Below are 56,970 nucleotides of genomic sequence, written 5' to 3' on the forward strand. Positions count from 1 at the left end.
AGGATGCAGTCCCGACAGGGAAGACGTTACAGCGTTATGTGCTCAGCGGATTGCCGATATGCCCCTCCGCCTGCCGTCCGGCACCCACTCGGCACATAATCGCATCCAGCGCATTAGAGGGCTTCTTCGGAAGATTGAAGATAGAGTTCTTCCACGGCTGCGACTGGGCCGGGGTCACGATCGAGGAGTTCATGGACATGCTCGACGCCTACCTCAGATGGCATAGGGATGTCAGGACAAAGGGCGATCTGGATTACAGGAGCCCCATGCAGTACCGCAGGGACTTGGGCCTGCTGGCAGCGTAGGATGGATTCGGTCCAGGATCACCACCGCAGTCCCGTTCGGACAAGGCAAACGCTCATGTAATGTCTCGCTTGCTGCGCTTCAGCTGCGACTCTCTTTGGAGGCTGCGATAGCGTTGACCTACATCTGGGGATGCTTTATTATTTAGCCATTGAGACGCTCACACGTTCGATTCGAGCTGTGGGCAGGAGAGCCGTCAGGTGCCGGAGGCACTTGGCGGTTTCTCTGTATATAGGGAGGTGGTGTAGTATGTCGCGCGAAAATCCCAAGCCTTTCAAGACTATCGACGAGCAGGTCGAAATCTTGCGGTCACGTGGGCTTGGCATCAGCGATCAGAATCGCGCAGCTGCCTTCCTCCTGCGCGAAAACTACTATGCTGTCGTGAATGGCTACAAGGATGCCTTTCTTGACCTTGAAGCCTCCAACCTTGCTGGTGAGGACCGTTATCGTGATGGATCTACCTTCGACGCCTTGAGCCGTGTGTTCATCTTCGACAAGGAGCTGCGCGACGTCACCATGGCAATACTTCTCGAGGCCGAAGCTGCCATGCGCACAGCAACCGTTTACGCCTTCTGCTCGGTACATGGCGGGCCAGATGACTACCTGGATCCTGCATGCTACTGCTCCAAGTCCGATTACAGACCAGAATGGCGGTACACCAAAGGGCTCATTCGACTTCTTTCGACTCTGCAGGGGGTACGTGACAACCGACCTCACAAAGCCTACATTGCCCACTACGATAAAAACTATCACGTCGTTCCTTTGTGGGTGGCTTCTAAGTGTCTCACGTTCGGGATAATGTCGGCTTTCTTCGACTTCCAAGAGCAGTCTGTGAAGACTCGCACCTGCGTGGCGCTGGCACGTGCCCTGGGACGTCCGGTGGTCAAGCAGCGGGCACTCGAATATGCCTACCACACCCTACCTGAGTTCAGAAACGTCTGTGCTCACGGGGAGAGGTTGTATTGTGCCCGAGCTGGTAAGAACATCGATAAGGGCTTTGGAGAACTGCTGCGCGCTATGAGTACCGTGGTTCCTGCCGAGCGCCTTTCATCTTATGCTTGTGAGGTGCTGGCGCTTCTGCGTGAAGTGGGTGCAGCTGATGCCGGCCTCGAAGAATCGCTTCTGCGAGGCATGCGCCTGACCGAGCATGATTTTGAGACAATGATTCTTTAAATCAGCGTGAAGAAAACTTGATTTATCAAGGAAGCGAAACCGATGGTATCCAGACCCGCTCAGTGCTCTTCCGGCGGATGAGTGGCGCATATGGATATGGGGATGTTTCGTGTAGCATCTGCTGAGGGGAAGGGAGGAGACAACCCCTCGGGTGAGCTATCCGGCTATGCGCAGGAGCGAACACGCGAACAGGAGTTGAGCTGGAAGCTGGACGCGCTTGCGGCGATTGGGATAGCAGACAAGAGTATCCTCCAACGTGCTAGCGGCATACCGAAGCTATTTATCAGAGCAGTTAGATGCTCCGTGCAGAGTCATCTAAGACCGCCTGGTGCTTAACAATGGCAATGCACCTCCATAGACTGTGACCTCAAACATTTCGGCTGCAACGTATTGCCACTTGGGGCAGCTCATAGGCTTGCCCCCAATTGTTGCAGGAGAAGATGCTGCATCCTAATGACAGCGGACTTGATTGAAGAGGATGATTGGCCAGGCAGGGCCTGCATATGCCCACCGTTCTCAGACAGCTTCAAGCCAGCTTGTCAGATCATCTGCCCAGGCCTTGTCATGCGTCTCCAATGCATTGGCGAGCTGCATTGTTTGCTGCCGTATGGCCTCCGATATCTTCTGGGGAAGGGCGGGATGCTTTTTCAGGATCTCCTCCGGCATGGCAATCTCTTCTAGAGAGAGCCAACACGATATAGAAGAGCTGCGCGAGATCGAGCATGCTGTGGCTAAATGCATTGAGGAGAATGGAAAGGCAGATGACGGCCCAGAGCGCGATGCACACGAGCCTGGCTATCCGCATCTTGCGAATAGAGAAGCTGCCGATCTTCGTAAGCATCCCTCGGAATTCTTCGTAGCTGAACTCGACCTTGTATTCGATATCCATGGCGCTCCTGCATTTTGAGGATGGGTCCATGTTCAGCTTATGGGGACCAGGTCAGCGCAGCGTACGGTAAGAGCAGACTCCTGCTTTGGATGATGCTCCTGCAATCAGCGCTCTCTGCAGTCCCGCTGCTCCTTCTTGGCAAGCATGATTTCGAGGATCTCACGGTCGACATCTTTCATGCCGTTGTGGGCGATGCGGGCCATGTTCTCGATGCTCTGCTCTGGTGTGATGTCGCATATGCCATCGCTTGCACGAAGTGCCGAGCCTGCGCATGCCATCTTCGCAGATAGATAGGCCGCATTCGTTGCCATTGCCAGTTTCATTGCGCAGCCGCATTTTCCGCCGTCGCAGATCATGCCGGCGATGGTGCCCGTCATGTTGCGGATGGCAAAGCCCATCTCATCGGTACTGCCGCCCCAGAGCTTCACGAGCGCAGCGGAAGCTGCAGTGGAGGCAGCGGCTGCACAGGTGCAGACAGCCGAAAGCTTGCCTATTCTCGCATTGATATAGCTGTTGAGCAGATGTCCGAAGGCAAGGGAGCGTGCCAGGCTGGTGCGGTCGGATCCTGCATGCTCTGCGGCAATGGTGAGCGGAAGCGTGAGGGCAAGGCCCTTGCTGCCGGCACCGGCACTGCTCGAGACCGTGCAGGGTGCGCCATCGAGCCTCGACTCGATGGCAGAGCCGACGGCACGCATCATCTCGTCTGCCTCTCCGACAAATGTGGTCTTGGAGAGGGCGGAGGCGATGCCGACAGGGCTTGGATGCTCCTCGGCGTAGGCGGCCACTTGACTGTTGATTTCTGCAGCATCGACGAGCCAGTCGATGTCTGCCGGGTCCATGCGGTCTGCGAGCCCGCTTATCTCGGCTATGGTCATGTCTTCAAGCGAAGCTGTGAGGTTTGGCTTTTCGCTCTTCGCTTCTGCATCCTTCTCGAAGCAGGTCTTCCCGTCGCGTGTGACCTCGACGATATTCGTGTGTGCTCCTTCGATCAGGGCTTCTGCTGTCTCTTCGCCGGATGCTATCGTGCAGCGAGCATAGATGCTGCTCTTATCTGTGTCGACCTTTACTTCTACCTTGCCTGATTCCACGAGCGCATGGGCTGCCTTCACGATTTCGGACGTGATGCCAGAGAAGATCTGAAGGCCATGCTCGGTTGTGCCGATGAGGGCGCCCAGGGCTGCGGCATAGGGCATGCCGACAGCATCGAAGCCAGGAATCGCGACAGACATGCCGTTCTTGTAGAGGCCGGGGTTGACGGTGAGGGAGATATGTTCTGGCGCGCCTTCGAGCGTGGCTGCTGCCGCTGCAGCAGCAAGTGCGGCACAGGCAGGCTCGGTGCAGCCAAGAGAAGGGGCGACCGTCTCGTGCAGGAATGAGAGAGCCTCATCTGTGTCCATCATGAGCAGATTCTTCCTCTCTGTGGCTGGCCTGCCAGTCTCTGCTGTCTCGTGGTTTCAGGCTCCATCATTCTACCGAGTCTCTTTTTCCATTTCCGCACAGAGCTTCCAGGCATGGCTGCCGTGAACATGTGATGTGCGGCCTGTGAGGTCGCAATTCTTGCATGACAGGGATGATGTTTTGGGGTATCACACAAGCCAATGAAGAGGTGCCTTATGGCACGCAGGCAGAGGAGAGTTCCATGGCAGATACCATCATCGATTTTGCGGATGCAAAGATCCGCGCCCATGACCATATCGTCCGCGGCACGGCAGCAGACGGGCAGCTCCGTGCCTTCGCTATCACCGGACGCGAGACCGTGCAGGCAGCAAGCGACCATCACCATACGAGCAACGTCGTGACGGCAGCGCTCGGACGCCTCATGATGGCAGCACAGATGATCGGCGCAATGTCGAAGGTGGACGACGAGCTCGTGACGCTGAGCGTGCGCGGCGATGGCCCGGTCGGCGGCCTTACGGTCACCGCGAACAACAGGGGGCAGGTCAAGGGATTCGCGAACCATCCGAATGTCTGGCTCCCGCTGAGGGAAGACGGCCATCTCGATGTCGGACGTTCGCTTGCGCCCGGCACGCTTTCCGTCGTGCATGACATACCGGGGATGGACCCCTACTCGAGCACAGTCGGCCTCGTGACGGGGGAGATCGGAGACGATCTCACATACTACTTCGCCGTGAGCGAACAGATTCCCACCACGCTCGGCGTCGGTGTCCTTGTGGATACGGACTTCTCCGTGCGCCAGGCGGGCGGCTTCCTTATCCAGGCAATGCCGGGCTGCTACGACTATGTGCTTGAGGACCTCGAGAGCAATATGCGTGGCGTGAAGTCGGTCACGGACATGCTCGAGAGCGGCATGAGCCCCACTGACATGCTTGACCATCTGCTGCGTGGCATGGACTTCCAGGAGCTTTCTGTCATGCCTGCCGAGTTCCACTGCGGCTGCGACCGCTCGAGCGCAGCCCGGTGCGTGATGGCTTTGGGGGAGCATGAGATGCGTGACATGATTGCGAAGGGCGAGCCTGCCGATGTCCACTGCCACTTCTGCGGCGCGAACTACATCTTCGCTCCTGAAGAGCTCGAAGAGATGCTCGGATAGAGCTGCCTGCCTTAGATAGAACAGATGCGACCCGGCGAAGTGCTCTCTTGCGAAACGCTAAGCTGTATTTCGTCGGGCGCTGGACCGCGGAGCGCTCTGTCATGCTTCTATAGCATGCGCCGGCGACGTTTATGCAAAGTTTCTCAGGTGATTGAAGTTGATACAGAGCGGATTGATGCGTGCTGCGACATCATGCAGCCTGCCATCCGCAGTGAACAATACAGTATCGCTATCTATGAGCGAGAGTAGCGAGCAGTCCGCAATCCCGAGCCAAAGATATTCATCTCGATCTGCAATGGTCCTGCTTGGAACATATTCTTCGATGCTCACTTCAGGACTTGCCTGGAGAAACAATCTGAGCCATGTCTTCTCGGCTTTATCGCCTTTGTCAGGCATAAGATCGGAACATTCGGTGACCACATTCGGCGTCACGACCATCTGGCTGAACCGTGCAATAACCGAATGCACTATATCGATGTCTTCCGGCATGTAGGCACGTACCCTGCGCTTTCTGCCAAGCGCATTGCGATCGATTGTGCCGTAGGCAAGCAGCACAAGCATATTCGCATCGAGCACGACTCTTCTTGGTCTATTTATCACCATATGAAACGACTTTTCCGGATACGTCGTCGATGCAAACTGTCTTGAACGTGCGGTTGTCTCGGGGAGGCTGCAGGGCTGCGGAAAGGCCTGCCAGAGGAGAAGCGCTTGCCTGGTCCCACTTGCGAGCAAATCCAACAGTGATATCCCAGAGCTTGTGCTCGTCGTCGTAGCGGGTGCCTTCGATAGCAAACCGAATGTCCCGGAGAACCTTGTCCTGGTCTGTTTCTCCCTGTTCGTCTGCTGCCATGCCTTCCAAATTGGCTACATAGGCGGCAGCGATCTTGACGGCTTCTTTCACGTCCATGCTGTCTTCCCTCCTTGCTGGCGAATGAAGCGAGTTGTTTTGAATTATAAGATGCCGGACCGACAGGATTGAAGGGCTGCGTGCCTGTCCTAGGTTTCTGGTTTTAGGAGCATGTACCGTACCGTGCGACTTGATCGCGAAGGCCGGGTCTGCCGATGTCCACTGCCACTTCTGCGGCGCAAACTATGTCTTCGCACCTGAAGAGCTCGAAGAGATGCTTGGATAGATCTGCTGCACCCAGAAAAGCCGAGTGCCGCCCTGCAGTCCGCGGATCGGCACTCTTTCATTGCATGGAAACGATTGTCTCTACAGCTTGTGGTGCAGCTTCAGCTCCTCGATGAGCATCTTGTCGCGCCATTCTGCCAGGGTCTCAGGGGTGTTGCCGACCTCTGCAGGACGATGTGCCAGCTCCTCGTCGACACCCTTCTGCGCGATGTCTGCCCACTCGGCAGGGAACTCCTTCCAGTCTGCCATGTCCTGGAGCCAGAGCGTCGTCGAGTCATGCAGGTGGTTCATGAGGCCAGAGACGCCGCCTGCTCCTCCTCCGAGCTCGAAGACTAGCGACGGTCCCATGATGCCCCAACGGATGCCTGGGCCGAATGTGACGGCCTTGTCTGCATCCTCGACGGTGCAGACACCGGACATGACAAGGTTCGCGACCTCGCGGTAGAGGGCCATCTGGAGACGGTTGCAGATGAAGCCGAGCGCTTCCTTCTTGAGCACGACGGGCTCCATGCCGAGCTTCTGGTAGAAGGCCTTGGCGCATTCTACGGTCTCTTCCGTTGTCTTCTCACCGCGGGTGATCTCGACGAGCGGGATGAGATGGGGCGGATTGTAGGGGTGTCCGCCGCAGAAGCGCTCGGGGTGCTTTGCATTCTTGGCAATCTCTGTCACAAGCAGGCCTGAGGTGGAGCTTGCGATGATGGCATCAGGGGCAGCCGCGGCCTCGATCTCGTCCACGATCTGCCACTTGACGTCGTAGTGCTCAGCCGAGCTCTCCTGGATGAACTGGGCCTCCTTCACGGCTTCTGCGATGGATGTCGTGTAGTGGATGCGCCCCGCAACCTCCTTTGCCTCATCCTCGGTGTAGACGCCGTTCTTCACGAGCGAGGAGAGGCTCTCCTCGACGCGGCCCTTCGCACGGGCACTCGACTCTTCGGCCCTGTTCTGCGCCCAGACCTCGAGCCCTCCCATTGCGAACTTGAGCGCATAGCTGTAGCCGATGACGCCTGCACAGACCGATGCGGCACATTTGATGTCTTCTGCCTTCATGAAGCCCCTTTCTTCTGCCGTTTGCTGCTGCCTGAAGTATAGGTCCGGGCCAGTCAGCAGAAGCAGGGATTGCTGTATGGCTTCAGGAGCGGAAAGATTCGGGAATGCGCGGCAGTGCGGCAAAGCATGCAACAGGCGGCATCTCTGCTTTCGGCCTAGAATCAGCTCAGAGACAGGAGGCTCCGAGATGAAGACTGGCACAAGGAACGCAGGATGGACGATTTCGAGGAGAGGCTTTGTCGAGGCTTCAGGCCTCTTGGCAGGCACGGCCCTCATCTCTGCCTGCTCAGCCTCGGGTGGTACATCTTCCGATTCCGGAGTCTCAGTCGAGGAAGATGCAGCAGCGGATGCAGGCGTGGGCACAGAGAGCGGCGATGATTCTGCTTTCGATGCGCATGGCTTTGCCGAGCGCAGCATCGAAGATGCCGGTCTGATGACGAAGGCGGTGCATGCCGATATCCAGCCGGTGCCGGAGAGCTATTTCGAGGACTGCGACCATCCAGGAACCATCGAGGCCTTCGAGTATGAGACTCAGACCTACGGGGATGACGGGGCGGGGGATGGCAAGACGTTCACGAAGACCTGCAATGTCTATCTGCCCTATGGCTACAGTGCAAGCGGCAATAAGCCCTTCGATATCCTCTATCTCCAGCATGGAGCAGGCGGGGATGAGAGCTCGTGGCTTGGCGAGCCCCATACGTCTGGTTCGGATGCAAAGAGGATCCTGGACCATCTGATGGCAGACGGGCTCGTGCGGCCGACCATCGTCGTGACGCCTTCCATCCCTGAGGGGAATGACCATTGGGCATCAGAGTTCACGTCCTACATCTATGAGCTTGGCCGAGATCTCATGCCGGCAGTCGAGACGCACTACCGCACGTTTGCCGCAACGGCAGACGATGCAGGCTTTGCGGCATCGCGCGAGCGCCGCTACTTCGGCGGCTTCTCCATGGGAGCCTACGAGACGTGGTATGTGCTCATCCACTACCTGCCCTGGTTCAAGTACTACCTGCCGCTCTGCGGCAACATGAGGTACGAATCGGCCGACGATGAGTGCATCGCGCAGGCAGACTCCGTGGCTGATGCTGCTGTGGCATCGGGGATGCCGAAGGAGGACTATCTCGTCTTTGCAGCAGATGGCACAGCCGATATCACGTACGAGAACATGAGCGTGATGGTCGACCGCCTGAAGGAGCGCACCGATGCCTTCAGCACGAGCGATGATGGCTTTGCGGATGCAGATGGCACGCTTGCCGCGAACCTCGTCTATCTCGTGGTGGATGGCTACGAGCATTCGCAGACGAGCGCCCAGGAATACCTCTATGACGGGATGAGGCAGCTCGATGCGCCGCAGGATAGCCTGTTTCCTGCCTTTTAGGCCTTTGCTGGCTTCGGCTCTTCTGCAGGACGATTCACGATGATGATGCCGGCACTCACGAGGACAAGCGAGATGATGGCTGTCGCAGGGTCGAGTACGCTGCCTTCGTTCAGCAGGAGCGCCGAGAGGATGACGCCGAAGACCGGGTTCATGAAGCCGAAGACGGCGACACGCGAGAGCGGGTTGCAGGCAAGGGCGACAGACCAGAGCGAGTAGGCGGCAGCAGAGATGAAGGCCAGATAGAGGAGCAGAAGGTTCGAGGCGACAGGATCCGATGCAGGGGCAGGTGCGACGTGTCCGCCTGCCGCCGCGCCGACAATGAGCATCACGAGGCCGCCGAAGACGAACTGCCAGGCACTCAGGAGCACTGGATCGTGCTCCTCAGAGAAGCGCTTTGCAAGGTTGCTCGAGGTGGCGGCAGCGATCGTCGAGGCAAGGACGAGGCCTTCGCCTGCGAGCGTGAATGTGAAGCCGGCACCGGTCTGTCCGGCGAGGTCGACCAGGGCGACGCCGGCAAAGCCGACGATGCAGCCCAGAACCTTTCTCGTCGTGAGGCGCTCGTTTCTGAAGACAAGCGCTGCCAGAAGGACAGAGAAGAATGTGTTTGTGGCCTCGATGATGGAGCTCGTGACGCCTGTTGCATGCGCAAGGCCCACATAGAAGAAGAGGTACTGGAGGATCGTCTGGAAGAGCGACAGGATGCCAATGACCTTGAGGTCGCGCTTCTCGGGCAGGAACAGCTTGCGTCTTGCAATCGAGAGGGCGGCCACAACGAGGAGCCCTGCGAGCGTGAAGCGCACGCCTGCAAACATGATGATCGAGGCGGTATCGGAGGCGGCGATGCCGAAGAGGGCATAGCCTATCTTCACGCAGGGAAAGGCCGATCCCCAGAGGAAGCAGGCAATGAGGCAGGCTGCAAGCATGCCTGCCCAGGAACCGAATATCTTCTGCGTCTTGGGGCTCACGGCCGCCTTCTGGGATGTCTCTGCCATCGTGTATCTGCTGCTTTCTGGAAAATCGTGCCATCTGCCGAATGGAAAGTGTAGCTGATGGGTGGCAGATATCGGGGCTTGCCTGGCAAGACCCAGAGAGTGCGCAGATAGCAGGTGATGGCTGGCTCCTGTCTTCTGCGGGATGCCTTCCGGCATGCAGGAACCGCTTGTTGCAGGCTTTTCCCGGCGGGATTTCCTGCTTGTTTCCGAAGATTGCGCGCTCGCAAAACCACTGTTTCAAGATGCTGAGAGGTCCCTTTTTTACAATACCCGCCTTCTGACCTGCCGTATTACAGTCTCAAGCCTTGAGGAGGCCTCCAGGGAGGGCCTCAGAGAGGCGAAAAGAGCAAGTGCAATGCAGAAGGCAGGAAGCCTTCTGCATACAAGATCAGGGAGGGGACCATGGGAACGCGCATTGCTGAACATCCGATACTCGGCGTGCCCGAGAAGGGAAAGCTCGTGAGCTTCACCTATGACGGGAAGACGCTCCAGGGCTATGAAGGGGAGCCGGTTGCTATGGCTCTCAAGGCAGCGGGCGTGATGGTGCACCGCTATACGGCCAAGAAGCACCAGCCCCGCGGCATCTTCTGCGCTATCGGCCGCTGCACGGACTGCGTGATGGTCGTCGATGGCGTTCCCAACGTGAGGACCTGCATGACGCCTCTGGTGGAAGGCATGAAGGTCGAGACCCAGTACGGTGTCACGGATGTCCCCTTCGATGAGACAGACGGAAAGGAAGGCGGTGCGGCATGAAGCGCTACGATCTGATCGTTGTCGGTGCCGGCCCCGCCGGCATGTCCGCTGCCATCGAGGCGGCAAAGCACGGCGTCTCCGTCGTCGTCTTCGACGAGAATGCTCGTCCGGGCGGCCAGCTCTTCAAGCAGATCCACAAGTTCTTCGGCTCGAAGGAGCACCGCGCCAAGGTCCGTGGCTTCGTGATCGGCCAGGAGCTCCTCGATGAGGCGGCAAAGCTTGGCGTCGAAGTCGAGCTTGACTCTACCGTTATCGGCCTCTACCAGGACAAGGAGATCGTCGTCCGCCAGGGCTCCGAAGTGAACCACTACAAGGGCGATGCAATCGTCGTCGCCACGGGCGCAGCCGAGAACATGGTCACGTTCGAGGGCTGGACGCTTCCTGGTGTCATCGGCGCCGGCGCTGCCCAGACGATGATGAACCTGCACGGCGTGAAGCCAGGCGAGCGTGTTCTCATGCTTGGCACCGGCAATGTTGGCCTCGTCGTCAGCTACCAGCTCAAGCAGGCAGGCTGCGACGTCGTGGCGCTCGTCGATGCAGCTCCCCATGTCGGCGGCTATGGCGTGCATGCCGCAAAGGTCGCCCGCACGGGCGTCCCGTTCTATCTCTCCCACACGATCAAGCGTGCCGAGGGCACGGACCACGTGACCGGCGTCACGATTGCCGAGGTCGACTCGCACTTCCAGTTCATCCCTGGCACCGAGAAGCATTTCGACGTCGATACGATCTGCGTCGCTGTCGGCCTCTCCCCGATGTCGCAGCTCTTCAAGATGGATGGCTGCAATGTCGTGGATGACAGGAAGCGCGGCGGCCAGGTTCCGGTCGTGGACGACCTCGGCGAGACGTCCATCCCCGGCATCTTCGCCGCAGGCGATGTCTCGGGCATCGAGGAAGCATCCTCTGCCATGATCGAAGGCAGAATCGCTGGACTTGCTGCCGCCTCCTACCTTGGCTACATCTCCGAGGACGAGATGAAGGAGGGCGTCGGTGCAAACGAGAAGGCGCTCGATGGTCTCCGTCAGGGCATGTTCGCCCCGAAGAACCGCGGCAAGAAGATTGAGCAGACCGAAGAGGGCATCCCGGTCTCCCAGAACCTCCTGCTCCACGGCTATGTGGAAGACGACGAGATCGAGCGCTTCCCGGGCGTCACGCACCGTGTCGGCATCCATCCTGTCATCGAGTGCACGCAGAACATCCCGTGCAACCCCTGCCAGGACGTCTGCCCGAAGCACTGCATCAAGGTCGGCGATCACATCACGGCGCTTCCCCAGCTTGAGCCGGATGCTACCTGCATCGGATGCGGACTCTGCGTCGCTTCCTGCCCGGGCCAGGCCATCTTCCTCGTGAACGAGAAGACGGAGCCGGGATATGCCGAGGTCACGTTCCCCTACGAGTTCCTGCCGCTGCCCGAGAAGGGGCAGAAGGGCACGGCACTCGGCCGTTCCGGCGAGCCGGTCTGCGAAGCGGAGGTTGTCGGCGTCAAGCGCACGAAGGCCTTCGACCATACCGCGATCGTCACGATCAAGGTGCCTCGTGACATGGCAATGAAGGCACGGTTCTTCAAGGCAGCAGACGCTGTTGCAGAAGCCTAGAGGGGGAGTGTTCCAGATGAAGGATATCAACGACCGCACAAGGGACCTCGGCCCCTTCGAGCCGAAGCCAGGAGATGACATGATTGTCTGCCGCTGCGAGGAGGTCACGCAGGGCGAGATCAGGAAGGCCGTGCATGAGGGCCTCTTCACGATCGCAGAGATCAGAAGGTATCTGCGCTGCGGCATGGGCCTCTGCCAGGGACAGACCTGCGCACGTCTCGTGAAGGGCATCGTTGCCCGGGAGCTCGCTGTCTCGCCTGACGAGCTCGAGCCTGCAAGCTCGCGTGCTCCCATGCGTCCGATTGAGATGAGCGTATTCGCGAAGGAAGGTGGAAGGGATGGCGAGTGAGATGGCAAAGGGAACGACGGCCGACATCCCCGAGCGCACGGCTGACGTGATCGTCGTCGGCGCTGGCATCATCGGCTGCGCAACGGCCTACTATCTGGCAAAGAAGGGCACCTCCGTCATCGTGCTCGAGGCGTCTGACATCATCGGCAATGGCGGATCGACGAGGAATGGCGGCGGTGTCCGCCAGTCCGGCCGCGACCCGCGCGAGCTTCCGCTTGCGATGTATGCCGTGAAGCATCTCTGGCCGACCCTTTCCGAGGAGCTCGGTGCCGATGTCGAGTACTGCCAGGGCGGAAACCTCCGTCTCGGCAAGACCGACCGCCACATCAAGATTCTCGAGGGCCTGCGCGACAAGGCCGTGGCCCAGGGCCTCGACATGCGCATGATCTCGGGAGACGAGGTCCGGGCCATCAACCCATACCTCTCCGACGAGGTCATAGGCGCCTCCTGGTGCCCGACGGATGGCCATGCAAACCCCCTGAAGGCCACCTATGCCTACTACATGGCAGCGCGCCGCCTCGGTGTCCGCTTCTATTCCGGCATGCCGGTCACGGAGCTCAGGAAGGTGCACGGCGCTGTCCGCAAGGTCGTCTGCCCCGAAGCCACGTTCGAGGCCGACCGCGTGATCGTCTGCGCAGGCTATGCCTCCCGCAAGATCCTCGGCACCGTCGGCATCGATGTGCCGATGTCGAATGTCCTCATCGAGGCGCTTGTGACCGAGATGGAGCCGAAGATGTTCCCACAGATGCTCGGCACAGCTGACGCCGACTTCTACGGACACCAGACGAAGCACGGCTCGTTCGTCTTCGGTGGCGACTCCGGCTTCGAGGATGTGAACAAGGACAACGGCCACGATGCCACCTCGTCCATCACGGCTCCTGCCATCTGCCGCGGCATCCTGCGCTACATCCCGAAGCTCGCCGATGCAAAGATCGTGCGCACCTGGGGCGGCTACGAGGACGTCTGCATCGACGGCGTGCCCGTGCTCGGTGCCATTGACGAAGTGCCGGGTCTTGTTGTCGGCTGCGCCTTCACAGGACACGGCTTCGGCATCTCCCCGATTGTCGGCACGCTTCTCTCCGAGGTCGCACGCGATGAGAAGACGACGCTCGACATCTCGGCCTTCCGCTACGACCGCTTCCATGCCCGTGCCTAGACGGCAGGTATTTCCAGCTTTCACGTGCGGTGCTGCCGCCTGACAGAAAGGACCATTCCATGGATACCCGCATCGATTTCCTGTACCTCAGCGAGCCTGACATGATCAAGGCGGGCGTGAAGAACATGCCTGCCTGCGTCGACTGCATGGAGGAGCTCCTCGTCACGCTTGCCAAGGGCGACTACGTGATGGGCGGCGAGAACCATAACTCGCACGGCACGATGATCATGTTCCCGGACGACCCGAAGTTCCCGGGCATGCCGAGAAACGGCGAGGATAGAAGGTTCATGGCAATGCCTGCCTACCTCGGCGGCCGCTGGCAGATGGCGGGCATGAAGTGGTACGGCTCCAACATGGAGAACAAGGCCAAGGGCCTGCCGCGCTCCATCCTGATGATGATGCTGAACGACAAGGATACCGGCGCCCCTCTTGCCCTCATGTCCGCAAACCTCCTCTCCGCCTACCGTACGGGCGGCATCCCCGGTGTCGGCGCCCGCTATCTTGCACCGAAGGATGCCAGAATCGCCGCTGTCGTCGGCCCTGGCGTCATGGGCAAGACCTCTGCTGCTGCCTTCGTGGCAGCCTGCCCCACGCTCGACACGATCCGCATCAAGGGCCGCGGCAAGCGCTCGCTTGACTCCTTCGTCTCCTTCGTGAAGGAAGAGCTTCCGAGCATCAAGACGATCGAGGTCGCCGATACGATCGAGGAGGCCGTGAAGGACGCCGACATCGTCTCGTTCACGACGACCGTGGCAGACGACATCTCCACCTTCCCGAAGGTCGATGGCTCCTGGATCAAACCGGGCGCGCTCGTGTCCATGCCCTCGGCTGCCCTCTTCGACGAGGAGTTCCTTCTCAAGAGCCGCCTCGTCGTCGACAACATGGGCCTCTACGATGCCTGGGAAGAGGAGTATCCGTATCCCACGTATCCGAAGATGGGCATTATCGGCTGCGCCTTCACCGACCTTGCGCATGAGGGCAAGATCGAGCGCTCCTCGATCGTGAACATTGCCGACGTTATCACTGGCAAGGTGCCGGGCCGTGTGAGCGAGGACCAGACGATTGTCTACTCTGTCGGCGGCATGCCGGTCGAGGACATCGCCTGGGGCGGCGATGTCTACCGCAAGGCCAAGGAGCTCGGCATCGGCGTCAAGCTCAATCTCTGGGACAAGCCGGAGATGTTCTGATGGTTTGCGGGGGCGGCAATCGAAACGGTCGGGCAACAGGCCTGTAACCGCCCCCGCAAATCCCTGCAAAGCGCGGCTTGTACCTTTGAGGCAATGGGAAAGCCGCGCCAACAGGGAGACGCTGCTTTCCGACACGTTGTGGGAGGCAGCAATGGCCGGAAGTGCAAGGCGTGTATGCGGCGTGTCCAGTGGGACCGGTGCCGCAAAGCAGGAGACCGAAGGCACGCAGGAAGATGGTCCAGCACTCGAGAGGACGCATCAGCCCTATCTTCCGCTCGGTGTTCTCGACTACCACGAACAGAAGCTTGCCGGCAGCAGCGCCTCGCTCGTCTATGCCTTCTCTACCGGATCTGAGGCGGCGCATTCGTGGGCCGTTCCGGATGGCTGCGTCGACCTTTCCTTCGGCATCGGTTCTTCCGATATCGTTGCTGTGATTGGCGGCACGGTCTCTTCTGCCCGTACCTGGGCCTTCGCGGAAGGGCGTTCCTGGGTGGGCTGCCGCTTCCGTTCAGGTGAGGCACCGCTTCCGAAGGGGCTCTCTCCTGAAGACCTCGTCGACGCCGATATCGTGCTCGACAAGGATGCTTCGGAGGGCAGGCTCGCAGACCTTCTCTTCGAGGCCCCGGACCAGAAGGCGCGCATGCAGGTGCTTGCCTCTGCCATCGTGACCTGGGAACAGGACGAAAGCATTCCTGCAGCAAAGCCTGGCACCTCCAAGGTGCGCGAGCTCGAGCGCTTCGCCCGCCACGAGATCCTGCGCACGAGCGGATCTGCTCCGATCTCCTCTGTTGCAGCAGCTGCAGGCGTCTCTCCGCACTATCTCAGGAAGGCGTTCGCCGAGGTGCACGGCTTCTCTCCGAAGCTCTATGCGCGCTTCGTGCGCTTCCAGCGTGCAATGGAGCTCATCTCCGGCGAGAAGGATATCCAGAACGCTCCCGAGATCGCCCTTGCCTGCGGCTATGCGGACCAGTCGCATCTCGTGCATGAGTTCAACGAGTTCGCCGGCATGACGCCAGGGCAGTTCCGCCTGACCGTCTCTCCGGCAGCCTAGACTCTTCCAGCCTGGCAACCCCAGGAAATCCAATCAACCAACCTAAAAGCAGGGCACGGCGTGTCCCAGACGAGGGCGCTTCTGCGCCTGAAGGAGGCTTCAATGTCTGACGTATCGAAGATCGACATCATCACCGGCATGGAGAAGTTCGACGGGCTGCGCCGCACGCTCAGCAAGGCCCATGTGCGCGGCATGACCGTGATGCAGGTACTTGGCTGCGGCGTCGAGAAGGGCACGAAGGAATACGAGGTCGACGAGAACTACGAGATGGAGCTTCTGCCGAAGACCATGATCTCTGTCGTCGTCGAGACGAAGCGCGTGCCCGAGCTTGTCGACCTGATCGAGAAGGAGCTCTATACGGGCCACATCGGCGACGGCAAGATCTTCGTGAGCGACCTTGCACAGGTCGTGCGCGTCCGTACCGGCGATGAGGGTATTGACGCTATCTAGGAGGGAACATGGCTAACGACACGGACAAGCCGCTCGGGCTCAGGAATGTCGTCTCTGTCTCGATGGGCCTCATCGTCTCGATGAGCTGCCTCGTATCGCTTGGACAGGGCGCCGGTGAGGCGGGCCTCATGTTCATCCCCGCAATGGCAATCGCGCTCGTCCTGAACCTGTGCTCGGCTGCCTGCATGGCAGAGCTCAACAGCCTCATGCCGAATGCGACAGGAGGCCTCGTCCAGTACACGCTGGCAGGCCTGGGGCCGCTTCCGACGCTCGTCACGATGGTCGGCGGCTATCTTGTCTGCAACATCCTCTGTGGCGGCGTCGAGGCTGCCATCTTCGGTTCCGTCATGGCAGCGACCCTGCCGATTCCGATTCCGGCTGCGCTCTGGCCGACGCTCGTCTCTGCTGTCATCGCGATCTGTGCCCTCATGGGTGTCGATGTCTTCGCAAAGCTCCAGGACTTTGTGTCCTACCTGCTTCTGATCTCGATGATCGTGATCGGCCTCATCGGCGCCTTCAGGCTCGGCACAGGCCAGGTCGTCCAGCAGGAGGCTGCTGTCGCAACCGACCCCGCTTCGGTCATCGCTGCTGTCGGCACGGCATCCTGGCTCTTCGTCGGCGCCGAGTATGCAATTCCCATCTCGAAGGACGTGCGCAATGCAAAGCGCAACATCCCGCTTGGCATGGCGCTTTCGCTCTGCCTCATCTTCGTTATGGATTCCATCGTCGTTGTCGGCTTTTCGAACTACGTGCCCTGGGCAGGCCTTTCCGAGTCTGCCACGCCGCATCTGCTCTACGGCGAGGACCTTCTGGGCAGCTTCGGGAAGATCTGGATGTGCGTCGTCTCGGCGCTTGCCTTCACAGGGTCGCAGAACTCGACCGTGAACGGGCTTTCCCAGATCACGGACGGAATGACAAAGGTGAACATGATGCCGCACTTCTTCGCAAAGAAGAACAAGCATGGGGCACCGGCTGTGGCCATTCTCTTCGTCACGATTTCCATCTGCGTCATTGCCTTCTTCTCGGGCGACTCGTCCGATGCGATCTCGTTTTTGATTCTCGTCGTGACGGTGCTCTGGCTCGTGTCCTACATCTTTGCGGATATCGACGTGCTGGTCCTGAGAAAGCGCTTCCCGAAGGCGCCGCGTGCCTTCAAGGTCCCGGGCGGCCCTCTCATCCCCATCATTGGCATCCTGGGCACGATATTCATGATCGCAAACATCTCGTCCGACCCGGACGAGGCCCTTGCGATCTGGCTGCTCTCGGCTGCCTGCTTCCTTGTGCTCGGCATCTACTCCTGGATCTGGATCAAGAAGAAGATGCATATGGCACCATGCAGGCCTGTCCCCATCCCCGAGGTCCTTGCGATGGAAAACGACCTCTACTACACGATCCGCCACAGGCGCGGCATCTGGAGATAGGGGAAGAACCAAGAAAGTTTGAAGCCCCTTTCCGGTCATTGCCGGGGAGGGGCTTCGTTCATGGGGGATGCCTCGATCTTGCTTGCAAGGCCTGAGGCTTCGTTTTGAGATGCCTAGTCAGCCTTGGGGCGGATGATAAGGAGAAGGGCGGAAAGCCCGATCATGATGCCAGGTGTGGCTCCCTGCATGAAATCGCCGAAGGGGCCGCCTGCAAAAAGGCCGATGCAGCCCATGATGCCGCAGGCAACGCCGATGGTGCCGATGACTGCAAGTGCTTTCGAGATGCTCTCCATGGTCATGCCTCCCCGGAATCGCGTTTCCTGGCCAGGATGATGGCCTTGGCAGAGGCAGTGGCAGTAAAAGAGACCACGTCGTAGCCATCCTGCTCGAGATTGTTCGCCCTCTGCTCGATCGCTTCTGCCATCCTGCCAGCATGGGGACTGCAGGGAATGACGAACGTCTTGTGCATAAGCCCCCATCATCTGAGAACTGTCCTGCCTTCAAGATAGCTGACCTGCTTATGCAGGGCATCTGCAGCGCGTAAGGATGCAGTAAGGCAAGGTTGCAGGAGGGGAGAGGCGGGCTGTCAGAGATGGCCTATGCCTCGTTTGCGGGGCGGACAATCTTTTCCAGGATCTCTTTGATGACCCCGTCATCGTTTGTCGATGCAGCCCTATAGTCTGCAACCCTGTCGAGGCCGTCACGTGCATTTGCGACGCAGACGCCTACGCCTGCGGCATCCACCATGCTTGCATCGTTTGCGGCATCGCCCACGGCTATCGTCTCGGCAAGATCGATATGGAGGAGATTGGCGAGATTGCGAAGACCCTGGCCCTTGTCGACGCCTTCGGGATTGAACTCGAGATAGCGCCCCGAGCTGAAGGTCGTCGAGGTGCCCTGCTTGAGCTCTACGGGCATCTCGCGCTCGATTCTCTGCAGTTCCTCAGTCCCGTCAGGGATGCAGTAGAGCATCTTTGCAATGGGCACATCCTCGAGGAAGTCGAGCGAGGCGGCATCTGTCGGCTCGATATCCATGTGGCCTGCAAGATAGTCCACTTCCTCAGGCTGGAGATTCCAGCCCCAGACCTTGCCCGATACCTCATAGACGTGCATGCTCACGCAGCCGAGCTTGATGCCGTACACATAGAGCGCTTCTGCCTTCTGATGGGGAAGCGTGTGGTAGGAGAGAGGTTCTGCGTCTCCTATGCGGTTCAGGCATCCGCCGTTGTAGCTGATGAGATAGGAGCCTTCGAGGAGCTCGGGGGGAATCGCATGGAGGGATTCCATGACAGAGCCATAGGCTCTGCCCGATGCCGGGACGAAGAGGCAGCCAAGCTTCCTGAGCTCGCGTATTGCCTCGATATTCGTTTCCGGCACCTCATGGCCGGAATCGAGGAACGTCTCGTCCATATCGCTTGCCACAAGCCTGTACATGCGGGTATCCCTTCTGGCGCATTGCTGTCTTCCGTCCTCTATGCTACGCGGATTGGATGGCAGCAGATGGCAGGCCCGAGCAACTTTTTCTGCTCAATGGCCAAGACGTTGCTAGGGGGTGACGGTTTTCCAGGTCTGGGAGATGCCGGCTCTGCCTGCGCTAATCTGGCACATGTCCTGGCAGGCTCGGCAGGGAGGCTCTTCATGCGTATCAATACCGATCAGCGTGTGGTCATCGCTCTGGGCGGCAATGCCCTCGGAGATACGCCGGAAGAGCAGATGGCGCGCCTGCGCGCCATCACGCCGTCTCTTGTCGAGATGATCTCCCACGGCAACGAGATCATCATCACCCACGGCAATGGTCCCCAGATTGGCATGATCCAGGACACGTTCAGCTATGCCTCCGAGGCGGGCATGGCTCCTGCCATGGGGCTGCCTGAGTGCTGTGCCATGAGCCAGGGATATATCGGCTACCACCTCCAGCAGGCCCTTGGTGTCGCTATGCACAAGGCGTACAAGCGCTGGCATGTCGCGACCGTCGTGACACAGATGGAGGTGGATCCGGACGATCCTGCTTTCGCGCATCCGACCAAGCCGATCGGACCCTTCCTCACGAAGGAGCAGGCAGATGCGCTCAAAGCAAAGCATCCCGACATGTCCTTCATGGAGGACTCCGGGAGAGGCTGGAGAAGGGTCGTCGCCAGCCCCGAGCCGAAGAAGATCGTCGAGGCGCCAAGCATCCTGAACCTCCTCGACAATGAATTCATCCCTATCGCCTGCGGAGGCGGCGGCATCCCCGTCATACGCGACTACTCGGACAAGGGCGCCTACAAGGGCGTTGCTGCGGTGATCGACAAGGATATGGGCGCAGAGCTTCTGGCGGAGGACTGCTACGCCGAGCGGCTCATCCTGCTTACGGCGGTCGAGCATGCCTGCACCGGCTTCGGCACGCCGGAGCAGAAGGAGATAGAGGACATCGCGGCGGATGAGGCAGAGCGCCTCGCCGATGCAGGAGAGTTCGGGAAGGGTTCGATGGAGCCCAAAGTGCGTGCTGCCATCAAGTTCGTGCGGAGCCGCCCGGGCCGTACCTGCGTCATAGGCTCGCTTGCGAAGGCCCCGGATGTGATCGACGGGCTCTCCGGCACGACAGTCCATGCCTGATTGCGCTGCATGAATGCAGACAACAGCTTCTCCATATACCTGTATTTGCTAAATAGAAAGCGCATTTCATGCAGAAAGTAACGTTTTCCCAGTTCATCTGCATACCGATTGCCGACAAAACGATGCGTTCTGCCGAATAGTGTTTCAAGCATATTACGCAGGGCTCAATCTGGCCAAGTTTTCCTCTCCTGACCGTCATAGTCTCACTCAACGCGAGCGCACAGGGCGCACGCACACCCGAAAGGATCTTTCACCATGGCAAGCCTGATTACCAACATCGTGATTATCTAGGTGCAGGCTGCCATGCATTGGCTGCCTGCACCCTTGCAGGCAGCCACGGTTGAGGAGGCCCGGGGCTGCATATCTGCAGTTCCGGGCCTCCTGCTATATCTATCGAAAGGAAAAAAGATGGCATCAGACGCAATGGCCGTGAATCCGGCCGCAGATACAGAAGAGCCGCACCGCGACTCCGTCCTCGAAGTGATGGCAGCCTCCATGATCGGTACCGCCATCGAGTTCTATGACAACTACTGCTACTCGATCGCTGCTGCAAGCTATTTCGGCCTCGTCTTCTTCACGGATGTCGCGAAGTCCAATCCGTTCCTGGCGACGCTCCTGTCGTTCGTGACCTTCGCAGTCTCCTTCCTGGCACGCCCCTTCGGCTCGCTTCTCTTCGGCCACTTCGGCGACCGCCTCGGCCGCAAGAAGACCCTGGTCATGGCGCTCATGATGATGGGAACGGCGACGTTTGTCGTCGGCGTGCTGCCGGGATACGACGTTCTCGGTCCTTTGGCTGTCGTCCTGCTCTGCGTCTGCCGTGCCTGCCAGGGCCTGGGCCTTGCCGGCGAGTGGTCAGGAGCAGCGCTTGTGGCAACGGAGAACGCTCCTGCCAACAAGCGCGCCCTCTGGGGATCCTTCCCGAATCTCGGCGCTCCGCTTGGCTTCTTCTTCGCCTACGGCGTGAACCTCGTGCTCGAGTCGAACCTCACGAACGACCAGATGGTTGCCTGGGGCTGGCGCATCCCGTTCCTGCTCTCTGCCGTGCTTGTCGTCGTGGGCCTCGTTGTCAGGAACCGCATGAGCGAGACGCCGGTCTTCCAGAAGGCCGTGAAGGAGGACCGTGTCGTCAAGAGCCCGCTCAAGGAGCTCCGCAAGTACTGGAAGCAGGTCGTTCTTGGCACCTGTGCCATGGGCATCACCTACACGCTCTTCTATCTGCTCGGCACCTGGTCACTTTCCTACGGCGTCAAGACCCTTGGCTTTGCGCAGACCGACTTCCTCAAGCTCGAGCTTGCCGCTATCGTCTTCTTCGCTGTCTTCATCGTCGTCGGCTGCGTCGAGGCAGACAAGCGCGGACGCCGTCCGGTGCTTCTGCTCGCCACCTTCCTGACGGTCGTCTTCAGCTTCTTCGCGCCGCAGCTTCTGACGACGCAGAACTCCCTTGCCGTCTATGTCTTCCTCGCTGTCGGCTTTGCCCTCATGGGCGGCCTGTTCGGTCCCTGCGGCGCCTATCTGCCTGAGCTCTTCCCGGCAAACGTGCGCTATTCGGGATCTGGCCTTGCCTACAACCTCGCCTCGATCCTGGGCGGCGCCTTCGCCCCGACGATCGCTACGGCACTTGTCGCTGCCTTCGGCATCCAGGGTGTGGGCTGGTACCTTGTTGCCATGTCCGTCGTTGCCTTTGTCGCGCTCCTCATGATCAAGGAATCCAAGGACATGGAGTTCGAGGCATAGCATTCCTGAAAGATGCAGCCAGGGCCGCTTTCCCGATGGGAAGCGGCCTTTTTCTGTTTCGGGAGGCAGGATGCGTCCTGCCTGTGCAGGCACCGGGTACCGGTCCTGTCTGGGCTGCTATGCACCCATGATCATGTCATTCAGCTTCCTGGCAAACTCGTCGTAGATATCCGAGCGGGTCAGCTGCGTGACCTTTGCAGGATCGGAGAGAACCTCGAGCAGGCTGTCGAAGAGAATGCGGAATCCCTTGCGGTCTGCTTCTGAGAGGCCCATGAGCATGATGAGGCTGACCTTCTGCGTCCCCCATGCCATCGGCTTGTCGTTGACAACGACAGAGAGGAACGACCGTGCTGTCGAAGCGCTCATGGAATGGGGGATGGCAACGCCGTTGCCGAAGGAGGTCGGGGAGAACTTCTCGCGGTCGAGCACTTCCTGGACATAGCATCCGGGATTTCGATGCCCGAAAGAGGCCCTGCTGCCGAGCAGATGAGGCGGGCCGCAAGATAGTCGGGTGCCTTCCGGGTGCGGGCAAGCGCCTCGTCCTTGGGCATGTTCTTGCCGTGAGCATGCGGTCTGCCATGGCTATGAGGCGGATCGTGATGTCGTTGAGCCCGTAATCGTCTGCAGCAGAACGGGCATGGAGGCTCTCCTCCCTGTCTTTGGGAGGGGGAAGCCTTTCTGTATCCGGGCAGCAGGGCGTCTGTGAGCTGTCCATGCATCCTGGGGCATGCGCTTTCAGGCAGCGGCCACAGCGTGGTGGAACACGATAGGCGCTAGCGCGTCAGCTCGGGATGCTCTTCCTCGATATAGCGCAGCGCTTCATCCCACTGGCTGCGGAGCACCTCGTCCTTTGCCTTCCTGCGCTGCTTTGCGGCCCACGCATGGACCTTTCCGGGTGCCTCGCCGGCATCGAGCCGGTCTGAGACCAGAAAATAGGGATCGTCGTCTTCGAAGAACTCGTCGGCCATGGATGCCTCCCTGCAACGCTTTTCCTGAAAGGCTGATACCCGTCTGGGAAAGAGTCTAGCCAGCCGGGAAGATGTGGCGCCGTATGGCTGCAGCCAGCTCTCCTGCGGCAGCGCCAGCGATGCCGGGCACGATCCAGCCGAGGCCGAGCGAGGATGCCGGGAGCATGTCTGTCGGAAGGAAAAGGCCGGGACAGATCGCATCGCGGATGGCCGAGGCCGCACTCTGGATGCCGATGGCAGCCATTGCGCCGCGCCAGAGAAGCTGGTGGGAACCCGAGTGCGGCACAAGGCCCATTGCGACAGCGCAGATGCCCATCGGGTAGAGCGCCATGAGGAGCGGAACCGAGAAGGCAAGGATAGCGGTGAGTCCGGCATTCGAGAGAAGACAGGATATGGCTGCAATGAGGATGGCCCACGCCCGAAAGGAAAGCTTCGGAAACGTCGTGCTGAAGTACTCCGCGATGGAAGAGATGAGGCCTGTGCAGACATTGAAGCAGGCAATCAGGAAGATGGCTGCAACAAGCAGTGTGCCGGCATGGCCGAAATGGACATCTGCCGAAGCGGAGAGCACTTCGGCGCCGTTTGCTGCATCGGGCAGGGCCGTGCCCATGCGGGTCCCGAGATAGCTGAGCGCACCGTAGACTGCAGCCATAAGAAGGCCGGCCACGATGCCGGAGCGTGCGACCTGGGCAGCCTGGTCCTTATGGTCCGCGATGCCGCGGGAGCGGATGCTGCCTGTTACAACGACACCGAAGGCAAAGGAGGCAAGGAGATCGAGTGTCTGGTATCCCTCGATGAAGCCAGCCACAGCAGGCGCTTCGCGGTAGGCTCCTTCGGCTGCCTCGAGCGGGCTTGCCGCCGGAGCCAGGATCTGGGCGAGCACCATCAGCACCAGAAGCCCGATGAGGAGCGGTCCTGTGACCTTGCCCATGAGACGGACAATCCGGGCCGGCCGAAGCGCAAGCGCCAGGGCGAAGGCAAAGAAGATGGCAGAGAATGCGAACCGGACAGCAGCGCTTCCGCCGCCTTCGAGCAGCGGCTTTGCCATCTCGAAGGACGTGGAGGCGGTCCGGGGAATGGCGAGAGCAGGGCCGATAGCGAGATAGACAAGGATCGTGAAGAGACGGGAGAACCTGCGCCCGATGCGGGAGAGGAGGTTTTCGGCCGTGCCGGCATGGGCAAGGGCGATGATGGCAGCTATCGGCAGGCCGACGCCCGATACGAGGTATCCCAGCGTTGCAGCTAGGGCATGAGGCCCTGACTGGACGCCCAGAAGCGGTGCGATGATCAGGTTGCCTGCTCCGAAGAACATCGAGAAGAGCGCCATGCCCACCTCGAAGGTGCCTCGAAAGCCAAGCGAATGCCTGGCAGGCGTGCTGTCCTCATCCATAGCGCTGCTCCTTTCGGCTGGATGCGATGCCCAGACCTTCCAGACTAGCATGGAAGGGGTCACGGGGTGCACTGTCTTGGCCGGATGGAGCTCTGCTTCTGCAGCCGGACAGAATCTTCCCCTCATGATTGTGAGAACAGACTAACATTTTGTGTGGCGAAAGCCGGAAGGAGCGGTGAGCCATGAAGAACTATTTCTCGGTTGAAGGAAAGAATGCGATCGTGACAGGGGCTTCATCGGGTCTGGGGAGGCAGTTTGCGCTCTGCCTTGCCGAGCAGGGTGCCAATGTCTGCATCTGTGCCCGCAGGGTGGACCGTCTCGAAGAGGTCAAGAAGGAGATCGAAGCCTTGGGCGCAAGGTGCCTGGCCGTCCCATGCGATGTGTCGGACCAGGACAGCGTCAGGAAGATGGCTAAGGCGGCAGAAGATGCCTTCGGCCGCATCGATATCCTGATCAACAATGCCGGCACGGGATTCTCGACGCCTGCTGTCGAGGCAGATGACGGATCATGGGAAAAGACGATCGATACCAATGTGAATGGCGTCTTCTACTGCTGCCGCGAGGTCGGCAAGATCATGCTGCGCCAGAATTACGGCAAGATTGTGAACATCGGCTCGTTCCACTGCGTCGTGACGATGAACGGCGTGCCCCGAAGCGCCTATTCCGCCTCGAAAGGCGCCGTGCTGATGATGAGCAAGGCGCTTGCCGCCGAGTGGGCACAGCACAACATCACGGTCAATGTGCTGGGACCGGGCTATTTTGCATCCGAGATGGCGGACAAGGTCACGAACCAGGCGTATGAGGATGGCATAAAGAATGGCTGCCCGATGGGAAGGCGTGGAAACCCAGGCGAGCTCAATGGCACGATGCTCTATCTGGCATCCGATGCGTCGAGCTATGTGACAGGCCAGCTTGTGCTTGTGGATGGCGGATGGACCATCGTGTAGGCGGTCTCGGCAGGAAAGAAGCAGCCTCTGGAGCTATGCTGGCTCCAGGGGCTGCTTTTGTCATGGTGCTGGGCGTACGGGCGAAATCTGCGGGCGCCTGCTTGTTGCGGATGTCCAGGGCAATGCTGAAAGATGCCTTGTGCCGTCCGCTCTCTGTCTGGGCAGCCCCTCTTTGCGCAGCCCGTGAACCATTGAGAAGAACGGAAAGGGGCTCAAAACAAGCTGCAGGGATGGCGGATGGCCAGACGAAAAGGCCTGGATATCTGTCAGTACCAGATCGATATGCGCTCGGCACGCCGCGACACATGCTTCGTCGTGGCAGAGGCAATGAGCACAAGCGCAAGGAGGAACACAAAGAAGACAGCGTCTGCTCCCTCGATGCCTGCAAGCGTGTCATAGACACCGTGGCAGAAGATGGGCACTGCCAGGGAGAGAAGGCCATTCCAGAGGCGAGGGATATGCCGCTGCTGTACCTGTGCAAGCTTCGTCCTGCCATAGAACGAGCCCATTAAGACAGCGAAGACGCAGTGGCCAGGAATGGCAGTGAAGGCACGGACGACAGCGGCACCTGGTCCGAACGAGAAGACGTAGCTGATATTCTCTGCCACAGCGAAGCCAAGGCCGCAGAAGACGGCATAGACGATTCCGTCAAAGACATAGTCGAAGTTCCGGTCATGCCAGGAGGCAAGACGCAGGAACACATATTTCGAGCATTCCTCTGTCACGGCGACGATACCGAAGTTCATGAGAAGGAGGGAATGGAAGTCCTGGGGCATGCCACCTCCAAGCAGGGCATCAGATCCTGCTGTCTCGATCAAGATGGCGGGAAGGGTGGAGAGTATGCCGAAGAGGAAGAGCTTTGCGAGAAGGGACAGAGGCTCCTTGTCGACAGGATCCATCTGCCAGACATATGCCATAAGGAAGGCAGCAGGAAGCACTGCCATCATCAGAAGGATCCTCATATCTGCCACCCCACAGTCTTTCATATCAATAGTTGGACCTAATAGTATAGGACCGATATCGATATGAGTCGAGAAACGCTCCTTCTTTGAATGATGCCTGCCAATAGCCATGTAGTGCGGAGAGGCCAGAGATTCAAGAGGTCTGAGATCGTGGTCAGGGAACAGGATGCAAATAAATACGGCACTGCTTGCGGCTATCCTATTGAGATGAGTGATGAGGGCATGCGCCTGCTTCCAGAAGGAATGACAGGACGAAGGACTCTATGCGCTTGCGAACGGGAAGTCTGAGACGATGCACGTTGAGCCTGAGGGGGGAAGAGATGCTTGCTAGGCGCACAGTGACACCCATAGCGAGTATGAATCTGTAGCTTTGACCTGATTGGAGGAGAGATGGCTGAGTACAAGATCAAGGGCGGTCATGCTACCTCTGATGAGAAGATAGAACGCTTGGGTGAAGCATGCGATGGTGGGGATTATCCCGGTGAGCCTGGAGAGTGGATTGTACAGCCCGAAGTGAACAGAGAGATGCCAGACAGGTCGGGCAGTGCAATGCATGGCTCTGTAGAATCCTCTGATCTGAGGCGTTGCCAAGCGTAGGGAATCATAAAATGTCGAATTTACGACGAGTATAAATTCGTCATTTTTTAATAATGGCAACGCTCCAGCGGCGCGGTTGATTCCTATCTGGCAAATGCCATAACCATCATACTTGCAACCATAAGGCTAAGTACTGCAGGTGGGTGCTTCGAATAGGTCTTGTGGTAGACAGCGACAAGATGTCAAAGCAACGACAATTGAGAGCTTGCCAATCGGCATGATAGCGGATCGCTCTTAAATGGGGCTCCACTGGCTTGCTGTGGGTAGTTGTTAGATGGCAGTGGAGGGTAGAATATGAGCAAGACAATCAAGGAGGTGGGATGTATGGCAACATCCAGTATTGGGCGTCCAGTTGTTCTGACGACTGAGCAAGCAAGGAAAATGGCGAAGATAATGAGCATGCCAGCGCGTCCTGCCAAATCTGCATCTGGCAAGATACTTGTCCTTTCGGACAGGAAACTTGATCCGAAGAAGTTCAAGTAGCAGGAGCATAGATGGATGTTGAGCTCTTCAGTCTATCGGCTCTGCTGCAAAGTGGCTTCACCAAGTCAAGCCTCAGGAAGGCCTGTGCTCGGTTCTCGTGCAAGCGGGATGCTGATATCTCGCTCTTTCTGAAAGCTCTGTCTTTACGTAACGAAGAAACGGGAGCAAGTCGCACATATCTTGTGCTCTCGAAGAAGTCTCTCGACGAGGGAAGGCTGGAAATCGTTGCCTTTCTCACGCTAGCTCTGGCTGTTGCTGATTTCTCCCAGGTGGATGATTTGGAGAAGGCTGCAGTTCTAGGAAAAGTGCCTGGTGTCGCAACGCGCAGCGCATTCCCTGGCTATCTGATAGCACAGCTTGCAAGGAGCGATGAATTCTCTCATGATGACTTTGATGCATCCATGCTGCTTCCCTTTGCTGAGAATCAGTTTTGTGAGTGCATCAGGCGTATAGGTGGGTCAATCGAGTATGTCGATTGCAGGGAAGAACTACTTGGCTACTATGAGCAGCAAGGATTCTCCGAACTGTATTTCGATGAGAAGACTCAGCTATTCAAGCTGTTCAAGGATCTGAGAGAGATTGCTTAGCATGTATTTGACTGCCGGAGATTGCTCGGAAATTGGATAATCGCCGCAGCATGCAATGCATCAGCCTGATAACGAGTGCGAGAATCGGCATTAGATCTATTTCGCCATACTCAGCATGGGATATTAATTCCTGCATTCTCTGTCTTGTGACTAGCTGCTCCCGCGATGGTTCCTCTTGGTTCTATGCAGAGACATGCAATCCTGCCTACACCTCTTTTGGCTTCAGCAGCTCTATCTGATGACTGCCATGGCAATGGTGCTCGCGACAATCAGGGCAAGGCCGGTGAGCGAGCGCTTCGTATAGGTCTCATGGAAGACGGCGGCAGAGAATGCCATTGCGACGACGATCGAGAGCTTGTCGATTGGCACGACGATGGAGACGACGCCGGTCTGGATTGCATAGTAGTAGCAGAGCCAGGAGGCGCCCGTAGCAAGGCCGGAGGCGCAGATGAAGCCGAGCTCGCCCTTCTCGATATGGCGCACCTCGCCGAGCTTTCCTTTCAGGGCCACGACAACCCATGCCATGACCAGCACATAGCAGGTGCGGATGGCTGTGGCGAGGTTCGACTCGACGCCTTCGATGCCGACCTTCGCAAGAATGGATGTGAGGGCTGCAAATACGGCAGATCCCACGGCGTACCAGATCCAGGAATTGCCTTCGACAGCGTGGTCCTGCTTCTTGCGCTCGATCATGAGGAAGGTGCCTATCAAAATGCCGGCAGAGCCTATGAGCTTCACGGCGAGGGCATCGGTCTCGCCGAACAGGACAATCGCAAGAAGGATGGTAAGGACAGCCGAGCACTTGTCGATCGGCACGACCTTGTTGACATCACCCATGGAAAGCGCCTTGAAGTAGCAGATCCAGGAGGCACCTGTCGCCATTCCCGAAAGTGCAAGGAAGAGCATCGAGTGGGCAGAGATGGATCCGATCGTCGAGATGGAGCCGACGAGCGCTGCCATGAGCCAGGCAAAGAGAAGCACGACGACCGTGCGCACGGCGGTGGCGACGTCCGAGTCCGTATGGCGGATGCCGCACTTGGCGAGGATGGAAGTGATGCCGGCAAAGAGTGCCGATGCGCAGGCTGCAAGGATCCACATGGCAGATTCCTTCCTGTCGATCTATTATTAGGAACTATTATCATTATAGATCCAGAAGGACAGAAGGGAAGCGTCTTTCTGGAAGATATTGCTGAGACGGCAGCAATATCTTGGACAGACTTCTGTCTTGTGTCGGTCAGCTTCGGATAACGGGTCCATCAGCCGACAGAAGGTTGCAGAAGGCAGGCATCTGGGCGTGCTATGGTAGCCTGTAGGCACTGACACAACCAGCTGGCTGGGAGGGATACATGATAAAGCTTGTCGCTACTGATATGGACGGAACGCTCCTCGATGAGAATTCCCAGGTCCCGCCCGAGACCTTCAAGATCATCCGCGAGCTCAGGGAGCAGGGCGTCCATTTCTGCGTAAGCTCAGGCAGGCGCTATTCGACGCTCAGATGGTTCTTCGCACCGGTCGCTGACGAGATCGACTATGTGGCAGCGCTTGGCGCCCAGGTCTTTGCTGATGGGCGCTTCCTCGACCGCGAGGTCTTCTCAACGAGAGGGATTCTTCGCCTCTTCCGCACCTGCCAGGCATTCGATGAGCTCCATCTTGTGCTCTATGACTGGGAGCATACCTACCTGCTCGACGACCAGTCGAGCTATGTGAAGGAGCTCGACAAGGATCTGCCGAATGCGCAGCGCCTGTTCGATCCGCCCTCGCCTGATGTCTCCATCATCAAGGCAGCTGTCTGCTGCGAGCGTCCCTCCGAGATCATGGACATGGTCTATGTGCTCGAGCGCGAGCTCGGCGATATCTTCACGTTCATGCCGTCAGGCAATACCTGGATCGATGTGATGCCCAAGGACATCTCGAAGGCAACAGGTCTCGAAGCCGTACTGTCCTATTACGGCATCGACTCTTCTGAGGTCCTTGCCTTCGGCGACTCCATGAACGACTACGCGATACTTCGTGCGGTGGGACATCCCTATGTGATGGGAAATGCTCGCTATGCCGTGAAGCAGATTGCCGAGCGCGTCATCGGCACGAACAGGGAACATGCCGTGCAGGCAGAGCTCCATGCGCTGATACAGGAGCTGTCCGCGGAAGATTAGCACGTGCTGCATCCGTGCGGAAGCGCATCGGAAACGTTTTCGGCAAACGGCTGTAACAGATAAAACGCTTTGTCTCCGGGCTAATAATATAAATAAATGCATATAGAAGTAGATATATGCATACTAATAATCAATTGACCCGTTTCCTTGATTATCGTCAAGGAAAGACAATAAATCGAAGATTATTTATAATGCATCGATGGATGGATGCAGAGCATCTGCCTCTATCCTGTCCTGTATGCCTGCGCTGGGAAGCTGGGTGGGGATTCTTGCTTTCTGGTGCATCACGCATGTGGAGCTACACCCGTACAAAGCAAAGGAGTAACGGATGTCACAGGAAAGCATCATCGACAGCGTAGAGACGCTGGAGGCCCATCTGAAGACGATGCGTGCCGCCCAGGCTGAATTCGCGACGTTCAGCCAGGAGCAGGTCGACAAGATCTTCAAGGCTGCCGCTCTCGCTGCCAACAAGGCGCGCATTCCTCTGGCGCAGCTGGCCTACGATGAGACCGGCTACGGCGTCATGGAGGACAAGGTCGTCAAGAACCACTACGCCGCCGAGTTCGTCTACAACAAGTACAAGGACACGAAGACCTGCGGCGTCATCGAGCGCGATCCTGCGTTCGGAATGACGAAGGTCGCAGAGCCGCTCGGCGTCGTCGCTGCTGTCATCCCGACGACGAACCCGACGTCCACGGCCATCTTCAAGACCCTGATCTGCCTGAAGACGCGCAATGCCATCCTGATCTCTCCGCACCCCCGTGCAAAGAAGTGCACGACCGAAGCTGCCCGCATCGTCCGCGATGCTGCAGAGGCAGCAGGATGCCCGAAGGGCATCATCGACTGGGTCAGCGTGCCTTCCATCGAGCTCACGAACACGCTCATGCAGGAAGCTGACATCATCCTCGCGACCGGTGGCCCGGGCATGGTCAATGCTGCCTACTCCTCCGGCACGCCGGCTCTGGGCGTCGGCCCGGGCAACAACCCTGCCATCATCGACGACACGGCAAACGTCGTGGACTCCGTCAACTCCATCATGCATTCCAAGACGTTCGACAACGGCATGATCTGCGCGACCGAGCAGAACGTGATCGTGCTCGACGGCGTGTATGACGCGGTGAAGGCAGAGTTCCAGAAGAGGGGCGCCTACTTCCTGAATCCGGAGGAGGCAGACAAGGTCGGCAACATCGTCATTGTCAACGGCGGCGTCAATGCCAAGATGGTCGGCCAGCCGGCAACGAAGATCGCTGCTGCTGCAGGCGTCGAGGTTCCTGCCTGGACGAAGATCCTGATCGGCGAGACCGACTCCGTCGAGCCCTCGAACCCCTGGGCACACGAGAAGCTCACGACGATCCTCGGCATGTATCGCGCCAAGGACTTCGACGACGCCCTCGCAAAGGCTTCCCGCCTCATCGCTGACGGCGGCTACGGCCACACCTCTTCGCTCTTCATCGACACGCGCGAGACCGAGAAGGTCGAGAAGCACTACAACATGATGAAGACCTGCCGCATCCTCATCAACACCCCGGCATCGCTTGGCGGCATCGGCGACATCTACAACTTCGAGCTGGCACCTTCCCTGACGCTGGGCTGCGGCTCCTGGGGCGGCAACTCCTTCTCCGGGAACCTCGATATCCACCAGCTGCTCAATGTCAAGTCGGTCGCAGAGAGGCGCGAGAACATGCTCTGGTTCAGGACTCCCGAGAAGGTCTACTTCAAGAAGGGCTGCATGCCGGTCGCTCTGCGCGAGCTCAAGGAAGTCTACGGCTGCAAGCGTGCCTTCATCGTCACCGACTCCTTCCTCTACACCTCCGGCTTCACCAAGAAGATCGAGAAGCCGCTCGACGAGATGGGCATCACCCACTCCAGCTTCTGGAGCATCTCTCCTGACCCGAAGCTGCAGGACGCCGAGAAGGGCGAGGAGCTGCTGCGTGCCTTCCAGCCTGACGTGATCATCGCAATCGGCGGCGGCTCCGCCATGGATGCCGGCAAGATCATGTGGACCATGTACGAGCATCCTGAAGAGAAGTTCGACGATATGGCTGTCGACTTCATGGATATCCGCAAGCGTGTCTACCGCTTCAAGAAGATGGGCGAGAAGGCAAAGTTCGTCGCAATCCCGACCTCCTCTGGTACCGGCTCCGAGGTCACGCCGTTCGCAATCATCACGGACGCCGAGACCGGCATCAAGTGGCCTATCACGGACTACGAGCTCATGCCGACGATGTCGATCGTCGATACCGACAACATGATGACGCAGCCGAAGGGCCTCACGTCTGCTTCCGGCATCGACGTCCTCACCCATGCAATGGAGGCCTATGTCTCCATCATGGCATCGGACTACACCGACGCTATCGCCCTCAAGGCCGCAAAGCTCGTCTTCGACTGGCTGCCGAAGGCCTACGCCGAGCCCACGAACGTCGAGGCCCGCGACCACATGGCCAACGCATCCTGCCTCGCCGGCATGGCATTCGCAAACGCCTTCCTCGGCCTCAACCACTCGATGGCTCACAAGCTTGGCGCCTATCACCACATCCCGCACGGCTGGGCCAACGCTGTCATCCTCACCCGCGTCGCCCGCTACAACGCAGCTGAGCGTCCGACCCGCATGGGCACGTTCTCCCAGTACCAGTATCCGCATGCCAAGGCGCGCTACGCCGAGATGGGCCGCTTCTGCGGATTCACCGGCAAGGACGACGACGAGGTGTTCGAGAACTTCATGAAGGGCATCGAAGACCTCAAGGAGTTCATCGGCGTCAAGAAGACCATCGCCGAGTACGGCGTGGATGAGAAGTACTTCCTCGACACGCTCGACGAGATGTCGCTCAATGCCTTCAATGACCAGTGCACCGGCGCCAACCCGCGCTACCCGCTCGTGGCAGAGATCAAGAGCCTGTACCTCGACGCCTACTACGGCCGTCCTGCGACGTCCTATGAGGACGAGGGCCTCGAGATCCGCGAAGAGATGAAGGAGACGCCTGCTCCTGGCCAGGTCGAGGCCGAAGAGGCAGCAGACGAGAAGAAGTCCGAGTAGCAGCTGGGTCAAAGCATTTCCGAGAGGAAGAAGGAAAACATGAAGCTTTCCGATGATAAGGTCGAGCTTGCCCGCCGTCACAACAAGGTCGTCTACAAGGACGGCGACCGTACCGTCAAGGTCTTCGTGCCGACGAAGCCCGACATCGACGTCTTCCGCGAGGCACTGAACCTCGCACGTATCGCAACCGCCGGCCTCAACACCCCGAAGGTCCTCGAGGTCTCCCAGGTCATGGACGGCTCCTGGGCCTTGTCCATGGTCTACCATCCGGGCACGACGCTCCATGAGATGATGGTCGAGGCCAAGGGCACGCCGAAGTTCGACGAGCTCCTGCAGCTCTTCGTCGACCTCCAGATCAAGGTCCAGCAGACGCCTGCTCCCGCCGCCCTCACGGCTCAGGGAGACAAGCTCGTCCGCATGATTGCCCGCGTCAAGGACCTCGATCCTTCCGTGCGCTATGACCTTCAGATGAAGGCCGACCGCATGAAGCGTGGCTTTGCCATCTGCCACGGCGACTTCAATCCGACGAATGTCGTTATCGGCGAAGGCGAGCCGTTCATCTGCGACTGGACGCATGTGACCGTGGGCCTGCCCGAGGCTGATGCAGCCATGACCTACATGCTGCTGAAGCTCGAGTTCCCTGAGGCTGCTGACAAATATCTCGACCTCTACTCCAAGAGCGCCGACATGCCGAAGCAGAAGATCATGTACTGGCTGCCGGTTGTCGCAGCAGCAGAGCTTTCCCGTGGCCGCAAGGGCAACGAGGAGTTCCTCAAGAGCTGGATCGACGCAGCAAGCGACTACGAATAGCCTCAAGAGACTATTTCAGAACAGAGGAGACGTCCTTCTGGGGCGTCTCCTCTCTTTCTCTCTGTGGAGCGCATATTCCGGCAAGTTTCTCTGCAGGCTGGGGTAGAAAGCAGCCAGCAAACGAGATGCTCAAACGAAAGGAACGTCTATGGCAAGCAAGCGCAAGGTCGACTGGGAGGACTACGCATCGGATATCGTGCGTGCCATCCCTCAAGGCGTGCTCTTCACTACGAAGGCAGGAGACAAGGTCAACACGATGACGATCGGATGGGGAACGATTGGCACGAACTGGGCTCTGCCCGTGTTCGAGGCCTATATCCGCACGAGCCGCTATACGGCCCAGATGCTTGACCAGAATCCCGAGTTCACAGTGAATGTGCCGCTCACAAGCTTCGACCGGAAGATCATCGGCATCTGCGGCCGCTTCCACGGCAACGAGGTCGACAAGATCGAGAAGGCAGGCCTGACGCTTGTCGATTCCGATAAGGTGAGCGTGCCGGGCATCAAGGAGCTTCCGCTCACGCTCGAGTGCAAGGTCATCTATCGACAGGTGGAGGAGCTTTCCCTCTATCCTGAGAGCATCGCGAAGAAGTTCTATCCGCAGGATGTGGACTCTTCAGCAAACGGCGCAAACCGCGACCCCCACATCATGGTATTCGGCCAGATTGTCGGTGCCTACATCATCGAGGACTAGCGCAGCCGATGCAGATCTTTGCATGAATGCCGGGGCAGTCATTCTATAGGCTGCCCGGCATTCTCTTGCCTGGCCATCTCTGTATCGCGCCTGCTAGAATCCCATTAAGACAGCTTCTTCGTCTCAATACCGGTCGACGTCTATCGGCATCCCCAAGATAAATACATCCATGAGTGGCGCGCGATAGGGGCGCAGTAGACATGGAAGAGCATAGATTGTCATCCTGAAGGGAGGGACATTCATGCGGAGGAAGATTGAAGCGCAGCTTGTCGAATGGAAAGACAATCCGCACAGGAAGCCCCTTCTTCTCCGTGGTGCTCATCGCACAGGCAAGACCTGGCTTATCGAGAACTTTGGCAAGCGCTACTTCAGCGATACGATCAAGATAGATTTCATGCATGATGAACGGGCAAAAGGACTCTTTGAAGGAGACCTCGATCCCAAACGCATCATACGTGAGATCGAGCTGGTGCATGGCAAGAGCATCAATCCTGAGACGACGCTTTTGGCATTCGACGAGATACAGGAAGTCCGTCGCGGTCTCACTTCGCTCAAGTATTTCTGTGAGCAGGCTCGTGAATACCATGTCGTCGCTACCTGCTCCTATTTGGACAGAGCGTTGAGGAGACCGGGAGAGTCCTTTCCTGTCGGGAAGGTGAATCGGCTCGTATTGCATCCTATGGATTTCGAGGAGTATGTACGTGCACGTACTGGAGCTCCACTCGCGGATACGCTTGCCGAAGCAGATATGGACACGCTGTCAAAGATGCAGGAGCGTCTTGTGCCGCTCCTCAAGGAATACCTTGTCGTCGGGGGAATGCCCGAAGCAGTCGAGTCTTTCATCGAGGAGAAAGACTTCAGAGCAGTCAGAGAGATACAGAACGGAATCCTTGAGGGCTACAACGACGATTTCGCGAAGCACGCACCTGGCAGAATGCTCGAACGCATGCGCCTTGTTTGGAAGTCGCTGCCGGGACAGCTGGCCCACGAAAACAAGCGCTTCGTGTATGGAGCTGTCCGTCCTGGAGGACGTGCGCGCGATTTTGAGGAAGCGCTTCAGTGGCTCAGGGATTACGGAGTGGTCACAAAGATACCTCGTGTCGAAGCCCTGCGTTTTTCGCCTTCGGCCTATGAGGACCTCTCTTCTTTCAAGCTGTTCTGCATCGATACAGGGCTGCTCTGCGCTCTGTCGGATCTCGATCCCACGATAGTGCTGGAAGGTTCCAAGCTGTTCACAGAGTTCAAGGGCGCTCTGACGGAGCAGTATGTTGCTCAGCAGCTTGTGGCGCAGGGATTTGAGCCCGTCTACTGGTCTGCATCCAAAGGCGCGGCCGAGGTTGATTTCGCTCTGTCTCAGGGGACGACAATAGTGCCTATAGAAGTGAAGGCAGCCGAGAACCTCAAATCGAAGAGCCTCAAAGTAGCTTGCCAGGAGTTCCAGCTCGAGCGGGCGGTACGGACATCTCTTTCTCCCTACAGGGATGAAGGATGGCTCGTGAATGTGCCGCTCTGGGAAATCGATGAGATAGCCAGATTCATCTAAGCTTGCCTGCCATATCCGTAGCAAGGCAGGCAAGCTAGGCATCTTGATTGGGTGCCTTCTCTTTCTTCGGCATGCTTTCGAACCAGGTGGAGAACTCATCCATCTGCGCTGCGACGGCACCTTCTGCATCTCTTTCTCGGATGAGGTCTGCCATATGGCGGAAGAAGGGGAGTGACCTCATTGGCCCATAGTAGGCCTGGGTCGCGCGGTAGAACGAGACATAGATGTCCTTGAACGTATTCACGAGCATCGAGTACACCATGTTGCCCGAGGCGATTGCCACCTCATGGTGGAAATCGAATGAGAGCCCCGGCATCGTCTCGTCGGTCGCCTCTACCATCTTGTCGACAATCGCATCGATGCGGTCGAGCTCGTCTGTAGTCGCATGCTCGCAGGCGCCATGCACGATCTGGGGCTCCAGTGCACGCCTGAAGCTGATGATGGGCTCCAGAAGGCTTGTGTCCAGAGCCGTGCTCGTATAGTCGAGCATCGAGACAAGCGTCTGGATATTGCCGTCACGGGCGATGTCTGCCACATAGACGCCCTGGCGGGGCTCGATGCGCACGAAGCCACGATCCGCAAGATTCGTGATTCCTGCATTCACGACCGAAAGCGAGACCTTCGTCTCGCGGGCAAGCTCGCGCTGAGAGGGAAGCCTGTCTCCAGCTTTGAGCTCTCCAGAAAGTATCATCTGCTGCAACTCGTCGATGAAGAGCTGCTGGCGTGTCGGCGCCTTTATCTCCCTGAGTGCCATGACATTCCCTTCTCTGGTTACTGATATTGATTGTATCAGAATCAGTTAGGCTTGTAAGCTGGGAAAATGCTGAAATATAGCTATCAGTCAGAGAAAACTACGTGATACAATCACGATTGTGTGAGAAAAGACGCAATTTCGGCTTCGGTGATGAGGGGATTTCCATGAAACGGAAAGACGTCGATGTCGTAGTGGTGGGAGCGGGCAATGGCGGCCTTGCAGCAGCGCTTGTCTGTGCCCATGCCGGTCTCGATACGCTCGTGCTCGAGAGGCACAATCTGCCAGGAGGAGCAGCCTCGTCCTTCGTGAGGGGTCGCTTCGAATTCGAGTGCTCGCTCCATGAAGGATGCGAGGTAGGGGAGCCGGGCTCGCGTGGTTCCTGGGGTGCATTCCTCGATGCAATGGGTGTCGATATCGACTGGCGCTATGAGCACTGCACGTTCCACTGCGTGATTCCGGATGACGGGATCGATGTCCTCATGCCCTGCGGCAGGAAGGCCTTCGCAGATGAGATGGAGCGCCAGGTGCCGGGCTGCCGCGAGAGCATCGATGCGTTCTTCCGTGTGGCAGAGCAGGCACAGGCCGGCTTCAACTACATGATCTCCCATGCACCGAAGAGCTGTTTCCCAGGCACGGCGACCTACGAGCGCGACAAGCGGCAGCACGACCATGAGCTCATGAAGCTGAAGCTCGTGCTTGCGACCCGCTATCCCGATTTCCTGCGCTGCTCTGCAGTCTCTGTCAAGGAGGGGATGGATCTTCTCGGCATCCCCGAGAAGGCGCAGCACATCCTCTCGCAGTACTGGGTCTACCTCGGTGCCTCGCCGAGCAATATGGACTTCATGACGAACGCCGTCATGCTCATGGCATACATCGACCAGGGAGCAGCTCTTCCTGCCATGAAGTTGCATGAGATCTCGCTTGCCCAGGAGGCACGCATCCGCGAGCTCGGCGGCGACATCTGGCACTGCTGCCCGGTGCGCGAGTTCCTGATGGAGGATGGCCGTGTCGTCGGCGTGCGCACAGACGAGTGGGAGATCCATGCAAAGGAGACCATCTCGAACCTGAATCCCCACATCGTGCTTGGCAGCATGCTCGACCAGAAGAAGGTGGCGCCTTCGGTGCGCTCCTACTACAGCACGAAGCGCATAGCCTTGAACCTCTATACCTGCTATCTCGGCCTCGACTGCACGGCAGAAGAGCTTGGCATCACCGGCTACTCCTCCCTCCTGAACTCCGATCCTGACGGCGACGATATGGCAGAGCATGCCCACCAGCTCTACTCGAACGGCTACACGATCGTGAACTGCCTGAACGAGCTCATCCCCGAATCCTCGCCAGAAGGCACCTGCACGCTCTTCTTCACAGGAATGACGTTCGGGGATGTCTGGAAGGATGTCTTGCCCCAGGACTACCGCCGCGTGAAGGAGCGTCTCGCAGACGAGATGATCTCCCAGGCAGAAGAGCAGATGCACATCAGCATCCGTCCCCACATCGAGGAGATCGAGATGGCAGCAGCGCCGACCTTCGTGCGCTACATGGGAACGCCGAACGGCACGCCCTATGGCTACCAGGTGAAGCTCGATGACGGCATACCGATGCGCTGCATGAACGAAGGAGAGTATCACCAGATACCGGGACTCCACTTCTGCGGTGCGACCGGCATCCTGACCGATGGCTACAACTGCTCGGCGCTTTCGGGTGCCAAGAGCGCGCAATACGTCGTCGAGCGTCTCTGTGCTCTCGATGGCACATCTTCACGCTAGGAGGACGGCATGGGAACGAATTTCAATCAGGTGAAGATTGCCGATTTCACACGCCTGGCAGCTTCGCGTGCTGCACATATCCAGAATGCTGTGGCAAGGAGCTTCCCTCCCGAGGAGAGCTACTCGGCAAACAGGCTCGCTGAGGAGCTCCATCCAGCACACCAATATCTCGTCGTGCAGAAGGTCACCGAGCTCGCTGACGATATGAGGTGCTATACGCTCGCGCCTGATATCGAGGCGGGCACGGAGAAGATTGCCTGGTTCTCTGCAGGACAGTATCTGAGCCTCAACCTCGAGATCGATGGTATGCCGGTGACGCGTGCCTACTCCATCTCTTCCTCGCCGAGAAGCACGCTTTCTGGCACTATCGAGATCTCCGTCAAGCGCGTGCCGGGAGGCCTCGTCTCGAATCATATCCTCGATACCTGGAAGCCTGGCACGAAGGTGGATGCCTCGGGTCCTCTGGGTACCTTCACCTATGAGCGTCTGAGAGATGCCCATACCGTGATCGGCCTTGCGGGCGGCTCTGGCATCACGCCGTTTCTGTCGATGGCAAGAGCGATTGCAGAGGGAGACGAGGACTTCGACCTTGTCCTTCTCTATGGCTGCAGGAACCTCGAAGTGATGGCATACCGCGAGGAGCTCACAGAGCTTGCGCAGAAGACGTCCAAGGTGACGTTCGTGCCGGTCCTGAGCGATATCGCAGAAGGGGAGGATGTTCCTTCCGGCTGCGAGCGCGGCTTCATCACGGCTGACCTCATTCGTGCCTATGCACCTAAGGGCAGCTATTCGGTCTTTGCCTGCGGCCCGCAGGCGATGTATCGCTTCCTCGATACGGAGCTTCCGAAGCTCGGAATCAGGCGCAAGTTCATCCGTCGCGAGCTCATGGGCGAGCTCCACGATCCGAAGAAGCTCGATGGCTATCCCGTTGATGCAAAGGTGCCTGAGACGGTCTCCGTCACGGTTGTGCGCGAAGGCATGAAGGAGGTCGTCAAGGGCTCCTCGAACGATTCGGTCCTCCAGATTCTCGAGAAGAACGGCATTGCCTGCCCGAGCCACTGCAGGAGCGGCGAGTGCGGCTGGTGCCATTCGCGTCTTGTCTCAGGCGATATCTTCTGCCCTGCGTCAGTTGATGGCAGGCGCGAAGCCGATCTCAAGTTCGGCTACATCCATCCCTGCGCGTCCTTCCCGCTCACGGATCTTGAGATCGAGGTGCCACGAGCGGAGTAGCAGCTCCAGTCAGACCCAACCTGCCGAATCCCATCGCATAGCAGCCCGGCAGGCTGGGTGAGCTCAAGGGCACGCGTGCTCCTTTCCCTTGCAGCCAGAAAGCTCGCCTGTGGGCTTTCTGGCTGCATTGCTCTCTAGCGGCCTTCTTTGAGTGCCCGCCATTCATCATCGAGGATGGCCATGAGGATATCGTCGCAGTATTTCTCGCCGTCCTGCTCTGCATCGCGGAGCACGCCTTCTGTCTTGAAGCCTGCCTTCTCGTAGACGTGCTTCGCGCGCGGATTGCAGGAGAGCACATCGAGCGAAAGCCGGTGGAGCTGAAGTTCCGAGAAGGCATAGTCGCGCATGCACGTGACGGTCCAGGAACCAATGCCCTGGCCGCATTGCTGGGCGCTGAATAGTGCGATGCGGAAGTTTGCAGAGCGCAGGAACCAGTCGATCTCGTTCACGACCGCCTCGCCGAGGATTGTGCCATCCGGTGCGCAGATGAGGAAGTCCCTCCGGTCTGGGTCTTCGAGGCAGGCCATGAAGAAGGACTTCACCTGCTCTTCGGTGAAGGTCTCACGTGTCGCGGTCAGGCGGTCGACTTCCGGATCGGGATGGGCAAAGCCAGCCTTCCAGTAGGCGTCAACATCCTCTGCTCTCGTGCTTCTGAGCACATATCCGTCATGCTCCCACGAGCAGGGAATCTTCTCTGGTGTGGATGGCGTATCCATAGCATCCTTTCGGGCAGGCAATCTGGTCTGCTCTGAGGATAGCAGAGACTCCATCGGACGTGCCGTTCACGGATTGGAAACAATGCACGGCAGAAGGCCAAGAATGCTGTCCTGCCATGAAGACGTCCTCAAAGATGCAAGCAAAAGCGCAGGTAATCGAGCGGTGCCTGTATCTGCTGCGAACCATCAAGCTCTTGAAATATCTAGAGATGCCTGTACAACCTGTATCGCTATGAGGCATAGGGGTGCATGAACCGCTGGCAGATGGAATCTCAAAGCAGGCTGAACGGAGCCTATGGTGGGAGGACCGGCCAGAGGCGTTGCCTGTTATGGAAAGGCAACTCTGCCGGTCCAGACCATGCTTACAGGAGAGGGATGGGAAGGATGGCCAATCCATATTGCGAGGAGCTGGGGAAGACGTATACCCCGCTCACCATCGAGGAGGAAGCTGCACGCTGCCTTCTCTGCTACGATGCACCCTGCTCGAAGGGATGCCCTGCAGGGACCGACCCTGCGCGCTTCATCAGGAGCGTGCGCTTCAAGAACGTGAAGGGCGCGGCCAGGACGATCCGCGAGAACAATGCACTCGGTGCTGTCTGTGCACGCGTCTGTCCGACAGAGCGCTACTGCGAGCTCGCCTGCTCACGCACGGGCATCGACCACCCGATCGATATCGCAGGCATCCAGCGCTATGTCACGGATATGGAAGAGGCGCTCGGCCTCGAGCTGCTCCATGCGGGGAAGGCGAATGGCAAATCAGTCGCAATCGTCGGATCCGGCCCTGCCGGACTTCAGGCGGCAGCATCGCTTGCAGAGCTTGGCTACGCTGTGGAGATCTTCGAGGAGGCCGAGAAGGCAGGAGGCGTGCTTCGCTATGGCATACCGGAGTACCGTCTTCCGAACGAGGTTGTGGACCACGAAATGGCACGCATCGAACGTCTCGGCGTGAAGATCCATCTGGGCGCCAAGGTCGGACGCGACATTGCGCTCTCCGAGCTCGAGAAGACGCATGATGCCGTGCTTCTTGCAGTCGGCTACTCCGAGCCGAAGATGCTTAGCCTCTTCGAAGGCAATGATGCAGCTGAGACCGCCGTCTCATTCCTGCATCGCGTGAAGGAGGCCAAAGGCGAGCTCGACCTGCCGAAGAGCATGCTTGTGATCGGCGGTGGTGACTCCGCTATGGATGCAGCGACCTCAGCAAAGAAGGCAGGAGTGCCCTATGTGACCGTCGTCTGCCGCAAGTTTCTGACGGCGTTCAGGGCCTCTGCCGCCGAGCTCTCTGCTGCCCAGGCAGCGGGTGTCACGATCATCGATGGCTATGCGCCCGAGAAGGTGGATGGCCATACAGTCACCTTCAGGCACAGAGAGGCAGAGGCGACCTTTACCTGCACAGCAGATCTCATCGTCCTGGCGGTCGGCCAGAAGGTGGACGCAGAAGGTCTCACGCTCGACCTTTCGAAGGATGCAGAAGGCTATGCCACATCCGACCCCAAGCTCTTCGTCACGGGAGACATCGTTTCGGGCGACAAGACGGTCGTTGCCTCGGTGAAGCGTGCCAAGGAAGCGGCTTCTGCCATCGATGCTGCTCTCAGGAAGGAGGGGTGCTAGCCATGAAGGACCTTTCAATCGATTTCTGCGGTGTGCACTTCGACAATCCGTTCTGCCTTGCTTCGTCTCCCGTCGGCAACTGCTACGAGATGTGCCGCAAGGCCTATGAGGCAGGCTGGGGAGGCATCTACTTCAAGTCTGTCGCTCCTGCTTCCTTCGTGATCAACGAGGTCTCGCCGCGCTTCGATACGCTTTCGAAGGAAGGAACAGACTTCGTCGGCTTCAAGAACATGGAGCAGACCTCGGAGCGCCCCTTCGAAGACTCGATGCGGGACATGGCAAGGCTCAAGAAGGAGTTCCCGGACAAGGTGCTCATCGCCTCGATCATGGGGCCGACCGAGGCTGACTGGACCGAGCTTGCGAAGCGTGCGACCGCAACCGGTGCCGACATGCTCGAGCTCAACTTCTCCTGCCCGCAGATGACGACACATGCGATGGGGTCGGATGTGGGTGCAAACCCTGAGCTCTGCGAGAAGTATGTGAGAGCTGCCAGGAAGGGGACCGATCTTCCGATCATCGCTAAGATGACGCCGAACATCACGGATATGGTGCCTTCGGCAGAAGCGGCGCTCAAGGGTGGCGCAGCCGGCATATCTGCCATCAATACCGTGAAGTCCATAGCCAATGTCGACCTCGGCAATCTGGTAGGCATGCCGATGATCAACGGGAAGTCGTCGATCTCTGGCTACTCCGGCAAAGCAGTAAAGCCTATCGCCCTGCGCTTCGTGAACGAGCTTTCCCAGCGCATCCCCGATGTCCAGATCTCCGGCATTGGCGGCATCGAGACCTGGCAGGATGCAGCGGAGTTCATTCTGCTCGGTGCCCGCAACCTCCAGATCTGCACCGCAATCATGGAGTATGGCTACCGGATCATCGACGATCTGACCGACGGGCTCTCCTGGTACATGGAGGAGCGAGGTGTCGAGCATCTCGAAGACCTCGTCGGCCTTGCTTCGAAGAACATGGTGCCGGCAGAGCAGCTTGACCGTACCTACAAGGTCTATCCTGCCTTCGACGATGAGAAATGTGTCGGCTGCGGACGCTGCTACGTGTCCTGCTTTGATGGCGCGCATCAGGCGCTTTCCTGGGATGACGAGAAGAGGCGTCCGGTGCTTGACCGTGAGCGCTGTGTTGGCTGCCATCTCTGCGCGCTTGTCTGTCCGGTCAATGCTATCTCCAAGGGCGATGTTGTAATCAAGCCGGGCTTTGAAGGGGACCCTGCTGCAAAGAAAGTGTGCTGAAGCAGCCTGCACATACGAATTCGCTGCATGAGAGGAGGTGGCCTTCGCAGGCTACCTCCTTTGTTTAGGAACGTATGGAGGAAAGGTCTGCTAGGGTCGAAAGATGTGTGGAATGAAGGGAAACCTTCAAAACGTGCAATCTGGGGGCTCTGCTAACCGTTTAAAACGTGCAGATGCGCTGGTCAGAAGAGTGAGAGCGATGCGTGGGACTCTATGGCGAGAACGAGGGACAGACAGTCCGTTCTTCTTGTCAATGCTCTGCACAAATACGAGATTTCGGATGTCCAGAACCGATGTTTTTCCAAGATATTCAGAGACTGATTTCAACACTAATCCGAAATTTCGTCTGCCGGCAGCATTCTTCTGCCTCTAACGTTGCGACATGAGAATGCCCCGCTTGCAGAAAAGCGAAGCGGGGCATTTCCATCTATATCGGTGAAGCTATGGCTATGGGGTGCTTTGTCCCCACTGCATTGTGCAGGGGAGAATCTGATGCGGATCTATCTTGTCAGCACCGCTGATGAGGCTGAGGAGGATCTGCGCTGCCTCAATGTATCTGTCGGAAGTTTTCCGTCCTGGGCTGTCTCATGGCCTTGTATCAGCTAAAAGATGCGGATAGATTCCGTCTCGTTCAGGATTCGTAATGAAGAGCCCCGAGAAGGAATATCGGTACGTAGAGCACGTTGTCCTTTGCGAAGATATTCGATTCGGCAAAGACGTAGGCATTGTCGATTGAATACTCAGGCACTTCGAGTGCATGACTGAGCGCTGAATGTGTCAAATACGATCCACCTGGCTTTATCTCAATCGCATCGATTGCACCATCCTGGTGCTCTGCCAAGAAATCGAGCTTTCCGATTTTCTTGGATGTGAAATAGCGCAGCGAGAATCCATGTGCTGCAAGCTCCTGTGCCGCGAATGCTTCATAGGCAGCACTCATGTTGACGGTTGCCTTTCCGTCGAGCAGGCCCTGATAGCTGTTCTTTGGCAATGCTGCAGCAAGCATTCCGGCATCAAGGTAGAAGAGCTTGAACTTGTTGCGCTCTTCGTTAGCTAGAAGCGGCGCAGTAGGGGCGACGACATTGTAGACTGCCAAGGCGACACCCGCCTGTACAAGCCAGAGGAACTGAGTCTCTACCTGCGTGAAGCGCTTGACGCCCTTGATCGAGCCCAGATTGAAGCGGCGTGTCCTGGAGAGCGCTTGGCTTGGAATCAAGTCGTAGATCTCCCGAATGGTCAGACGCAGCTCAGGTGGTGCGTACTTCGTGATATCGAGCCGGTAGAGGCTATGCAGGTCCTGCTGGACCGTTCGGACAGAGTCGATATTGTTTGTAGCGAGGAAGGTATTCACGGCATCAGGCATTCCGCCGACCATAAGATAGCGGTGGAAGAGATCGAGCAGCCTTGTGTAGAGGAATTCAGGCAGAGCACGTCTTTCCTCGAAGCATTGAACGGCCTGTTGATATATCGCTTCATTGAGACCATTGGCCCAGCAGAATTCCTCGAAATCGAGAGGATACATCTGCACCTTCGTGACATAGCCGACGGGCAGGGAATCGATCGAATCGAGGCGCACACCGAGGAGGGAACCGGTGAGTATGAACCGATACGTGCCTTTCTGAACCAGATATTTGATATAGGTGACGATGCTGGGGCATTCCTGCACCTCGTCGATGATGATGGCAGTCTTGTTCGGCACGAGAGGAGACGTTGCAGCTACGGACATGCGCAGTTCGAGATCGTCCGCACTCTTGGCGGCGGAGAATGAGTCTCGTATATCAGCATTCTCGATTAGGTCGAATTTCATGACATTCTCGAAATGGTCGCTGCAGAAGGCATCAACCAGATAGCTCTTGCCAACCTGGCGCGCACCCATGACAAGAAGCGCTTTCATGGAAGGTGCTTCGAGCCAGCTTTCGAAGAGCCTATAGGCTTTCCTTTTGAGCATCCTGCTTCTCCGCTTCGTAAGACACAAATGCGTAAATTTAAATCAGAGTATATGACAAAAATCCTAAATTTATATTCTTGATATATTGCAAAAATCCAAGATTTCAAAGATATGCAAGCCAACATCTCTTGCTTTCTGCCGATAGCTGAGCTTGGAAAGGATGGATAAACAACGCTCGTGTGCGCTCGCTGACCTGGCACTCAGAGGCCTCCGAGAAAATGACACAGCCTCCTTTCCTGAAGGGAGAGGAGGCTGCTTCATGGATAATCTGGCAATTGGACTACAAAGTGCTCTGTCCCCATTGCACAGTGCAGGGGAGGACCTGGTGCGGATCGATCTTGCCGGCACCGCTGATGAGGTCAAGGAGAATCTTTGCCGCCTCGACGCCCTCTTCAAAGGCAGGCTGCGCGATGACAGAGGCGCTTGGAGAGGCGACTGCTGCCCAGTCGGTGTTGTCGAAGCCCAGAAGGCCTACCTCTTCCGGCATGCGTCCATAGAAGTCGCGCATAGCGACATAGATGTCGGGCAGGGCCCAGCAGTTCGGAGCGAAGACGAGCGTCGGCACCGTGCATTCGTCGAGCTGCTCATGCAGCCATGCCGTGAGCCCCTCTTGAGGCACACCCCTGTCGGGAATCACGAAGTGCTCGGAGGGGAGGCCCAGGGCTTCGATCGTATCGGTTGTGCCCTGGAGGCGTTCGGTCCTCGAGCTCAGAAGCTGCGGCTCTGCCGCCACGACGAGCACGCGCTCATAGCCTTTGGCAAGCACCTCGGAGAGGGCCCGCTTCGTGGCTTCGTAATTGTCGGTCTTGACCCAGCTTGCCGTGTAGTCATAGTACTTGGAGTCGAAGAAGACGAGCTTCTTGCCGGAGCTTCCGATCGCCTCTGCCACTTCGCGGAAGCGTGCGGTCGGCTGCACGATGAAGCCATCCACCCCGACCGAGATGAGGCGGTCGATCAGGGCATGCTCGTTGTCGCGGTCGAAGTTTGAGCTCGATATCAGAAGGCGGTATCCTGCCTCGCTTGCCACCGAGTCGATGCCTTTCACAATCTGGTTCGAGAAGTGGTTCGCGATGTCGCCGACGACGACGCCTATCAGATAGGTCTGCTTTGCATTCATGCTGCGCGCCAAGGGGCTCGGCTCATAGCCGGTCTCGCGGATGACCTGGCCGATCCTGTCATGGGTCTCCTTCGACATGCGGTCGGTGTGCCCATTGAGATAGAAGGAGACCGTCGTCTTCGATGTTCCGGCAAGTCGGGCAATCTCTGTGATCGTGACACGCTTCTTGGTGGCTGGCATGGTGCTTCCTTGGGATGCAAACGGTTTAGTAAACCAATAATAGCATGGGACACGGAGAAGTCATGCTTCCCGTGTCCCATGGATGATGCTCTGCAGCAGCTGCTAGGCGAGAATCTCCTTGACGGCTGCAATGACCTCGGCATCCGTTGCCTCAGCGAAGAAGTACTCCTGGAAGTGCTCGCCTGCGAAGGCACCCTTCACGAGGTCGCGGTCGAGGTCGCGCAGGAGCTCCGTGAACGGACGGAAGTTCGTGGCGCGCACCGCATCGAGGATCTTCTTGTTGCGCTGCTCGGGCTCGACGCGCTCTGCCGGATAGCCATTGCCGGAGCCGAAGCCGAAGAGCTTCTCGAACGTGTACTCGAGGTTGAGCTCCTGGCCCCAGCCGTTCTTGAGGGCGAAGGGCATGGCCACGGCGTTGCCGTCATTGATCTGGGCGAAGGTGTAGGCATCGAGCGGATCCTCGACGTGTCCGCAGATGACGCCGGGGAAGGAGTTGAGCGCGAGCATGGCGCCTTCCCCGGTGCCGCAGCCGGTGACCACATAATCTGCTGCCTTGCCGTTCAGAAGCGTTGCGGCAAGGATGCCGTTCTGGACATAGGTGAGCTGGGCAGCGTCGTCTGCGGCATACATGCCGTAGTTGAAGACCTTATGTCCCATCGGCTCTGTGACCTTGCGCAGTGCCTTCTCGATCATGGCATTCTTTGCTGCCTGGCTGTTCTCGTTGATAAGGGCGATTCTCATGATGGTGTGCCTTTCATGCTTGAAGGTTGTTCTGAGGGAGGCGGGCGCCAGGGGGAGAGGCGCCCGCCCCGTGGCGCTACTGCGGCTGCTTGCCGATGTAGGCGAGGATGCCGCCATCCACATAGAGGATGTGGCCGTTCACGAAGTTCGAAGCGTCGGAAGCAAGGAAGACGGCCGGGCCCTTGAGGTCCTCGGGCGTGCCCCAGCGTCCTGCCGGCGTCTTTGCGCAGATGAACTGGTCGAAGGGATGGCGGGAGCCATCAGGCTGGATCTCGCGCAGCGGGGCGGTCTGCGGCGTTGCGATGTAGCCCGGCCCGATGCCGTTGCACTGGATGTTCGCGCCGCCGAACTCGGAGCAGATGTTCTTCGTGAGCATCTTGAGGCCGCCCTTGGCTGCCGTGTAGCCGGCAATGGTCTCACGTCCCAGCTCGCTCATCATCGAGCAGATGTTGATGATCTTGCCGTGACCCTTCTCGATCATGCCCGGGATGCATGCCTTTGCCATGATGAACGGTCCGACAAGGTCGATATCGACGACCTGGCGGTAGTCCTCGACGGACATGTCGAGCATCGGGATGCGCTTGATGATGCCGGCATTGTTCACGAGGATGTCAGGCGTCGTGCCGAAGGTCTCAGAGATCTTGTCCATGAGGCCCTTGACCTGATCCTCGACCGTGACATCGGCCACGAAGCCATGGGCTGTGATGCCGAGCTCCTTATACTTCTTCTCGGCCTCGTCGATGCGCTCCTGACGGCGGTCATTGAAGGCGATCTTGGCGCCAGCCTGTGCAAGTGCCGTCGCGATGGCAAAGCCGATGCCGTAGGTGGCACCGGTCACGAGGGCAAGCTTTCCCTCGAGGGAGAAGCTCTTCTGGGGGTCGAATCTCTCTTCCATCCATATCCTCCTAGAGGTCTCATATCAGCGTTCCTGCTGTGCAATTCTGATAGTAAACCAGTTTTGCAAACTTGCAAGAGAGCAAATGCCTGATCCGGAGAAATTGACTGGAAAGTTTGGTATCAGCCACGTGTTATGCAGAAAGGATGCCTATGCATCTCATCGGGCTAGTAGCAAAACGGTTTAATAAACAGGCAGAGCAGGACACAGGGAGCCCCTGTGCGGGCGCGCAGAGATCCTGGCCAAGGACAGGACAAGGAGCCCTGCCGGCATGGGCCAGCAGGGCTCCTTGGACACATCACGCTGCTACAGCAGCTCTCTCAGCGTTCGGGGACGAAGCCATCCGAGTAGTCGGGCTTTGCGAGCCAGCGCTTCCTCAGAAGGAAGGCAACGGCCTTGGGCTGGCGGTCGCGGGTGAAGGCGCCCTTCCTGTTGCCATCGACTCTCATGATGCCCTCGGTGGTCTGGAAGTCGCAGAGGTTCCAGGGCTGCTCTCCGCAGATCCAGTCGAAGGAGTCGAAGATCCTGTGCTGGAGCTCGAAGAACTCGAGCTGGTACTCCTCGCTCCACATGACGCTCGGCAGCTTGTGCACTCCCGCCATGGTATCGGTGCCGTACTCGGTGAACATGAAGGGCTTGTCAGGCTCGAGCTCCTCCCACTTGTGGAGCTCCTCTGTAAGGATCTGCTCGGCATCCTGGATGCGCGGGCCGCCCGACACATACCACCCGTCATAGCGGTTGAGCATCATGAAGTCAGCAAGATGGGTGCATTTGTCGATGCCGGCACGGCACCGGGTGACATTCGTGTAGCTGCGCGGGCGCTTCTGCGGGTCGAGCTCGAGAGCGCGGGCAAAGACCTTCTCGGCGTAGGGGACGGCTGCCTCGGAGGAGAAGTCGGGCTCGTTGAAGAGCGACCAGGCACAGACGCTTGCATGGCGCTTGTCGCGCTCGATGAGCTCTTCCACAGCCGCAAGATGTGCCGGCAGGGTCTTTTCCTGCACGGCAGGATCGTCGAAGAAGGTGGCGCCCTGCGCCTTGGTCGTGGCATCGGCGAAGTTCTTGGTCGAGCGCAGCATGCCGACAGCGGCTACCTCGTCGATTACGAAGAAGCCTTCGCGGTCTGCCTCGTAGAGCTGCTCCTCCGCATAGGGGTAGTGGCTCGTGCGGAAGGAGTTTGCGCCCATCCACTTCAGGAGCTCGAAGTCGCGGTGATTCACGACAGGATCCGTGCCCCTGCCATGGACCGGCGAATCCTCGTGGCGCCCGAAGCCCTTGAGGTAGACCGGGTGGCCATTGACGAGGATCTGGCGGTGCAAGATCTCGACGGTCCTGAGCCCGATCTCGTCGTACCACTCGTCGACGAGCGTGTCATCGTCCCAGATCTGCACGGAGAACGTATAGAGATAGGCAGCGCGCAGGTTCCAGAGATGGGCAGATTCGATTTCGATTGTGCCGGCAGAGCCCACAGCCGAGGCGACCTCGTCTCCGTCCTCGTCGAGAACATGCACCTCGACGCGGTGGGTGCCTGTCGTGCACACCGTGTAGCTGACACGGGCCGTGGAGCCACCGTCTGCCTGGGGCACGATCTCGGTCGTGACCGCAAAGTCCTCGATGCGCTCTTTTGGGGTGGCAAGCAGGCGTACCGTGCGGTTCAGACCGCTGTAGTTGAAGAAGTCGAAGTAGGGCGCGCAGATCTTCGTGCCATCGCGCAGCGTCGCCGTGCCGCCACAGGGGATGGTTTGCTCGGTGAGCTCGTTGTTGACAAGGACGGCGACCGTATTCCAGTCGTTGTACCGCACGTGCCCATTGAGATGGGCCACGAAGGGCGTGAAGCCCCCTTCGTGGGAGGCGACCTCGTCCCCGTTCACGAAGACCCGTGCACGGTGCGTCGCGGCATCGAAGCGGATGTCGAGCTCCTTGTCCTGCCACTCGCCGGGGATGAAGACCTTCCTGAGATACCAGAAGTCGCCGTAGTACTCGCGGCTCGCCTTGTCGGTGAAGATGTCGTTGAAGCTGGCAGGCACCGGCATCTCGATCGGGTCGGGGAGGCCTGTGGCCCACCCCTGGGAGACTCCCTGGCGCTCGGGATCGAACTGGAAGTCCCAGACGCCCGAGAGGTCCTCGATGCGGCGGGTGCGCGTGATGCGCGGATAGAGCGATGCAAAAGACATTTCGGAACCTTTCTTGTTGTACAGGCCCTGGTCCGTGGCGTGAGCGGGTGTGGCCCGAGGTAGTATGGGGCAAGTATTGCAGATTGGATCTTGATGGCTTGACGCAGGGCCAGGATATGCGCATTCGGTCATGGCTGTTCCGCATCAGGTCCCTTCTCGGAAAGGTATGGTGGAGCCGTGACGCCCGAAGAGCTCGACAGGCAGCTGAGGACGCTTTCCGACCATGAGCGGCTCTACCGCGAAGGAGCTGTCCCTGCGCCCGAGCAGCGCCGGTTCGTGGAGGTTGGCGGCCAGCAGGTCATGCTCTCGCGCTTCCATGCAGGAAAGCCGGGGACTTTTGGCATCCCGTCTGCGTTCATCCGTGCCAAGCGCCACTCCCGTTTCCGGAACTACCCGCTGCATATGCATGACTTCGTCGAGCTTGCCTACATGTATAGCGGGCATTGCCTCGAGGTCGTGAACGACGGGATACTCGACGTGGCGAAAGGGCAGGTGCTGCTCGTCGACTCCGACACTGTCCACACGATACAGCCGCTTTCCGAAGACGATATCCTCGTGAATGTCCAGATCGACAAGCGCTACTTCGATACGAGCTTTTTCAGCAGGTTCGACTCGGACAGCATCGTGACCTCCTTCTTCGTGCGCTCGATCTCGAAAGGGGCAGCGCATGACAGCTTCATCCTGTTTCCTTCCCAGGAAAGCCGCCGCCTTCCGCTCTTCATGAACGAGCTCCTCTGCGAGGCATTCGATCCTTCGCCGCGTTCGGAGGAGATGGCAGATGCGCTGCTGACGCTCGTGCTTGCAGAGCTCGTGAACGTCTGCGAGCAGAATGCCAGCTCGGGGACAGCGCCGATCGCGAGTCCGGCACTCGATGTGCTGCGCTACATAGAGGCCAACTACCGTACCTGCACGCTTTCCGGGTGTGCCCGCGAGCTCGGCATGAGCACGAGCTATATCACGAAGATGCTCAGGTCCGAGTGCGGCCAGACCTTCAAGGAGCTGGTCCAGAAGCAGCGCATCATGGTCGCCGAGCGCCTGATTGCAGGAGGCGTGTCCTCCATTGCGGATGTGGCGTCAGAAGTCGGCTATCAGAACATGAGCTACTTCTACAAGATCTTCGAGCGCGAGTGCGGCATGCTTCCGGGTGCCTGGCGTCAGCACTGCCTCGAGCAGGCGCAGAACAGATAGCAGAAGCCTGGCAGCAGCGCAGGCTGCTGCCAGGCAGGAAATGGGGGCGAAGCTAGTCTTCGAGCAGCGCCGGATCCGTGATCATCGAATCGTCGAAGCCGAAGAGGTAGGTGCCCACAGCTGCGCCGACAAAGCCGATGGCTGCGCAGATCGGGGCGGCCCAGCCGCCGGGGAAGAAGAACAGTGCCGGCATCGTGATCAGGTTCACGCCGATGAAGGCCGTGCGCTGAAGCCCTGCCACGGCGATGGGCACGGAAGCGGCAGCAGAGGCGATGCAGGCAATGACAAAGGGCTTCTTGAACTTGAGGTTCACGCCGTAGATGGCAGGCTCGGTCACGCCGGCAAGAAGCGCCGTGATCCAGTTCGGGCCGGCAAGCTCCTTGAGCTTGAGGTTCTTGGTCTTCAGGAAGACGCCGAGGCAGGCACCGGCCATTGCGAAGTTGCAGCCCCAGGAGAGCGGGGAGAGCCAGTCATAGCCAAGCGTGGCCATGTTGTTGAGGACGATCGGCGTGAAGGCGGCATGGGCGCCGAAGATGATGAGGATCGGCCAGAGGCCTGCGAAGATCATGCCAGCGATGATTGGAGCGACATTGTAGACGGCCAGGATCGCATCGGCGATGAAGGTGCCGGCAATCTGGAAGATCGGGCCGACGCAGATGAGCTCGACAGGCACCAGGACAATCAGGCAGATCATGTAGCCGAAGAGCGAGAACAGCGTCTGGTTCATGTGGCCCTTGAGGAACTTCTCGAGCTTTGCGAGCAGCCAGGTCATGATGACCGGCGGGATGACAGAAGAGGCATAGGAGACCAAGGTCACCGGGATGCCGAAGAAGTCAAGCGGCGTATGTGCAGCGTAGGCTGCGGTGATCGTGGAGTAGAGCATAGGGAACACGACGGCAAGTGCCACATACTTGTTCGTCTTGAACTTCTCGGCAGCCGAGACGGCCAGGACGAAGGGAAGGAACTGCATGAAGCCGTCGGCACCGGCATACAGGACTGTGTAGGCACCGGTCTGGCTGAAGCTGGGGATGAAGTTGGAGAGCATGATCAGGAGCGCCTTGAGCATGCCGGTCGCGATGAAGCCGCCCATGAAGGGGAAGAAGATGCCGGAGACCGTCTCGGAGAAGCGGTCGAAGACATTGCCCTTCTTCTGTTCATCGTCTGCGGGGACCTCGCCGCCGGCAAACTGGGTGCCGAGCTCGGCGATGGCAGCATCGTATGCATTTTCGACATCGGTGCCGATCACGACCTGGTACTGGCCATTGCCGTGCACGACATTGATCACGCCCGCAGTCTTCTTGACGGAAGCATCGTCTGCCTTGGACTCATCCTTGAGGACGAAGCGCAGGCGGGTGACGCAGTGCGTCACGGAGACGATATTGTCCTTTCCACCGACCTTGTCTATCACAGACGCTGCGAGAGCCTGGTAATCCTTTGCCACGTCGCATCCTTTCTCCCAGAAGGCATCGTGCCTTCCCCTGTGTGCTGACAGCCTTAAGTAAACCGGAATCAAGGGATCGGCACGATAACGTAAAGCGGAGAAGAATTGACCAAACTGTTATAACAGTAGAGCGACAGACGGCTGGAATATGGCTGTGAACGGTTGGAATGTACCGGAAGACTGACCAAATCAGGAGCAGATGGGGCGCAAACAGATATAACAGATAACGGAGCTCTTTCTGCACCATGTGCGCAGTGCCTGCCAAAAGCGCATGACATGGTCCTGCACGTGCCAGCCATCGATGCCGTCAGTACTCTGACTGCTGTCTGTGCTCCTGCCTTCTCCGATGTCCCAAAGGCATGGCAGGTGCCTGACAGAGCCCTATGCCTGCTTCGTGAAGAACCTCGGCTCCTCCTATGCCCAGATCTTCCCGCGCGGTGCCTGCACTGCGGCAGGGAATGCTTGGGACAGCGGCGCGGACTGCATCGGTACCGGTCCCTACAAGATGGAAAGCAACGATGATACGACCGAGGTCGTGCTCGTGCGGAATGACTCCTACCATGGAGGGAAGCCTCCGCTCGACGAAATGCACTACCGCTACTTCGATGATGTCAACACCAAGATGCTCTCATTCAAGAACGGAGACATCGACTGGTGCGATCTGGACGGGTCGCTTCTGGCAACTTATCAGAAGGACCCCGATGTCCAAGACCTGATCGTCTCCTACGACACCTTGGGCACCTATTTCGTGGCACTCAACCTGAGCGAAGGAAAGGGTCTCGAGGATGTCGATATCCGTCGGGCGCTGTCTCTGGCGATCGACCGCGATACGCTTGTCGCGACCGTGCTCTCAGGTGCTGGCAGGCCGGCAAGTGGCTTCTTGACACCGCAGGAGCCGGGTTTCGACGACGATGCGCCGGTCTTTGCCTACGATCCAGATGAGGCGGCACAGATCATGGCGGAGAAGGGAGAGTCTCCTGCCCTTTCGCTTCAGGTGAGAGCCCAGGACCAGAACGTCGCTGTCGCCCTTCAGGACTTCTGGTCGAGGGCAGGCATCAGCTGCGAGGTGAGCACCGTCGACAACGGTGTCTGGGCACAGGATAGGGCAGCGGGCAATCTGCAGATGACGCTGCTGGGGTGGTTCCCTGCCTACGCAGACGGCGACAACAACATGTATACCTACTTCTTGAGCACGACAGCACAGAAGAACTCCTCCTTCTGCAGCAATGCCCATGTAGACGAGCTCCTGATTGCCGCCCGGGCATCGACTGACGAGGAGGCACGGGCAGACATGTACAGGGGAGTGGACGATATCGTGACGAGACAGGACTACGCCGTGCTTCCGCTCTTCTATCCGAAGCACCAGTTCGTCGCAAAGGATTACGTGGAGGGTGCAAAGGTCGGAAACCTCATCTATCATGTGCGCGGAGTCGACATCGATGTCTCGAAGGAAGACTACACGGCAGGCTGATGCCAAAGCATTCGGAAGCGCTGCCTCTTGTGGCAGTGCTGCATCCAGTCTTCAACAGGCCGGAAACTGGCTGCGCCGTCCATGCTTTGCATCCTCTTGATTGGCGGCATCTTCCGGCGGTACAATGCAAGACAGGCGGACGGATTCGCCCCGTCCCCGAATCCCTGACAAAATCGTTAGGGTTTTGACTAAGCTCCTGCGCTATCTGCGCGGGGGCTTCATCTTTCTCGCCTCCTCGTAAAGACGGAGGGTCGACAGGGCAAGCTGGGCTACAAGAATCAGAATTTCAAGAACATCGTGAATTTCTTTCATCTTCGTCTCCTTATCCGGAATTCGGAGACGGTCCGCCGCCTGCCTTGCATCATGCCGCCTCTGCAGCCAGGAGCTTCGGCCTGCCCGCAAAGACGAACGCGTGTTCTATACTGCTATCATAACGGCTGGATATGACGGAATCAAGAGGGATCCTGGCCATAGCGTGCTGCTGGATGTCTTCGGAGAGCTACGTGCCAAGCGGCCTTGCTCACTTTACAGATGGGCTTCCGTCCGGTGCATACTGATGGAGGGCGAAGAGGAAAGGCTGCTTGCTGCAGAGCCTCACGAACGCATCCTCCAGGACGCCAGAGTCGCTATTCCCGCAATGGAATCCGGGAAAGCCGCAAAGCGGTGGCACATGACACTGTTGTGGCAGCGAGGGGCAGCTTGTCGTTGGCATCCGCGCTGCCTCTATGGAGCGCCTTCGCTTCATAACCTCTCTGATTGGCTGTCTGCAAGCCTCGGCGCGGCGAAGGCAGGCTCGGAAAGCCCGCTTCAACAGCCAGGTCATCCCTTCCGGTGGCAGCAGTGCTATCGCTTCTCTGATATCGCTGATGCTACAGCCTGGCCATACCTGTCCGGATGTATGCGAGAGGCGTCCTGGCGGAGGTCTCTGGTCCTTATGGGAACCTCTTGCGGAAGAGGGGAGGAAGGCGCTACAACGCAGAGCAGGCGGCACCCGGGGTTGGCGGGAAGAAGGCCGCTCCATTTCTTTCGGAAATGTTGGCGAGTGGCCGTTTCCGCTTATGCGGGGCGGCTATTTGCTTCTTCGGCCTGATCCTGCAATCAGGATTCCGAGCGTGGGAGCGGCAATCAGGACATCTGCAAAACTGAAGAGCGTTCCGTATGTGCCTGCCGCTGCTGCCGGCAGGGGAAACATTGGCACTTCCCGAGACGGGCAGCATATCCGGCATCGCTTCGGTGACCAGTCTTGCATCATCGGACGCTGCAGCCATTGACGGCATCGTTTCGCTCTTGAGGCGGCATGGCAGCAGATAGCGAATGGCAGAGAAATTCCGGGTCCTTCAGCCGGCAGCGGCGTGCTGCCGGCTGCAGCCCGAAAAGCTGTGCCATGCCAGAAACCCCTTTGGAAAAGTTTATGCAATGCCAGAAAAGTCCCTTGGAAAAGCTGCTGCATCGGCAGATCAGTGCTCTAGCTGCTCCTTCTGGAAGGTGCCCTGCTCGATCTCCCGGAAGGCAGCGAGGAGCTCCTCTTCTGTGTTCATGACAATGGGACCGCCCCAGGCAATCGGCTCATGCAGGGGAAGAGAGCTCAGGAAGAGGACATGAGAGGGGGCATCGGCATCCGCTTCGATCTTCACCCGGTCGCCCTCCTCGAGCTTGATGGCGGTCTTGGCACCGAGGGGAAGGCCTCCTATGGTGGTGCTCCCTTCAAGCGTGAATGCGATGGCTGAAGCCTCCTGTGCGACAGGAAGCGTGGCCACAGCTCCTGGCTCGAGAGCGATATCGTAGAAATCGAGAGGCAGATGGTTTCCGGCATATCCCTGATGCTGGGTCCCTTCTCCATCTGTCAGGGTGCCAGCAAGCAGACGCACGCTCACGCCCCGATCCAGCGCTATGGTCTCGATATCGCGCTTGTGTATGGCATGGTAGCTGGGATGTGCCATCTTGTCCCTCTTCGGCAGGTTCAGCCAGAGCTGGATGCCGAGCAGGCGCTTGGCGGGCGGGATCTGCTCCTCGTGCTCGATGCCCGAGCCTGCGCACATCCACTGCACCTCGCCGGTGTGAATCGTGTCGGAAAATCCCATCGTATCGCGGTGCTGGATGGCGCCTTCTGCCAGATAGGTCACGGTCTCGATGCCGCGGTGGGGGTGCAGGGGAAATCCTGCCGTATAGGCATCAGGGTCGGTGCTGTCGAAGGAGTCGAGCATGAGGAAGGGGTCGAAGGCGGCTGCAGTCTCGGCTCCGAGCACGCGTACGAGGCTCACGCCGGCGCCGTCCTGGGTGCGGTATCCCTTCACGACATTGGTTCCGTGGCGGAACATGGCATATCCAATCTTTCGAGGAGCATCTGCTCCGGTGTCATCTGCAGCAGGTGTACCCGGACGGAGTATATGTATGTGCTTATATAGCATATGCATAGGATGCACACGGAAGCAGAAGATGATGAGGAAACCGTGCCGAAGCGGTGCCCACAATGTTACAAGATCATGACACAGGGCAGATTCAAATGGAGTTTTACGGCTGCTCTGCCGAAAGCTGCATCTCCGCTCTAGACTGGCATGCGAACGGTTTCATCTTGACTGCGC

Annotated in this window: 51 protein-coding genes; 28 read left to right on the forward strand and 23 right to left on the reverse strand. The window is 58.6% G+C overall.

Translation table 11 applies throughout. The features are described 5' to 3' along the window. Nucleotides 1-305 (forward strand): IS3 family transposase (locus VXJ24_RS06000; RefSeq protein WP_330972015.1); only part of this gene is annotated, 305 nt, incomplete at its 5' end. 247 nt (nt 306-552) lie between these two features. Continuing rightward, on the forward strand, nt 553-1,476 hold the full coding sequence (locus VXJ24_RS06005; protein ID WP_330972016.1) for an Abi family protein: 924 nt from the start codon (nt 553-555) through the stop codon (nt 1,474-1,476). 562 nt (nt 1,477-2,038) lie between these two features. Here VXJ24_RS06005 and VXJ24_RS06010 read toward each other — a convergent pair. Further along, nucleotides 2,039-2,365: a hypothetical protein gene (locus VXJ24_RS06010; protein WP_330972017.1), complete on the reverse strand. Its 327-nt coding sequence runs from the start codon at nt 2,363-2,365 to the stop codon at nt 2,039-2,041. A 104-nt stretch (nt 2,366-2,469) separates the two neighbouring features. Next, nucleotides 2,470-3,765: an L-cysteine desulfidase family protein gene (locus VXJ24_RS06015; protein WP_330972018.1), complete on the reverse strand. Its 1,296-nt coding sequence runs from the start codon at nt 3,763-3,765 to the stop codon at nt 2,470-2,472. 239 nt (nt 3,766-4,004) lie between these two features. Here VXJ24_RS06015 and hslO point away from each other — a divergent pair, with 239 nt between their 5' ends. Next, nucleotides 4,005-4,916 (forward strand): Hsp33 family molecular chaperone HslO, encoded by a 912-nt coding sequence (hslO, locus tag VXJ24_RS06020; RefSeq protein WP_330972019.1) that lies wholly within the window; start codon nt 4,005-4,007, stop codon nt 4,914-4,916. A gap of 129 nt (nt 4,917-5,045) precedes the next feature. Here hslO and VXJ24_RS06025 read toward each other — a convergent pair whose 3' ends face one another. From VXJ24_RS06025 to VXJ24_RS06035, 3 genes are all read right to left on the reverse strand, one after another. Then, entirely contained in the window at nt 5,046-5,492 is a 447-nt protein-coding gene (locus VXJ24_RS06025; protein WP_330972020.1) for a PIN domain-containing protein, read from the reverse strand. Between the two features lie 13 nt (nt 5,493-5,505). Continuing rightward, on the reverse strand, nt 5,506-5,823 hold the full coding sequence (locus VXJ24_RS06030) for a hypothetical protein (protein ID WP_330972021.1): 318 nt from the start codon (nt 5,821-5,823) through the stop codon (nt 5,506-5,508). Nucleotides 5,824-6,129: 306 nt separating this feature from the next. Next, nucleotides 6,130-7,095: a 3-hydroxyacyl-CoA dehydrogenase family protein gene (locus VXJ24_RS06035; RefSeq protein ID WP_330972022.1), complete on the reverse strand. Its 966-nt coding sequence runs from the start codon at nt 7,093-7,095 to the stop codon at nt 6,130-6,132. 187 nt (nt 7,096-7,282) lie between these two features. Here VXJ24_RS06035 and VXJ24_RS06040 point away from each other — a divergent pair, with 187 nt between their 5' ends. Beyond that, nucleotides 7,283-8,473 carry an alpha/beta hydrolase gene (locus tag VXJ24_RS06040; RefSeq protein ID WP_330972023.1) on the forward strand — a complete coding sequence of 397 codons (1,191 nt, stop codon included), beginning with the start codon at nt 7,283-7,285 and terminating at the stop codon, nt 8,471-8,473. On the opposite strand, the gene VXJ24_RS06045 is transcribed toward VXJ24_RS06040, so the two are convergent. Beyond that, a complete protein-coding gene (locus VXJ24_RS06045; protein WP_330972024.1) occupies nt 8,470-9,465 on the reverse strand; it encodes a DMT family transporter in 996 nt (331 codons plus the stop codon). The two genes, VXJ24_RS06040 and VXJ24_RS06045, sit on opposite strands and share 4 nt — an antisense overlap. A 402-nt stretch (nt 9,466-9,867) precedes the next feature. Between VXJ24_RS06045 and VXJ24_RS06050 the strand changes: the two genes are divergently transcribed. The 8 genes from VXJ24_RS06050 (at nt 9,868) to VXJ24_RS06085 (ending at nt 17,424) form a co-directional block, all read left to right on the forward strand. After that, entirely contained in the window at nt 9,868-10,218 is a 351-nt protein-coding gene (locus tag VXJ24_RS06050) for a (2Fe-2S)-binding protein (protein ID WP_330972025.1), read from the forward strand. Then, nucleotides 10,215-11,810, forward strand: coding sequence for an FAD-dependent oxidoreductase (locus VXJ24_RS06055; protein WP_330972026.1), 1,596 nt, complete (start codon nt 10,215-10,217; stop codon nt 11,808-11,810). Before VXJ24_RS06050 ends, VXJ24_RS06055 begins: the two co-directional genes overlap by 4 nt. 16 nt (nt 11,811-11,826) lie before the next feature. Beyond that, entirely contained in the window at nt 11,827-12,159 is a 333-nt protein-coding gene (locus VXJ24_RS06060; RefSeq protein ID WP_330972027.1) for a (2Fe-2S)-binding protein, read from the forward strand. After that, nucleotides 12,149-13,315 (forward strand): NAD(P)/FAD-dependent oxidoreductase, encoded by a 1,167-nt coding sequence (locus VXJ24_RS06065; RefSeq protein WP_330972028.1) that lies wholly within the window; start codon nt 12,149-12,151, stop codon nt 13,313-13,315. The genes VXJ24_RS06060 and VXJ24_RS06065 overlap by 11 nt, the downstream gene beginning before the upstream one ends. Nucleotides 13,316-13,374: 59 nt before the next feature. Then, on the forward strand, nt 13,375-14,502 hold the full coding sequence (locus VXJ24_RS06070) for a tyramine oxidase subunit B (protein ID WP_330972029.1): 1,128 nt from the start codon (nt 13,375-13,377) through the stop codon (nt 14,500-14,502). 151 nt (nt 14,503-14,653) lie between these two features. Beyond that, entirely contained in the window at nt 14,654-15,553 is a 900-nt protein-coding gene (locus tag VXJ24_RS06075) for a helix-turn-helix transcriptional regulator (protein WP_330972030.1), read from the forward strand. A 102-nt stretch (nt 15,554-15,655) separates the two neighbouring features. Then, on the forward strand, nt 15,656-16,003 hold the full coding sequence (locus VXJ24_RS06080; protein ID WP_330972031.1) for a P-II family nitrogen regulator: 348 nt from the start codon (nt 15,656-15,658) through the stop codon (nt 16,001-16,003). Nucleotides 16,004-16,011: 8 nt separating this feature from the next. Next, nucleotides 16,012-17,424: an APC family permease gene (locus VXJ24_RS06085; protein WP_330972032.1), complete on the forward strand. Its 1,413-nt coding sequence runs from the start codon at nt 16,012-16,014 to the stop codon at nt 17,422-17,424. 113 nt (nt 17,425-17,537) lie between these two features. Here the strand turns inward: VXJ24_RS06085 and VXJ24_RS06090 are convergent, their stop codons facing one another. From VXJ24_RS06090 to VXJ24_RS06100, 3 genes are all read right to left on the reverse strand, one after another. Next, the gene (locus VXJ24_RS06090; protein WP_330972033.1) at nt 17,538-17,717 is read right to left on the reverse strand and encodes a hypothetical protein; all 180 of its coding nucleotides are present in this window, start codon (nt 17,715-17,717) and stop codon (nt 17,538-17,540) included. A 2-nt stretch (nt 17,718-17,719) separates the two neighbouring features. After that, nucleotides 17,720-17,893, reverse strand: a complete 174-nt coding sequence (locus tag VXJ24_RS06095; protein ID WP_330972034.1) for a hypothetical protein — start codon at nt 17,891-17,893, stop codon at nt 17,720-17,722. 128 nt (nt 17,894-18,021) lie between these two features. Next, nucleotides 18,022-18,858 (reverse strand): HAD family hydrolase, encoded by an 837-nt coding sequence (locus VXJ24_RS06100; RefSeq protein WP_330972035.1) that lies wholly within the window; start codon nt 18,856-18,858, stop codon nt 18,022-18,024. A 204-nt stretch (nt 18,859-19,062) separates the two neighbouring features. On the opposite strand from VXJ24_RS06100, the gene arcC reads away from it, so the two are divergent. After that, nucleotides 19,063-20,019, forward strand: coding sequence for a carbamate kinase (arcC, locus tag VXJ24_RS06105; protein ID WP_330972036.1), 957 nt, complete (start codon nt 19,063-19,065; stop codon nt 20,017-20,019). Nucleotides 20,020-20,427: 408 nt separating this feature from the next. Next, nucleotides 20,428-21,753, forward strand: a complete 1,326-nt coding sequence (locus VXJ24_RS06110; RefSeq protein WP_330972037.1) for an MFS transporter — start codon at nt 20,428-20,430, stop codon at nt 21,751-21,753. A gap of 117 nt (nt 21,754-21,870) precedes the next feature. Here VXJ24_RS06110 and VXJ24_RS06115 read toward each other — a convergent pair whose 3' ends face one another. The 3 genes from VXJ24_RS06115 to brnQ all read right to left on the reverse strand — a co-directional run bounded on the left by VXJ24_RS06115 (nt 21,871) and on the right by brnQ (nt 24,111). Continuing rightward, complete coding sequence (locus tag VXJ24_RS06115; protein ID WP_330972122.1) at nt 21,871-22,239, reverse strand: PTS sugar transporter subunit IIA; 369 nt, start codon at nt 22,237-22,239, stop codon at nt 21,871-21,873. A gap of 287 nt (nt 22,240-22,526) precedes the next feature. Further along, nucleotides 22,527-22,721, reverse strand: a complete 195-nt coding sequence (locus VXJ24_RS06120) for a hypothetical protein (RefSeq protein ID WP_330972038.1) — start codon at nt 22,719-22,721, stop codon at nt 22,527-22,529. A gap of 55 nt (nt 22,722-22,776) precedes the next feature. Continuing rightward, on the reverse strand, nt 22,777-24,111 hold the full coding sequence (gene brnQ, locus VXJ24_RS06125; RefSeq protein ID WP_330972039.1) for a branched-chain amino acid transport system II carrier protein: 1,335 nt from the start codon (nt 24,109-24,111) through the stop codon (nt 22,777-22,779). 182 nt (nt 24,112-24,293) lie between these two features. Between brnQ and VXJ24_RS06130 the strand changes: the two genes are divergently transcribed. After that, a complete protein-coding gene (locus VXJ24_RS06130; protein ID WP_330972040.1) occupies nt 24,294-25,058 on the forward strand; it encodes an SDR family NAD(P)-dependent oxidoreductase in 765 nt (254 codons plus the stop codon). A gap of 266 nt (nt 25,059-25,324) precedes the next feature. Here the strand turns inward: VXJ24_RS06130 and VXJ24_RS06135 are convergent, their stop codons facing one another. Further along, a complete protein-coding gene (locus VXJ24_RS06135; protein ID WP_330972123.1) occupies nt 25,325-26,020 on the reverse strand; it encodes a PrsW family intramembrane metalloprotease in 696 nt (231 codons plus the stop codon). 891 nt (nt 26,021-26,911) lie between these two features. Between VXJ24_RS06135 and VXJ24_RS06140 the strand changes: the two genes are divergently transcribed. Both VXJ24_RS06140 and VXJ24_RS06145 read left to right on the forward strand, forming a co-directional pair. Next, nucleotides 26,912-27,100, forward strand: a complete 189-nt coding sequence (locus VXJ24_RS06140; protein ID WP_330972041.1) for a hypothetical protein — start codon at nt 26,912-26,914, stop codon at nt 27,098-27,100. 11 nt (nt 27,101-27,111) lie between these two features. Further along, a complete protein-coding gene (locus VXJ24_RS06145; protein ID WP_330972042.1) occupies nt 27,112-27,687 on the forward strand; it encodes a hypothetical protein in 576 nt (191 codons plus the stop codon). Nucleotides 27,688-27,918: 231 nt separating this feature from the next. Here the strand turns inward: VXJ24_RS06145 and VXJ24_RS06150 are convergent, their stop codons facing one another. After that, nucleotides 27,919-28,785: an EamA family transporter gene (locus VXJ24_RS06150; RefSeq protein WP_330972043.1), complete on the reverse strand. Its 867-nt coding sequence runs from the start codon at nt 28,783-28,785 to the stop codon at nt 27,919-27,921. 248 nt (nt 28,786-29,033) lie between these two features. Between VXJ24_RS06150 and VXJ24_RS06155 the strand changes: the two genes are divergently transcribed. From VXJ24_RS06155 to VXJ24_RS06175, 5 genes are all read left to right on the forward strand, one after another. Further along, nucleotides 29,034-29,840 (forward strand): HAD family hydrolase, encoded by an 807-nt coding sequence (locus VXJ24_RS06155; RefSeq protein ID WP_330972044.1) that lies wholly within the window; start codon nt 29,034-29,036, stop codon nt 29,838-29,840. Between the two features lie 328 nt (nt 29,841-30,168). Next, entirely contained in the window at nt 30,169-32,874 is a 2,706-nt protein-coding gene (gene adhE, locus VXJ24_RS06160) for a bifunctional acetaldehyde-CoA/alcohol dehydrogenase (RefSeq protein ID WP_330972045.1), read from the forward strand. 39 nt (nt 32,875-32,913) lie between these two features. After that, a complete protein-coding gene (locus VXJ24_RS06165) occupies nt 32,914-33,684 on the forward strand; it encodes a phosphotransferase family protein (protein ID WP_330972046.1) in 771 nt (256 codons plus the stop codon). A gap of 148 nt (nt 33,685-33,832) precedes the next feature. After that, nucleotides 33,833-34,378, forward strand: coding sequence for a flavin reductase family protein (locus VXJ24_RS06170; RefSeq protein WP_330972047.1), 546 nt, complete (start codon nt 33,833-33,835; stop codon nt 34,376-34,378). Nucleotides 34,379-34,619: 241 nt separating this feature from the next. Continuing rightward, a complete protein-coding gene (locus VXJ24_RS06175; protein WP_330972048.1) occupies nt 34,620-35,921 on the forward strand; it encodes an ATP-binding protein in 1,302 nt (433 codons plus the stop codon). A 34-nt stretch (nt 35,922-35,955) separates the two neighbouring features. Here the strand turns inward: VXJ24_RS06175 and VXJ24_RS06180 are convergent, their stop codons facing one another. Beyond that, nucleotides 35,956-36,675 carry a FadR/GntR family transcriptional regulator gene (locus tag VXJ24_RS06180; protein ID WP_330972049.1) on the reverse strand — a complete coding sequence of 240 codons (720 nt, stop codon included), beginning with the start codon at nt 36,673-36,675 and terminating at the stop codon, nt 35,956-35,958. A 164-nt stretch (nt 36,676-36,839) separates the two neighbouring features. On the opposite strand from VXJ24_RS06180, the gene VXJ24_RS06185 reads away from it, so the two are divergent. Together VXJ24_RS06185 and VXJ24_RS06190 are read left to right on the forward strand one after the other, a co-directional pair. Beyond that, nucleotides 36,840-38,441, forward strand: a complete 1,602-nt coding sequence (locus VXJ24_RS06185; protein ID WP_330972050.1) for a phytoene desaturase family protein — start codon at nt 36,840-36,842, stop codon at nt 38,439-38,441. A 9-nt stretch (nt 38,442-38,450) separates the two neighbouring features. Then, a complete protein-coding gene (locus VXJ24_RS06190; protein ID WP_330972051.1) occupies nt 38,451-39,671 on the forward strand; it encodes an FAD-binding oxidoreductase in 1,221 nt (406 codons plus the stop codon). A gap of 134 nt (nt 39,672-39,805) precedes the next feature. Here VXJ24_RS06190 and VXJ24_RS06195 read toward each other — a convergent pair whose 3' ends face one another. After that, nucleotides 39,806-40,387 carry a GNAT family N-acetyltransferase gene (locus VXJ24_RS06195; RefSeq protein WP_330972052.1) on the reverse strand — a complete coding sequence of 194 codons (582 nt, stop codon included), beginning with the start codon at nt 40,385-40,387 and terminating at the stop codon, nt 39,806-39,808. A gap of 384 nt (nt 40,388-40,771) precedes the next feature. On the opposite strand from VXJ24_RS06195, the gene VXJ24_RS06200 reads away from it, so the two are divergent. After that, on the forward strand, nt 40,772-41,995 hold the full coding sequence (locus VXJ24_RS06200; RefSeq protein ID WP_330972053.1) for an FAD-dependent oxidoreductase: 1,224 nt from the start codon (nt 40,772-40,774) through the stop codon (nt 41,993-41,995). A 2-nt stretch (nt 41,996-41,997) separates the two neighbouring features. Beyond that, entirely contained in the window at nt 41,998-43,236 is a 1,239-nt protein-coding gene (gene preA / locus VXJ24_RS06205; protein ID WP_330972054.1) for an NAD-dependent dihydropyrimidine dehydrogenase subunit PreA, read from the forward strand. 631 nt (nt 43,237-43,867) lie between these two features. Here preA and VXJ24_RS06210 read toward each other — a convergent pair. From VXJ24_RS06210 to uidA, 5 genes are all read right to left on the reverse strand, one after another. Beyond that, nucleotides 43,868-45,184: an ATP-binding protein gene (locus tag VXJ24_RS06210; protein WP_330972055.1), complete on the reverse strand. Its 1,317-nt coding sequence runs from the start codon at nt 45,182-45,184 to the stop codon at nt 43,868-43,870. Between the two features lie 280 nt (nt 45,185-45,464). Beyond that, nucleotides 45,465-46,481, reverse strand: a complete 1,017-nt coding sequence (locus VXJ24_RS06215; protein ID WP_330972056.1) for a LacI family DNA-binding transcriptional regulator — start codon at nt 46,479-46,481, stop codon at nt 45,465-45,467. A gap of 102 nt (nt 46,482-46,583) precedes the next feature. Beyond that, the gene (locus tag VXJ24_RS06220; protein ID WP_330972057.1) at nt 46,584-47,222 is read right to left on the reverse strand and encodes an RpiB/LacA/LacB family sugar-phosphate isomerase; all 639 of its coding nucleotides are present in this window, start codon (nt 47,220-47,222) and stop codon (nt 46,584-46,586) included. Nucleotides 47,223-47,298: 76 nt separating this feature from the next. Further along, nucleotides 47,299-48,117: a gluconate 5-dehydrogenase gene (locus VXJ24_RS06225; RefSeq protein WP_330972058.1), complete on the reverse strand. Its 819-nt coding sequence runs from the start codon at nt 48,115-48,117 to the stop codon at nt 47,299-47,301. 320 nt (nt 48,118-48,437) lie between these two features. Continuing rightward, nucleotides 48,438-50,288, reverse strand: a complete 1,851-nt coding sequence (uidA, locus tag VXJ24_RS06230; RefSeq protein ID WP_330972059.1) for a beta-glucuronidase — start codon at nt 50,286-50,288, stop codon at nt 48,438-48,440. Nucleotides 50,289-50,465: 177 nt separating this feature from the next. Here uidA and VXJ24_RS06235 point away from each other — a divergent pair, with 177 nt between their 5' ends. Beyond that, a complete protein-coding gene (locus VXJ24_RS06235) occupies nt 50,466-51,476 on the forward strand; it encodes an AraC family transcriptional regulator (RefSeq protein ID WP_330972060.1) in 1,011 nt (336 codons plus the stop codon). 52 nt (nt 51,477-51,528) lie between these two features. Here VXJ24_RS06235 and VXJ24_RS06240 read toward each other — a convergent pair whose 3' ends face one another. Beyond that, on the reverse strand, nt 51,529-52,917 hold the full coding sequence (locus VXJ24_RS06240) for a PTS transporter subunit EIIC (RefSeq protein ID WP_330972061.1): 1,389 nt from the start codon (nt 52,915-52,917) through the stop codon (nt 51,529-51,531). A 346-nt stretch (nt 52,918-53,263) separates the two neighbouring features. On the opposite strand from VXJ24_RS06240, the gene VXJ24_RS06245 reads away from it, so the two are divergent. Then, nucleotides 53,264-54,388, forward strand: coding sequence for an ABC transporter substrate-binding protein (locus VXJ24_RS06245; RefSeq protein WP_330972062.1), 1,125 nt, complete (start codon nt 53,264-53,266; stop codon nt 54,386-54,388). Between the two features lie 1,457 nt (nt 54,389-55,845). On the opposite strand, the gene VXJ24_RS06250 is transcribed toward VXJ24_RS06245, so the two are convergent. Further along, nucleotides 55,846-56,706: a pirin family protein gene (locus VXJ24_RS06250; protein WP_330972063.1), complete on the reverse strand. Its 861-nt coding sequence runs from the start codon at nt 56,704-56,706 to the stop codon at nt 55,846-55,848. Nucleotides 56,707-56,970 lie beyond the last annotated feature (264 nt).

Source organism: Olsenella kribbiana (assembly GCF_036408795.1).
In the GTDB taxonomy this organism is placed as follows: domain Bacteria; phylum Actinomycetota; class Coriobacteriia; order Coriobacteriales; family Atopobiaceae; genus Olsenella_L; species Olsenella_L kribbiana.

Excerpts from the sequence above, each read along its gene's own strand:
- VXJ24_RS06250 (WP_330972063.1), bottom strand. The coding sequence starts at position 56,706 with ATGTTCCGCCACGGAACCAATGTCGTGAAGGGATACCGCACCCAGGAC.
- VXJ24_RS06170 (WP_330972047.1), top strand. The coding sequence starts at position 33,833 with ATGGCAAGCAAGCGCAAGGTCGACTGGGAGGACTACGCATCGGATATC.
- VXJ24_RS06065 (WP_330972028.1), top strand. The coding sequence starts at position 12,149 with ATGGCGAGTGAGATGGCAAAGGGAACGACGGCCGACATCCCCGAGCGC.
- VXJ24_RS06050 (WP_330972025.1), top strand. The coding sequence starts at position 9,868 with ATGGGAACGCGCATTGCTGAACATCCGATACTCGGCGTGCCCGAGAAG.
- VXJ24_RS06210 (WP_330972055.1), bottom strand. The coding sequence starts at position 45,184 with ATGCTCAAAAGGAAAGCCTATAGGCTCTTCGAAAGCTGGCTCGAAGCA.
- VXJ24_RS06155 (WP_330972044.1), top strand. The coding sequence starts at position 29,034 with ATGATAAAGCTTGTCGCTACTGATATGGACGGAACGCTCCTCGATGAG.
- VXJ24_RS06200 (WP_330972053.1), top strand. The coding sequence starts at position 40,772 with ATGGCCAATCCATATTGCGAGGAGCTGGGGAAGACGTATACCCCGCTC.
- VXJ24_RS06225 (WP_330972058.1), bottom strand. The coding sequence starts at position 48,117 with ATGGAAGAGAGATTCGACCCCCAGAAGAGCTTCTCCCTCGAGGGAAAG.
- VXJ24_RS06130 (WP_330972040.1), top strand. The coding sequence starts at position 24,294 with ATGAAGAACTATTTCTCGGTTGAAGGAAAGAATGCGATCGTGACAGGG.
- VXJ24_RS06060 (WP_330972027.1), top strand. The coding sequence starts at position 11,827 with ATGAAGGATATCAACGACCGCACAAGGGACCTCGGCCCCTTCGAGCCG.
- VXJ24_RS06150 (WP_330972043.1), bottom strand. The coding sequence starts at position 28,785 with ATGTGGATCCTTGCAGCCTGCGCATCGGCACTCTTTGCCGGCATCACT.
- VXJ24_RS06180 (WP_330972049.1), bottom strand. The coding sequence starts at position 36,675 with ATGGCACTCAGGGAGATAAAGGCGCCGACACGCCAGCAGCTCTTCATC.
- VXJ24_RS06095 (WP_330972034.1), bottom strand. The coding sequence starts at position 17,893 with ATGCACAAGACGTTCGTCATTCCCTGCAGTCCCCATGCTGGCAGGATG.
- VXJ24_RS06070 (WP_330972029.1), top strand. The coding sequence starts at position 13,375 with ATGGATACCCGCATCGATTTCCTGTACCTCAGCGAGCCTGACATGATC.
- VXJ24_RS06190 (WP_330972051.1), top strand. The coding sequence starts at position 38,451 with ATGGGAACGAATTTCAATCAGGTGAAGATTGCCGATTTCACACGCCTG.
- VXJ24_RS06245 (WP_330972062.1), top strand. The coding sequence starts at position 53,264 with ATGTCCCAAAGGCATGGCAGGTGCCTGACAGAGCCCTATGCCTGCTTC.
- VXJ24_RS06005 (WP_330972016.1), top strand. The coding sequence starts at position 553 with ATGTCGCGCGAAAATCCCAAGCCTTTCAAGACTATCGACGAGCAGGTC.
- VXJ24_RS06195 (WP_330972052.1), bottom strand. The coding sequence starts at position 40,387 with ATGGATACGCCATCCACACCAGAGAAGATTCCCTGCTCGTGGGAGCAT.
- VXJ24_RS06220 (WP_330972057.1), bottom strand. The coding sequence starts at position 47,222 with ATGAGAATCGCCCTTATCAACGAGAACAGCCAGGCAGCAAAGAATGCC.
- VXJ24_RS06110 (WP_330972037.1), top strand. The coding sequence starts at position 20,428 with ATGGCATCAGACGCAATGGCCGTGAATCCGGCCGCAGATACAGAAGAG.
- VXJ24_RS06120 (WP_330972038.1), bottom strand. The coding sequence starts at position 22,721 with ATGGCCGACGAGTTCTTCGAAGACGACGATCCCTATTTTCTGGTCTCA.
- VXJ24_RS06100 (WP_330972035.1), bottom strand. The coding sequence starts at position 18,858 with ATGTACAGGCTTGTGGCAAGCGATATGGACGAGACGTTCCTCGATTCC.
- VXJ24_RS06055 (WP_330972026.1), top strand. The coding sequence starts at position 10,215 with ATGAAGCGCTACGATCTGATCGTTGTCGGTGCCGGCCCCGCCGGCATG.
- VXJ24_RS06135 (WP_330972123.1), bottom strand. The coding sequence starts at position 26,020 with ATGAGGATCCTTCTGATGATGGCAGTGCTTCCTGCTGCCTTCCTTATG.
- VXJ24_RS06015 (WP_330972018.1), bottom strand. The coding sequence starts at position 3,765 with ATGATGGACACAGATGAGGCTCTCTCATTCCTGCACGAGACGGTCGCC.
- VXJ24_RS06085 (WP_330972032.1), top strand. The coding sequence starts at position 16,012 with ATGGCTAACGACACGGACAAGCCGCTCGGGCTCAGGAATGTCGTCTCT.
- VXJ24_RS06165 (WP_330972046.1), top strand. The coding sequence starts at position 32,914 with ATGAAGCTTTCCGATGATAAGGTCGAGCTTGCCCGCCGTCACAACAAG.
- arcC (WP_330972036.1), top strand. The coding sequence starts at position 19,063 with ATGCGTATCAATACCGATCAGCGTGTGGTCATCGCTCTGGGCGGCAAT.
- VXJ24_RS06145 (WP_330972042.1), top strand. The coding sequence starts at position 27,112 with ATGGATGTTGAGCTCTTCAGTCTATCGGCTCTGCTGCAAAGTGGCTTC.
- VXJ24_RS06035 (WP_330972022.1), bottom strand. The coding sequence starts at position 7,095 with ATGAAGGCAGAAGACATCAAATGTGCCGCATCGGTCTGTGCAGGCGTC.
- VXJ24_RS06075 (WP_330972030.1), top strand. The coding sequence starts at position 14,654 with ATGGCCGGAAGTGCAAGGCGTGTATGCGGCGTGTCCAGTGGGACCGGT.
- VXJ24_RS06080 (WP_330972031.1), top strand. The coding sequence starts at position 15,656 with ATGTCTGACGTATCGAAGATCGACATCATCACCGGCATGGAGAAGTTC.
- uidA (WP_330972059.1), bottom strand. The coding sequence starts at position 50,288 with ATGTCTTTTGCATCGCTCTATCCGCGCATCACGCGCACCCGCCGCATC.
- VXJ24_RS06090 (WP_330972033.1), bottom strand. The coding sequence starts at position 17,717 with ATGGAGAGCATCTCGAAAGCACTTGCAGTCATCGGCACCATCGGCGTT.
- hslO (WP_330972019.1), top strand. The coding sequence starts at position 4,005 with ATGGCAGATACCATCATCGATTTTGCGGATGCAAAGATCCGCGCCCAT.
- VXJ24_RS06185 (WP_330972050.1), top strand. The coding sequence starts at position 36,840 with ATGAAACGGAAAGACGTCGATGTCGTAGTGGTGGGAGCGGGCAATGGC.
- preA (WP_330972054.1), top strand. The coding sequence starts at position 41,998 with ATGAAGGACCTTTCAATCGATTTCTGCGGTGTGCACTTCGACAATCCG.
- brnQ (WP_330972039.1), bottom strand. The coding sequence starts at position 24,111 with ATGGATGAGGACAGCACGCCTGCCAGGCATTCGCTTGGCTTTCGAGGC.
- VXJ24_RS06140 (WP_330972041.1), top strand. The coding sequence starts at position 26,912 with ATGAGCAAGACAATCAAGGAGGTGGGATGTATGGCAACATCCAGTATT.
- VXJ24_RS06040 (WP_330972023.1), top strand. The coding sequence starts at position 7,283 with ATGAAGACTGGCACAAGGAACGCAGGATGGACGATTTCGAGGAGAGGC.
- VXJ24_RS06030 (WP_330972021.1), bottom strand. The coding sequence starts at position 5,823 with ATGGACGTGAAAGAAGCCGTCAAGATCGCTGCCGCCTATGTAGCCAAT.
- adhE (WP_330972045.1), top strand. The coding sequence starts at position 30,169 with ATGTCACAGGAAAGCATCATCGACAGCGTAGAGACGCTGGAGGCCCAT.
- VXJ24_RS06010 (WP_330972017.1), bottom strand. The coding sequence starts at position 2,365 with ATGGATATCGAATACAAGGTCGAGTTCAGCTACGAAGAATTCCGAGGG.
- VXJ24_RS06175 (WP_330972048.1), top strand. The coding sequence starts at position 34,620 with ATGCGGAGGAAGATTGAAGCGCAGCTTGTCGAATGGAAAGACAATCCG.
- VXJ24_RS06215 (WP_330972056.1), bottom strand. The coding sequence starts at position 46,481 with ATGCCAGCCACCAAGAAGCGTGTCACGATCACAGAGATTGCCCGACTT.
- VXJ24_RS06045 (WP_330972024.1), bottom strand. The coding sequence starts at position 9,465 with ATGGCAGAGACATCCCAGAAGGCGGCCGTGAGCCCCAAGACGCAGAAG.